At 43.0% G+C, this 56,505-nt stretch carries 54 protein-coding genes (1 of these 54 cut by a window edge); 6 read left to right on the forward strand and 48 right to left on the reverse strand.

Annotation, left to right across the window (positions count from 1 at the left end):
- The 18 genes from BUA78_RS13825 to BUA78_RS13915 all read right to left on the reverse strand — a co-directional run.
- A protein-coding gene (locus tag BUA78_RS13825) for a (Fe-S)-binding protein (RefSeq protein ID WP_072915636.1) crosses the window boundary here: on the reverse strand, positions 1 to 458 show its 5' portion. The gene continues 781 nt to the left of window position 1, outside the view; 458 of the gene's 1,239 nt are visible here — the first part of the coding sequence; it begins with the start codon at positions 456 to 458; its stop codon lies beyond the left edge, outside the window.
- A 413-nt stretch (positions 459 to 871) separates the two neighbouring features.
- Positions 872 to 1,432 carry a GNAT family acetyltransferase gene (locus tag BUA78_RS13830; RefSeq protein WP_072915639.1) on the reverse strand — a complete coding sequence of 187 codons (561 nt, stop codon included), beginning with the start codon at positions 1,430 to 1,432 and terminating at the stop codon, positions 872 to 874.
- 243 nt (positions 1,433 to 1,675) lie between these two features.
- The gene (locus tag BUA78_RS13835) at positions 1,676 to 2,080 is read right to left on the reverse strand and encodes a MerR family transcriptional regulator (RefSeq protein ID WP_072915641.1); all 405 of its coding nucleotides are present in this window, start codon (positions 2,078 to 2,080) and stop codon (positions 1,676 to 1,678) included.
- 171 nt (positions 2,081 to 2,251) lie between these two features.
- Positions 2,252 to 2,581, reverse strand: coding sequence for a DUF4387 domain-containing protein (locus BUA78_RS13840; RefSeq protein ID WP_072915644.1), 330 nt, complete (start codon positions 2,579 to 2,581; stop codon positions 2,252 to 2,254).
- Entirely contained in the window at positions 2,582 to 3,949 is a 1,368-nt protein-coding gene (locus BUA78_RS13845; RefSeq protein ID WP_072915647.1) for an acyclic terpene utilization AtuA family protein, read from the reverse strand. It lies immediately after the preceding gene.
- 163 nt (positions 3,950 to 4,112) lie between these two features.
- The gene (locus tag BUA78_RS13850; RefSeq protein ID WP_072915649.1) at positions 4,113 to 5,354 is read right to left on the reverse strand and encodes a methionine gamma-lyase family protein; all 1,242 of its coding nucleotides are present in this window, start codon (positions 5,352 to 5,354) and stop codon (positions 4,113 to 4,115) included.
- 42 nt (positions 5,355 to 5,396) lie between these two features.
- Complete coding sequence (locus tag BUA78_RS13855) at positions 5,397 to 6,359, reverse strand: AAA family ATPase (protein ID WP_072915760.1); 963 nt, start codon at positions 6,357 to 6,359, stop codon at positions 5,397 to 5,399.
- A 132-nt stretch (positions 6,360 to 6,491) separates the two neighbouring features.
- Positions 6,492 to 6,734: an RNA chaperone Hfq gene (hfq, locus tag BUA78_RS13860; RefSeq protein WP_072915652.1), complete on the reverse strand. Its 243-nt coding sequence runs from the start codon at positions 6,732 to 6,734 to the stop codon at positions 6,492 to 6,494.
- 46 nt (positions 6,735 to 6,780) lie between these two features.
- A complete protein-coding gene (gene miaA / locus BUA78_RS13865; protein WP_072915654.1) occupies positions 6,781 to 7,728 on the reverse strand; it encodes a tRNA (adenosine(37)-N6)-dimethylallyltransferase MiaA in 948 nt (315 codons plus the stop codon).
- A complete protein-coding gene (locus BUA78_RS13870) occupies positions 7,725 to 8,525 on the reverse strand; it encodes a class I SAM-dependent methyltransferase (protein ID WP_072915657.1) in 801 nt (266 codons plus the stop codon). Before BUA78_RS13870 ends, miaA begins: the two co-directional genes overlap by 4 nt.
- On the reverse strand, positions 8,522 to 10,435 hold the full coding sequence (gene mutL, locus BUA78_RS13875) for a DNA mismatch repair endonuclease MutL (protein WP_072915659.1): 1,914 nt from the start codon (positions 10,433 to 10,435) through the stop codon (positions 8,522 to 8,524). Before mutL ends, BUA78_RS13870 begins: the two co-directional genes overlap by 4 nt.
- 12 nt (positions 10,436 to 10,447) lie before the next feature.
- Complete coding sequence (locus BUA78_RS13880) at positions 10,448 to 11,803, reverse strand: histone deacetylase family protein (RefSeq protein WP_072915662.1); 1,356 nt, start codon at positions 11,801 to 11,803, stop codon at positions 10,448 to 10,450.
- On the reverse strand, positions 11,800 to 13,482 hold the full coding sequence (locus BUA78_RS13885; RefSeq protein ID WP_072915665.1) for a hydantoinase/oxoprolinase family protein: 1,683 nt from the start codon (positions 13,480 to 13,482) through the stop codon (positions 11,800 to 11,802). Before BUA78_RS13885 ends, BUA78_RS13880 begins: the two co-directional genes overlap by 4 nt.
- A gap of 121 nt (positions 13,483 to 13,603) precedes the next feature.
- Positions 13,604 to 16,201: a DNA mismatch repair protein MutS gene (mutS, locus tag BUA78_RS13890; RefSeq protein WP_175549030.1), complete on the reverse strand. Its 2,598-nt coding sequence runs from the start codon at positions 16,199 to 16,201 to the stop codon at positions 13,604 to 13,606.
- Between the two features lie 131 nt (positions 16,202 to 16,332).
- Positions 16,333 to 16,710, reverse strand: coding sequence for a YlbF/YmcA family competence regulator (locus tag BUA78_RS13895; protein ID WP_238456832.1), 378 nt, complete (start codon positions 16,708 to 16,710; stop codon positions 16,333 to 16,335).
- A 41-nt stretch (positions 16,711 to 16,751) separates the two neighbouring features.
- Positions 16,752 to 18,131: a tRNA (N6-isopentenyl adenosine(37)-C2)-methylthiotransferase MiaB gene (miaB, locus tag BUA78_RS13900; RefSeq protein WP_072915670.1), complete on the reverse strand. Its 1,380-nt coding sequence runs from the start codon at positions 18,129 to 18,131 to the stop codon at positions 16,752 to 16,754.
- A gap of 388 nt (positions 18,132 to 18,519) precedes the next feature.
- Positions 18,520 to 20,400, reverse strand: a complete 1,881-nt coding sequence (locus BUA78_RS13905) for a two-component system sensor histidine kinase NtrB (RefSeq protein WP_072915673.1) — start codon at positions 20,398 to 20,400, stop codon at positions 18,520 to 18,522.
- 537 nt (positions 20,401 to 20,937) lie between these two features.
- Complete coding sequence (locus BUA78_RS13915) at positions 20,938 to 21,363, reverse strand: VOC family protein (RefSeq protein ID WP_072915678.1); 426 nt, start codon at positions 21,361 to 21,363, stop codon at positions 20,938 to 20,940.
- A gap of 328 nt (positions 21,364 to 21,691) precedes the next feature.
- Here BUA78_RS13915 and BUA78_RS13920 point away from each other — a divergent pair, with 328 nt between their 5' ends.
- A complete protein-coding gene (locus tag BUA78_RS13920) occupies positions 21,692 to 22,699 on the forward strand; it encodes a hypothetical protein (RefSeq protein ID WP_072915681.1) in 1,008 nt (335 codons plus the stop codon).
- Between the two features lie 65 nt (positions 22,700 to 22,764).
- On the opposite strand, the gene BUA78_RS20890 is transcribed toward BUA78_RS13920, so the two are convergent.
- The 7 genes from BUA78_RS20890 to BUA78_RS13950 form a co-directional block, all read right to left on the reverse strand.
- Positions 22,765 to 22,893 (reverse strand): hypothetical protein, encoded by a 129-nt coding sequence (locus tag BUA78_RS20890; protein WP_274377400.1) that lies wholly within the window; start codon positions 22,891 to 22,893, stop codon positions 22,765 to 22,767.
- 358 nt (positions 22,894 to 23,251) lie between these two features.
- On the reverse strand, positions 23,252 to 24,862 hold the full coding sequence (locus BUA78_RS13925) for a thiamine pyrophosphate-binding protein (RefSeq protein ID WP_072915684.1): 1,611 nt from the start codon (positions 24,860 to 24,862) through the stop codon (positions 23,252 to 23,254).
- A 341-nt stretch (positions 24,863 to 25,203) separates the two neighbouring features.
- Positions 25,204 to 26,835, reverse strand: coding sequence for an AMP-binding protein (locus BUA78_RS13930; RefSeq protein ID WP_072915686.1), 1,632 nt, complete (start codon positions 26,833 to 26,835; stop codon positions 25,204 to 25,206).
- A 135-nt stretch (positions 26,836 to 26,970) separates the two neighbouring features.
- A complete protein-coding gene (locus tag BUA78_RS13935) occupies positions 26,971 to 27,948 on the reverse strand; it encodes an NAD-dependent epimerase/dehydratase family protein (protein ID WP_238456830.1) in 978 nt (325 codons plus the stop codon).
- The gene (locus tag BUA78_RS13940; RefSeq protein ID WP_072915688.1) at positions 27,906 to 28,895 is read right to left on the reverse strand and encodes a GDP-mannose 4,6-dehydratase; all 990 of its coding nucleotides are present in this window, start codon (positions 28,893 to 28,895) and stop codon (positions 27,906 to 27,908) included. Before BUA78_RS13940 ends, BUA78_RS13935 begins: the two co-directional genes overlap by 43 nt.
- A complete protein-coding gene (gene rfbF / locus BUA78_RS13945) occupies positions 28,888 to 29,673 on the reverse strand; it encodes a glucose-1-phosphate cytidylyltransferase (protein ID WP_072915690.1) in 786 nt (261 codons plus the stop codon). The genes BUA78_RS13940 and rfbF overlap by 8 nt, the downstream gene beginning before the upstream one ends.
- Positions 29,630 to 30,376 (reverse strand): glycosyltransferase family 2 protein, encoded by a 747-nt coding sequence (locus tag BUA78_RS13950; protein WP_072915693.1) that lies wholly within the window; start codon positions 30,374 to 30,376, stop codon positions 29,630 to 29,632. Before BUA78_RS13950 ends, rfbF begins: the two co-directional genes overlap by 44 nt.
- Positions 30,377 to 30,518: 142 nt before the next feature.
- Here BUA78_RS13950 and BUA78_RS13955 point away from each other — a divergent pair, with 142 nt between their 5' ends.
- Positions 30,519 to 31,928 (forward strand): MptA/MptB family glycosyltransferase, encoded by a 1,410-nt coding sequence (locus tag BUA78_RS13955; RefSeq protein WP_072915696.1) that lies wholly within the window; start codon positions 30,519 to 30,521, stop codon positions 31,926 to 31,928.
- An 83-nt stretch (positions 31,929 to 32,011) separates the two neighbouring features.
- Positions 32,012 to 32,704: a septum site-determining protein MinC gene (gene minC, locus BUA78_RS13960; RefSeq protein WP_072915698.1), complete on the forward strand. Its 693-nt coding sequence runs from the start codon at positions 32,012 to 32,014 to the stop codon at positions 32,702 to 32,704.
- A gap of 69 nt (positions 32,705 to 32,773) precedes the next feature.
- On the opposite strand, the gene BUA78_RS13965 is transcribed toward minC, so the two are convergent.
- On the reverse strand, positions 32,774 to 33,310 hold the full coding sequence (locus tag BUA78_RS13965; RefSeq protein ID WP_084082437.1) for an NUDIX hydrolase: 537 nt from the start codon (positions 33,308 to 33,310) through the stop codon (positions 32,774 to 32,776).
- 232 nt (positions 33,311 to 33,542) lie between these two features.
- Between BUA78_RS13965 and BUA78_RS13970 the strand changes: the two genes are divergently transcribed.
- On the forward strand, positions 33,543 to 35,231 hold the full coding sequence (locus BUA78_RS13970) for a Na/Pi cotransporter family protein (RefSeq protein ID WP_338011626.1): 1,689 nt from the start codon (positions 33,543 to 33,545) through the stop codon (positions 35,229 to 35,231).
- A 213-nt stretch (positions 35,232 to 35,444) separates the two neighbouring features.
- Here BUA78_RS13970 and BUA78_RS13975 read toward each other — a convergent pair whose 3' ends face one another.
- The 4 genes from BUA78_RS13975 to BUA78_RS13990 form a co-directional block, all read right to left on the reverse strand.
- On the reverse strand, positions 35,445 to 35,807 hold the full coding sequence (locus BUA78_RS13975) for an antibiotic biosynthesis monooxygenase family protein (protein ID WP_072915701.1): 363 nt from the start codon (positions 35,805 to 35,807) through the stop codon (positions 35,445 to 35,447).
- Between the two features lie 68 nt (positions 35,808 to 35,875).
- Positions 35,876 to 36,415, reverse strand: a complete 540-nt coding sequence (locus BUA78_RS13980) for a methylated-DNA--[protein]-cysteine S-methyltransferase (RefSeq protein ID WP_072915704.1) — start codon at positions 36,413 to 36,415, stop codon at positions 35,876 to 35,878.
- Positions 36,416 to 36,425: 10 nt separating this feature from the next.
- Complete coding sequence (locus BUA78_RS13985; protein ID WP_072915706.1) at positions 36,426 to 37,886, reverse strand: AlkA N-terminal domain-containing protein; 1,461 nt, start codon at positions 37,884 to 37,886, stop codon at positions 36,426 to 36,428.
- A gap of 356 nt (positions 37,887 to 38,242) precedes the next feature.
- The gene (locus BUA78_RS13990) at positions 38,243 to 39,622 is read right to left on the reverse strand and encodes a coiled-coil domain-containing protein (RefSeq protein WP_072915709.1); all 1,380 of its coding nucleotides are present in this window, start codon (positions 39,620 to 39,622) and stop codon (positions 38,243 to 38,245) included.
- Between the two features lie 501 nt (positions 39,623 to 40,123).
- Here BUA78_RS13990 and BUA78_RS13995 point away from each other — a divergent pair.
- Positions 40,124 to 40,786, forward strand: coding sequence for a GNAT family N-acetyltransferase (locus tag BUA78_RS13995; RefSeq protein ID WP_072915711.1), 663 nt, complete (start codon positions 40,124 to 40,126; stop codon positions 40,784 to 40,786).
- A gap of 70 nt (positions 40,787 to 40,856) precedes the next feature.
- Here BUA78_RS13995 and guaB read toward each other — a convergent pair whose 3' ends face one another.
- From guaB to cobU, 5 genes are all read right to left on the reverse strand, one after another.
- Entirely contained in the window at positions 40,857 to 42,308 is a 1,452-nt protein-coding gene (gene guaB, locus BUA78_RS14000; RefSeq protein WP_072915713.1) for an IMP dehydrogenase, read from the reverse strand.
- A gap of 105 nt (positions 42,309 to 42,413) precedes the next feature.
- On the reverse strand, positions 42,414 to 42,821 hold the full coding sequence (locus BUA78_RS14005) for an FxsA family protein (protein ID WP_084082438.1): 408 nt from the start codon (positions 42,819 to 42,821) through the stop codon (positions 42,414 to 42,416).
- Between the two features lie 90 nt (positions 42,822 to 42,911).
- Entirely contained in the window at positions 42,912 to 43,136 is a 225-nt protein-coding gene (locus BUA78_RS14010; RefSeq protein ID WP_072915716.1) for a hypothetical protein, read from the reverse strand.
- Between the two features lie 70 nt (positions 43,137 to 43,206).
- A complete protein-coding gene (cobC, locus tag BUA78_RS14015; protein WP_072915776.1) occupies positions 43,207 to 43,830 on the reverse strand; it encodes an alpha-ribazole phosphatase in 624 nt (207 codons plus the stop codon).
- 90 nt (positions 43,831 to 43,920) lie between these two features.
- Complete coding sequence (gene cobU, locus BUA78_RS14020; RefSeq protein WP_072915719.1) at positions 43,921 to 44,499, reverse strand: bifunctional adenosylcobinamide kinase/adenosylcobinamide-phosphate guanylyltransferase; 579 nt, start codon at positions 44,497 to 44,499, stop codon at positions 43,921 to 43,923.
- 87 nt (positions 44,500 to 44,586) lie between these two features.
- Here cobU and BUA78_RS14025 point away from each other — a divergent pair, with 87 nt between their 5' ends.
- Entirely contained in the window at positions 44,587 to 45,111 is a 525-nt protein-coding gene (locus BUA78_RS14025; RefSeq protein ID WP_072915722.1) for an HD domain-containing protein, read from the forward strand.
- A gap of 128 nt (positions 45,112 to 45,239) precedes the next feature.
- Here BUA78_RS14025 and BUA78_RS14030 read toward each other — a convergent pair whose 3' ends face one another.
- The 13 genes from BUA78_RS14030 to BUA78_RS14090 form a co-directional block, all read right to left on the reverse strand.
- Positions 45,240 to 45,653 carry a DUF3842 family protein gene (locus BUA78_RS14030; RefSeq protein ID WP_072915724.1) on the reverse strand — a complete coding sequence of 138 codons (414 nt, stop codon included), beginning with the start codon at positions 45,651 to 45,653 and terminating at the stop codon, positions 45,240 to 45,242.
- A 69-nt stretch (positions 45,654 to 45,722) separates the two neighbouring features.
- Positions 45,723 to 45,989 (reverse strand): translation initiation factor 2, encoded by a 267-nt coding sequence (locus BUA78_RS14035; protein ID WP_072915727.1) that lies wholly within the window; start codon positions 45,987 to 45,989, stop codon positions 45,723 to 45,725.
- A 66-nt stretch (positions 45,990 to 46,055) separates the two neighbouring features.
- Positions 46,056 to 47,225, reverse strand: a complete 1,170-nt coding sequence (locus BUA78_RS14040) for an LL-diaminopimelate aminotransferase (protein ID WP_072915729.1) — start codon at positions 47,223 to 47,225, stop codon at positions 46,056 to 46,058.
- A gap of 92 nt (positions 47,226 to 47,317) precedes the next feature.
- Positions 47,318 to 48,151: a PHP domain-containing protein gene (locus BUA78_RS14045; protein WP_072915732.1), complete on the reverse strand. Its 834-nt coding sequence runs from the start codon at positions 48,149 to 48,151 to the stop codon at positions 47,318 to 47,320.
- A gap of 92 nt (positions 48,152 to 48,243) precedes the next feature.
- Positions 48,244 to 49,185 (reverse strand): dipeptidase, encoded by a 942-nt coding sequence (locus tag BUA78_RS14050; protein ID WP_072915734.1) that lies wholly within the window; start codon positions 49,183 to 49,185, stop codon positions 48,244 to 48,246.
- Between the two features lie 94 nt (positions 49,186 to 49,279).
- Positions 49,280 to 49,540 carry a stage V sporulation protein S gene (locus tag BUA78_RS14055; protein ID WP_008413380.1) on the reverse strand — a complete coding sequence of 87 codons (261 nt, stop codon included), beginning with the start codon at positions 49,538 to 49,540 and terminating at the stop codon, positions 49,280 to 49,282.
- Between the two features lie 124 nt (positions 49,541 to 49,664).
- On the reverse strand, positions 49,665 to 50,444 hold the full coding sequence (locus BUA78_RS14060) for a TIGR00282 family metallophosphoesterase (protein ID WP_072915737.1): 780 nt from the start codon (positions 50,442 to 50,444) through the stop codon (positions 49,665 to 49,667).
- A 16-nt stretch (positions 50,445 to 50,460) separates the two neighbouring features.
- On the reverse strand, positions 50,461 to 50,979 hold the full coding sequence (locus BUA78_RS14065) for a hypothetical protein (protein WP_072915739.1): 519 nt from the start codon (positions 50,977 to 50,979) through the stop codon (positions 50,461 to 50,463).
- 173 nt (positions 50,980 to 51,152) lie between these two features.
- Positions 51,153 to 52,691, reverse strand: coding sequence for a ribonuclease Y (gene rny / locus BUA78_RS14070; protein WP_072915742.1), 1,539 nt, complete (start codon positions 52,689 to 52,691; stop codon positions 51,153 to 51,155).
- Positions 52,692 to 53,806: 1,115 nt separating this feature from the next.
- Entirely contained in the window at positions 53,807 to 53,989 is a 183-nt protein-coding gene (locus BUA78_RS21090) for an N-6 DNA methylase (RefSeq protein WP_420795512.1), read from the reverse strand.
- Positions 53,990 to 54,206: 217 nt separating this feature from the next.
- A complete protein-coding gene (locus BUA78_RS14080) occupies positions 54,207 to 55,367 on the reverse strand; it encodes a helix-turn-helix domain-containing protein (protein ID WP_072915744.1) in 1,161 nt (386 codons plus the stop codon).
- A complete protein-coding gene (locus BUA78_RS14085; RefSeq protein WP_072915747.1) occupies positions 55,368 to 56,042 on the reverse strand; it encodes a hypothetical protein in 675 nt (224 codons plus the stop codon). It abuts the gene before it with no gap.
- Positions 56,043 to 56,262: 220 nt separating this feature from the next.
- Positions 56,263 to 56,505: IS3 family transposase (locus BUA78_RS14090; RefSeq protein ID WP_139257396.1), on the reverse strand; the 243-nt coding region annotated here is incomplete at its 5' end.

Raw genomic sequence — 56,505 nt, forward strand, 5'->3', positions numbered from 1 at the left:
TTGGGATCACCCACTTCAGCCTGAAGCTCTTCCTCCATCCATTCCAGGGTATCCAGATATTCCTCCTTGGTGACCTCCATCTGATTCCCGGTGTTAATCTGGGCATTCACGACATCTTGTAAAAATCCCGGTGAAGTCAGCCCGAAATTGCCTCTAAGTGTGCGGATCACGGTAGACACATCCACCCCCATCGGGCATTCAACTGTACAGCGCCCGCACATTGTACATGTCCAAATTAGTTTGTTATTTAAAACCTTATCCCTTAGTCCAAGGGAAATCTCTCTAAGAATTAGACGAGGATCGGAATTGTCATGAACACCGTTATATGGACAACCAGCACTACACATACCACAGGTAAGACAGTTATACAAATCAAGCCGCTGCTTATCTGTACACATTTTTTGCAGCACTTCATTTTTAAACTGCCAATCAGCATTATTTAAGAGTAACTCAGCCATTAGGTCCCCCCCAGTTCAATGGATTTTATCACCTCAATTAGTTAATTAAGGCTAATCTACAAATAAGTATATAACTATCCAAAAAGCATTGTCAATGTTAACCTCATTAACAATGCTGAACATATATGCGTTGAGTATTTTATATTTTACTCTGCTATTTTCAGATAAAGCTCACCTTGATATGGGCTAGGTCAAAGCTTTATTTAAAAATGCCGGATCATGTGCGCCAGAGAACACGAAGCAAAAAGCCGTAAAAAAAGAAAGGAAGAACATGCTAAGAATCTCACAGAGCCAGCAAAGCTGCTCAAAATTCCTAACATGTTCTTCCTCTCAATAATTAAATCTTGTTTATGCTTTCATTAACTTCCTGGCAATCCTTAACCTGGGACAGAAACTGCCATGATCCGCTTATGCTACTTTTGTGTCAGAGCGGTTGAACAAGCCATCAGATAATAATCGTTCTGATTGAACTGAAAGGTTCCCAGCGTCATCAGAGGGACTTTTTTGGTGTGTGCTGCATAGGAGCGATGGTTAATCTGGTTAATAAATGTCGCCATGATTGGATAGCGTTCTCTCATACTGGCTAATGAAGCGTAGAACACCCGTTCAAATAACCCTGTTCCCCTAACAGATTTATCAATGCAGATCGGCCCGTACTGATAAGAATTTTGCCTTGTCAATGTCTGACCCTCAAATGTAAATTCGGGCAATTTTTCAATCATGCAGGCGAAGAACGGCCACTCCACCCAAAACTCCCAGGAGGCGGCCATAGCAAAGGAGAGAACTTTGCCGTTCTCCTTTGCAATCGTGACACCATGTTCATTGACAATTAGTGCCTCAAGCTGTGCATCTGTAAAATTAGTTGTCACAAAACCGTCAGGTTTATCTCTCTCGCTGATGTAATTAATATGGTTGGCTCTAATTAAAGAGAGGATTCCCTCAAAATCATCCATGGTTGCCTGTGTTATAATCATGAAAAGCTCTCCACTTCTTTTAATATGCCATATAATAATTAAATTGTACCACCTGCTTTGAACTGTTGAAACCTAAGAATTGTTTGGCATACAATTCTATATGAAATTAAATACTACTCATTATGTTTTCTGAAGCCCAAAAGATAACTACATTTTGGACACAAGTACCTTATAAAATTTAAGAAAAAAGGAGTGTCGCTTGCTACTCTAAAGTAGTTTTAGCGGCACTCCTTTTTTTATGCTTTAATTGACTTCTTGACAATCCTTAAGATGGGGACAGGAACTGCAATGATCCGCTTTATCTTCGATGACATAACAATATGTACCCTGTTCTTTCCAACACGGTTTGCTGTAATTCACCTTCTCGCCTTTTTCAGCATTGCCGCCATTACAGTTTTTGATGTTCCAGCAGGGGTACATGGTGATAATTTGCAGCACACCTGCAATATTAAGACCCCTTTCATTGATTAGAAAATGAATAAACTGTAAGCGCTTAACATCATTGTTGCTGTATAAACGCTGTTTATTACGGCGTGAGGGTTCCACTAAACCATGCTTTTCCCAAATCCTTAACGTTTCGGGATGAACTTTCAGCAACTCTGCAATTACCCCTATGTTGAACATGGGTTGATCATCATTTCGGAACAAAAGATTTATCCCCTCTCATCTAATTTCTGTATTATATTTGTATTATATAGTCTATAAACTAAATTTGTAAATAATCTAAATACAAACAAAAATTAAAGATTTTCTTACATTGCTCACTCTCGTGAGATATTGCTCGAAATTTTGCAGTTTTTGCCGAAAGTTCGAATAAGTTTATTCCACTTTTATTTCTACTTCTAAGTTTAATAGCGGGGCATGCTGCTGAGCACCATAAACATCCGTTTCCCCCAAAGCACCGGAGGGATAGGGTCGTACAATGGTTGCTTTGATGGCGTTGGCCGGTGCAAACAGCGTGATGGAGATCACGTCCTCTTCACCAATGCCGTATAGCTTGGCTATGGTGGTTTTATTGATCACCTGGGCGCGACAAGCTGCCTCATAGGTCGCTTTGTCCTTAAAAATAACATCCAACGTTAGCTCATAGGGGCCGGAATTTTTACTTCTAATTACTGAAGCTAGTTCTGGCAGTTTCATTTTAGCCATTTATTGATCTTCCCCCATTTTCATAATTTCCACTGGGAATAACGCCAAAGGATCTACCACTTCTAACAGGTGGTAGATGTTAAAATTATAAACCGGACCGGCTTTAAAGTCCGAAGGTGAATAGGGGAAGGCCAGGTTGCCTGCCGTAGCCACTCGACCAGGATAGCCATAGTGCAGCATCGTAGACCGGGCAAAACCGCAAATAGTGTTAGCAATTTCTTGAGTCTCTGCCACTGCCTCAATGATAATCCCTAATTCATGGCTAGTAATATCTGAATTGGGTTCCAACTGTCCCATGACACCGTTCTTGCCATAAATCGTAAAATGCAGAAAGTATTGATACCCGTATTTTTTAAAATTGTCCGCAACCCTTTCCCGGACAGCCTCGACAATATGATCTATTTGGGCAATCATAATTGAGTCGCGGCAACCGGCAATGGAAACTGTACGATAGCCTACCCGTTTGGCCCCCTCCAGCTTAACAGCAAAGGGTTCTGCAGGGACAAATTTACTCCCGGTTACTTTAACCGCTTGCTCAGAGAGTTGTGTAAAGGTGGTCTCCCTCAAATCTAAGATGCCGCCCGGACCCGGTAAAACATACGGGTTGGTCTTTTCATAAAGTGTGTGAGCAGCCACCGAGGTAGGTGTACAACGACGAATTGGGTTGAGGGGTTCCACAATAAAGCAATCTTCCCGTAGCGTTCCCAGTAGGCAATCACTGCCGCTGCCAGGGGAAGCGGCGATGGCTCCACATTCTAAAATTTTCCCCATGTGAATGGCCAATCCTTTATCAAATCCAGCTAATAACGCTCCGGCACTGAAAACCGCCGGATCGTAAGCTCGTCCTGCCAATACTACCTTTGCTCCCTGCTGCAAGACCGACATTACCGGCTCCGGACCCATCTGGGCTACAATACGTTCCGCAGCGTTTATCTCTGCCTCGGTTAACTCCGGGGCAGGATGTAGAGGGGCTATTTTATTCTCCCGGTAGGCTTGTAATACGGTCTCCCGTTCAAGCTCCGCATGAATCACACCCAAAGGGAATTGCCAGCCCTTTTCCAGCACTAATTCTTTAATAATATCCAAATTCCATTGCAAGTGAACCTCAGCACCGGACCCCCCTGCCGTACCAATAACAACCGGAATATCCAACTGCAAGCCTGCTTCAATCATTAACTCTAAATCTCTTTTAACAGCAGCCCGGTCGGTAAAAGATACACCGGCACCCAAGTAATATGGGCCAGGATCGGTAGAACCTGCGTCAACAGCAATTAAGTGGGGTTTTCTGTCTAGACCAGCCTGAAAGGATTCTTCCGGAAAACCATAACCCAATATGGCGGTGGGAGATAAAACTCGGTATTCTCTCAAAGCGGTATCCCTCCAATAATCGTTATCATTCAATGAGCCCTTTTATCAAACGCCCTTAAGATCCCTACCTACAGAGGTGAGGTCTTAAGGGCGTTTGATAAATAAGGTGAGACAAAATGTCTCACCTTATTATATACCCATTCGATACTTATTTCATTAAAACCTACCCTATCTTTAAAACATTTCTGGCAGCTGAAATAACGCCCAGACGAACATATTCTTTGGATAAGCCACCTTGTAGATAGACAGCGTAAGGTTTTCTCAAGGGTGCATCTGCACTTAGTTCAATCGAAGCACCTTGTACAAAGGTGCCAGCGGCCATGATCACATCGTCCTCGTAGCCAGGCATATAATCTGGTTCCGGCAAAGCATGGGCATCCACCGGTGAGGCAGCCTGTAACCCCCTACAGAAGGCAATCAACCGCTCCGGAGTTTCCAAGGCAATGGATTGGATAATATCGTAGCGCGGTTCATCGTAGGCCGGGGAGACGTGAAAGCCTAATCTTTCAAATAACCTTGCGGCAAAAACAGCTCCCTTAAGAGCTTCGGCTACGGTATGGGGAGCTAAGAAAAGCCCTTGCATTAACAACCTCTGATGGTCCAAGGTTGGTCCCACTTCCGCACCGATTCCCGGAGCAGTAAAACGATTGGCCGCCCAATCCACCAGTTCCTTTTTGCCCACGATATAACCACCAGTGGGTGCCAAGCCGCCACCGGGATTTTTTATTAATGATCCTGCCACCAAATCGGCTCCCACTGCTGGTGGTTCCGCCGTATCTACCAATTCTCCGTAGCAGTTATCGACAAAAACATAAGTGTTAGGACAGCGAGATTTCACAAACTCAATCAGCTTCTGCAACTCTTCCAGCGTTAAGGCAGGCCGCCAGGCATAGCCCCGGGAACGCTGCACCATAACCACCTTGGTTTTGCTATGTAAAGCTTGTTCAATAGCCGACCAGTCCAAGTTGCCGTTAGGAGTAAGCTCCACCTGACGGTAACGAATACCGTAGTCCTTTAAGGAACCGGGAGCGTCCCCTCGTTTCCCAATAATTTCTTCCAAGGTATCATAGGGCGAACCCTGTACGGCCAATAGTTCATCTCCGGGCCGTAATAAACCATAAAGGGCAATGGCAATAGCATGGGTACCCGATACGATTTGCCCCCTTACCAAGGCAGCCTCGGCACCAAAGACGTGGGCATAAATCTTTTCTAAGGTTTCTCGACCGGCATCATTATAACCATAACCGGTGGTTCCTCTTAAATGGTAATCAGAGGTACGGGCCAGGTGAAAGCCTGCTAAGACACGGGCGTGATTTTGCATAGCCCGGGCTTCAATAATCCGGTAAATGGGCTGCACTTCAGTTTCTACTTCACTTGCTAGTTTGTCCAATTGATCGATTGTCACGTACTTCCTCCAATGCTGCGATTTACTGGTACACCGGAAGAATTAAAGTTCCTCCTGTGCACCAGTCAGGTCTTCTCTATGAATCGTCATTAAATCATCTCGGGAGATGCTTCTTTTGTTTACCAGGCGCACCGCTTGATACCGCATGGCTCTTTCAATAAGATTACGTACCAACCGGGCATTGCCGCTGTGTTCATGTTTTCGGGTTAAATTTTCAATAATTTTAATGAGTTCCTCCCTGGCTAAAGGAGCCAACACATATTGCCGCTGACTTAACATCAGATCCGCGATATCCATCAACTCATGAATATTATAATCCGGGAAGGTGATATGTAAGGGAAAACGAGAACGTAACCCCGGATTGGTTTCTAAGAAATAATCCATCTCATCCTGGTAGCCCGCTAGAATAATAATCAGATTGTCTTTGTTGTTTTCCATACTAGCCACCATAGAATCGATAGCTTCCTTACCAAAATCCTTTTCGCCGCCTCTGGCCAACGAGTAGGCCTCATCAATAAACAGGATGCCGCCTAGGGCTTTTTTAATCTGATCCCGGGTTTTAGCAGCGGTATGACCGATATACTCCCCCACCAGATCGGCCCGTTCCACCTCAATGAGGTGCCCCTTCGGTAAGACATGAATCTCTTTAAAGAGACGGCCAACGATTCTGGCCACAGTCGTTTTTCCAGTACCCGGATTGCCTTTAAAAATCATGTGCAAAACCATAGGCTCGTAAATCAACTTTTCCTTCTGTCTTAATTTTTGAATTTCGACAAAGGCTTGGATCTCATGAACCAGCTTTTTCACACCAGAGAGCCCGATAAGCAAATCCAGTTCCCCTAATATTTCCTGAGCCGCCTTTTTGCTTAACTCCTCCTGGCTGATCGTCTTTTCCTGGGCCGTTTGTCTCGACGGCAAGACAGGCTTCTTGATAAAACTTGGTGATTTAGGCGGCTCCGGCCGATTAGGTGGATTTTGATTTTGCCACATTTTTATCTTCACCAAGGAGTTCACCTCCGGGTAAATACTGTTTTCTACTACCAAATAGCATGACTCTAAAACAGTATACGCTTGGAGGTTTAAATAGTGACCATAAAATCAAAAGCCCCTCCAACGGAGAGGCTAATCAACCTTACTTTAGACAGGTTTATTTTCCGAGAAGGAGGTATTTACCGGACGCAAGGGGCTTATGGTTGATATGGCATGCTTATACACCATCTGTTGCTTGCCATCACTTTCTAAGATCACAGTGAAGTTATCAAAACCTCGCACCATACCTTTTAATTGAAATCCATTAATTAAAAATATGGTTACAGGAATATTTTCTTTTCTTACTTGATTCAGAAAGGCATCTTGCAAATTAATTTGAGGTTTAGTCATGAAGGTTCCCTCCATACAAATATTTTCTCTCTAGGTTTCTTACGTTCTACACAGTTACTAATTCTCCTGCTATTTTTTGGGCAATTTCTTTTGCAATTTCGCTACGATCTGTAAACTCTTCCAATTCTATCCACTGAATTCTCTTGTCCGCTCTAAACCAAGTAAGTTGTCTTTTGGCAAAGCGACGGGTGTTCCGTTTTAAGGTTTCCAGCGCCTCCTCCAGGGTACATGCCCCTTCTAAGTGGGCAATGATTTCTTTGTAACCAAGACCCTGTAAGGCAGTCCCTAGGGTACTATATTTTTTTTGCAGAGCTCTCACTTCCTGCACCAAGCCTCGGGTTACCATCAAATCTACCCGCTGTTCAATTCTTCTATATAATAATTGCCGATCCATGGTTAATCCAAACATGAACAGTCGATATTTGGGCTGGTTTACTTTATCGTTGTACTGATATTCGGTGATGGGTTTGCCCGTCTGATAGTATACTTCCAACGCCCGAATAACACGTCTTGTATCATTTGGATGAAGACGGGCTGCCGTAGCAGAATCAACCTCAGCCAATTTTTGATGCATGGCCAAAGGACCTAAATTGGCAGCTTCCTCCATAAGTTTCTGCCGCAACGTATCGTCCTTGGGAGCCGGGGTAAAGTCATAATGGTCTATCACTGATCTCACATAGAGGCCGGTACCACCCACCAGAAAGGGGAGATGGCCCCGCTCTGTAATGGTTTCGATCAGTTGCTCCGCCCCCTTTTGAAACATAGCCACACTAAATTCTTCATCTGGATTGGCAATATCAATCATATAGTGGGGAATACCCTGCATCTCTTCGGGAGTTGGTTTCGCTGTGCCAATATCCATACCCCGGTAAACCAGCATGGAGTCAGCAGAAATAACCTCTCCCTGGAGCCTCTTGGCCAATTCTATAGCCACTTCGGTCTTACCCGCAGCCGTCGGTCCCACAATTACTACCAAGGGTTTTAAGGATTTCACTGTTCCACTCCCCCCTTCCGGATAATACCGTAGGCCACCGGGGAATAGCGTCCTCCCTGAAGAGTATGAAAACCTAACCGAAAAAATTCCTGGCTTTGACTTCTTTCTTTCATCACAACTCTCTTTCTGGCAACACGGATTGACTCCCGAACAGCCTCCGGTGATAAAGGATGGTGGTTAGCCAAAGGACGTAATGGTGACAGGGAACTGGATTTTTCCTGGGGTTCCCGAAACATGGGATCAAAATATACCACATCAAAGGAATTATCTGGTAGTTGCTTCAGATAGTGTACGTGATGGTCATGGTACACTTGAATTCTCCGCATGGCTTCAAGCATCGCCGGCTTTTCCCCACGATAAGACTGTAACCCTCTGCTCACAATCTCCGCCACTGGACGGGAATCCTCAAGACCAACCACCCTACCTCTGGCACCTGCCACATAACTTGCCACCAAGGCATCCGAAGCTAACCCCAGGGTACAGTCCAAAAGGGTATCCCCCTCCTTTAAATCCATGGCACGAATCATTTGGTCAGTTTTCCCAGCCTGTATTTCCTTTATGCGCAGTTTAGCTAATCCTGGATGAAAAAACAATTCTTTACCATCAACAACTAAAGATAATCTTTCTTTTCTAACCATCAGTATGATATTGGCTCCGCTTTGTTCCCGGATGGCCTGCAGGGATTGTTTATCCCGCGGCAGGTAGGGCACCTGTAGCTCCTGGCTAAGAGCTACGGCCTCCGCTGCCAATTGCTGGCCACTGCGGATACCGGTTGTTATCACCAAAGAATCCTTCATCGTTTAAACCTTTTTTTCAGCTCCTCCTGGGTAATTTGAATCAACGTAGGTCTACCGTGAGGGCAGGTAAAGGGCTGTTGACAATGGGCTAATCCTTCCAAAAGCGCCTTAATCTCTGGATTGCCAAGGTGTGCTTTAGCCTTGACAGCATCTCGGCAGGCCATGGACACCGCCAACTGTTCAATGACGAAGCCCTTGTTAAACCTGGACTCCGGGTATTCCTGTAGTCTGGCCAATAAATCCAAGAATACATTGGCCGAAGCATCCGAAGCACGATCCGGGACTCCCCGTAGTAAAAAAGTATCTCCACCAAAGTGTTCCAATAAAAAGCCGATCTCCTGAAAATCCAAAATATGCTGGATCACCAGTTGCGCTTCATGATGGGGAATTTCTAAGGTAATAGGCTGCAGTAACATTTGGGCTCTGGCATTTTGCTGTAATAACTTGTGATACCTTTCATAGAGCACCCTTTCATGGGCCGCATGTTGGTCAATAATGTATAGCCCTACCTCACCATAGGCCAGAACATAGGTAGGAGGAATCTGACCGATGGGGGTTAGATAGGGGAATACAGTATCCTCTGCGGCTTGATAAGGGCTGCTGCCTTCCGAAATTGCCTGGTTTGGCACAGTTTGTGGGGTTGCTTTTGCCACAGGCTTAAAAAGTGGTTCTGTTGAAGTCACAGCTTCTTTGGCTGACTGATGTTGTAACGGTAGAGGAAACCTCAATTGTTCCTTACTTTGAACAGGTATTTCAGCCTTGGCTTCCACCTTGGCTGTATCTATGGTAATCTCAGCAATAGGGCTTTCTTTGGGTTGCTCACCCGGAGCTTTGGCCGGTCGTCCATTGGTTTCAACGCTAGCCTCCGCAGGAGGCGTCATTTTTCTGTTGGGCATGGCTTCCCAAAAACCAGGAATAGCCTTGGGTAAGCTCAAAGTCTGGCTGAGAGCCTCCAATACATTCCCCTGTACTTCCTTCTCATTGGCAAATCGTATCTCCATTTTAGTCGGGTGAACATTAACATCTACTTGAGCAGGATCTAGCTGTAAATGGAGAACAGCCATGGGAAAGCGCCCGGCAGGAATCAAGGTTTGGTAGGACTGAGACAAAAGACCAGAAATAAACCCGCTGCGAATATAGCGGCCATTAATAAAGAAATTCTGATATTGCCTGGAGGCGCGGGTCAACACCGGCTTGCTGATTAAGCCAGTGATGGATAGCAGAGAACCCTGGTAGTTAACTTCCAGCATACTCCGTACATTCTCTGCCCCAAAAATACTGGCAGCCGTATCTTTAATGGAACCGGTACCGGGGCTAAAAAAAAGCACCCTGGCACCACTGCGCAGTTCAAAGCGGACATCAGGCCTGGCCAGAGCAATCCTTGATAGTAAATCACTTATCTGACTTGTTTCGGCGGTGGCAGTCTTGAGGAACTTTCTCCTGGCCGGTGTATTATAAAAAAGATCCCTTACTTCAACGGAGGTGCCCACCGGACAGCCCACGGGGGATACTTCTTTGATTTCTCCCGCTTCGACAAAAACCATGGTACCCGCCACTTCATCCTGTTGGCGGGTCACCAGCGTAACCCTGGCCACAGCAGCCACACTGGGCATAGCCTCTCCCCGGAAACCCAGCGTGAGAATATGGTTTAAGTCCTCTGCCATTTTAATTTTACTGGTGGCATGACGTTGAAAACAAAGGGTCGCATCCTGAGCAGACATACCACTACCATTATCCACTACTTTAATGCAATCTCCGCCACCTTCAACTAATTCCACGCTGATCCGGTTGGCTCCGGCATCTAAGCTGTTTTCCACTAATTCCTTAACCACAGAAACTGGACGCTCCACAACCTCCCCAGCAGCAATCTGGTTGGCTGTAGCTTCGTCCAGCAGAAGAATTTTACTCAAACATACTCACCTCTAACCGTCCGAGCGTACTTCTCTTTGTTCCTCGCGTTGAAACATCATAAAGGTGTCCGTGGACTTATCCTGGAGGTACACATAGTTAAAACGATAATCCTCTTTACACTGCTCATATAGTTTCCAACCCTCTTCCTGGCAAGCTTTACAACCCTGGATAGGAATGGTAATGGCCAAGATGCGGTATCGCTTACTATCTGGATGGTAGGCCTGGGAGTCGATGATTAGATAACCTGGGCAATGGGAACACACATAGACCTTTTCGATCTGTTTCTCTTCGATAAACTGAGTATCGTAATAAATAGGTTTATTGCGTTGGTAGAATTTTTTACCGTTGGTCAAGGACAGTCGATCCAGCTTATGACGATTGGCCCAAATTTCGTTGAGTTCTTCCACCACCCGCTGAATCTCTGCAGAAACCTGAGGTTTTTCTTGATACATCCCTGGATAATATCCCGGTTCAACCACCGAGGTATAGTCTTTGCCCGCCAAAGCCAACAAAATAGCCAAATTTACGTAGGGTAAAGCAGTCTCTATAGCATAGCCGCCTTCCAAAACGGCTAAGTCTGGTTTTAGTTTCTCGGTTAGCCGGGCATAGCCTTGAGCGCTGATGAGCATCTCGCCCAGGGGATCAGAAAAATGATTATCCTGACCGGCTGAGTTCACCACAAAATCCGGCTGCCAATCTTTTAATATAGGCAGTATCAGGTGATCCATCACATAATGCAAGCCCGCATCAGTTACTCCTGGGGGTAGAGGAATATTGATGGTGCTAGCATAGGCCCCAGGTCCACCCAGTTCATAGGTATAACCAGTACCGGGGTAAATAGTGCGTCCGTCCTGGTGAAAGGAAATAAAGAGCACATCAGGGTCGTGATAGAAAATGTCCTGGGTACCGTCTCCATGGTGTACATCCGTATCTACAATGGCAATCTTTTTTACCCCGTAGGTGCGTCGTAGATACTCCACTAATACCGCTTCGTTATTAATACTACAAAAGCCACGGTTACCGTGCACTACCCGCATAGCATGATGCCCGGGAGGGCGTACCAGGGCAAACCCGTTTTTGATCTCACCATTGATAATTTTATCCCCCAAGCTCATGGCCGAACCCGCTGCAATGCGGTGTGCTTCCAATACCTGTTCACTGACGGTGGGTACACAAAAATGTACCCGTGAAATGTCGTGCAGACTTGCCAGCCGTGGTGGAAATTCTTCGATCTCCGGCAAGTCCAAAATACCCTCTTCAAAGATTTGATCTCTCGTATATAAAAGTCGTTCTTCCCTTTCCGGGTGGGTAGGGGAAATGGCCCAGTCAAAGGCAGGAAAGAAAATAATGCCGGTCTTTTTCATTATTTCAGCAACCTCCCCCCGGAACCAATATGGCCGAGAATTCCTCTGGGTGTTTGGACAGAGATTTGATACAGTTTACCGGTGGTTTGCCAATCCCGTACAATATTAAACACATCTTGACCGATAATCTCAATCTCCTGCACATATTCAGTCAGATTCATATTTGCCGCCCTTTTCCACAGCCAAGATTTAGCCAGTTCCACGGCTGAGATTTCATCTATGGTATCTGCCAAATTACCCTGATAGCCCTCTTCTTCGACAATATAAATTTTCCGCTCCGTATCTGCCAACAGGCTAACCTGTAGGGTCGGTTTCGCCACTGCCGCTCCGATGGCATTAGCCACCGGCGTATAGGGTGGTAAAATGGGTATACAGCCTAATCTGGAAGCGATCTGCGGTACCAATCCCGCAGCTCCTCCCCCTACTCCCACAACATTCTGGGGCCGTAATTTTTTCTTCTGCAAAACTTCCCACACACGATAGGCCGGTTCTTGCTCCCATTCCAGATACATGCGATCAATTTCCGTGACAATGGTGTTAATAACTAATTCGATGATGGTGTGGGCCACTTCCATAATGCCCATACCAATCGGTGCGCCAAGATTTCTCATAGCCTCCTTGGCCAGGTCCACATCCCCCATTTGAGTAATACCCATCACGCGGAGGGCATCGGTGGGCGTGGGCAACGGTCCACCCAAGCAGTAGGCAGGGCCTACCCGTTCCGAATAAATAATGAATTCTTGGCCCACTCGCTCTACAACACTGTCACCGCCCACCGGTACTGAATTTACCGCCAGGGCCCGTACCTGGGTATAACGATCATCGATTTTAGCACCCCGGGAAGCCAGCAGTGGTTGACCGGATAGGATTAAAGCCAGATCTGTGGTGGTACCTCCGATATCCACCACCAGAGAAGTTTCGCCCGGAGGTGTTAAGGCCTGTACCCCTAAGGTGCTGGCTGCAGGACCGGAAAAAATCGTTTCCACTGGCACCTGTTCCGAGGCTGTCAGAGGTAAGGTGCCCCCATCGGCCTTCAGAATAAAGACCCCGGCGGTAATATCCCGGCGAGCCAAAGCATCCCGAACTGCATTAGCAAAATAATGATATTTCTCTCGGGTAGCACAGGTAAGCACCGTATTCGCAATCCGGCGGGGAAAATTTAATTTACCCCCTGCCCGATGTCCCATCTCCACATACCACTCTGGATGACGCTGTTTAATATATTCAGCCACTTTTAACTCGTGGACATTACTGCGGGTAGAAAACTTACCCACCACGGCTACCCTCGTGTAACCCTGGTTCTTCAGCCAGTCCACAGCTTCGGCAAGTTCTTCAGTTTTCAGAGGAATAATTTCCCTGCCACGGTAATCAATAGCGCCGTTTAAGACGAAAACATCCTTCTGTTCACGAATCTCTAGGAAGGCTCGGCCAGGCCCAGGAAGTATAATCACTCCCACTGGGTCGTATTTTTTTTCGGCAATTAAATTGGTAACAATGGTGGTGCTGAAGACAACCCGTTCAATTTTGTCACCCGGTATCCCCTTTAATAAATTGTCCAGTGCATCACCCAGTGAAATCAGTAAATCCTCTTGGGTTTCCACCTTAGCAGTGGCCCGTACAGCACTACCATCCAGCAAAACTGCATCTGTACAGGTACCCCCAACATCAATGCCGATAAACATAATGGGCCTCCTCACCTCCTTCGAAAACTAACAATATCCATCAGTAAACAACATTTATAGTTATCCAATGGACACTATTCTATCAGTTTATCATACTATTCCTTCTAAAAAAATGGGCACCTTAGTTCTCTCGTAATCTTTTTTGTATCTTATCTAAATAAGTAAGACCTTCTAAAGGTGTCATGTTGGAAATATTCAAAGCAAGAATTTCTTCTATGAGTTCATCGGAGTGCTTTTCACTAAAAATAGCTAACTGCTCCTCTGCCGCAACCGCCACCTGACCTTTGCCAGCAACCACTTCCCGGGTGGCCTGCTGGTGATGTTCCAACTGACTCACCAGTTCACTGGCCCGCTGCAGGATTTTCCCAGGCAAGCCTGCCAGCTTGGCACAATGCACACCATAACTTTTGCTGGCTTTGGAGCGTACCACTTTACGTAAAAAGGCTACATCATTGCCCTTTTCCTTAACCGCTGTGGCATAGTTGGTTAATCCAGGCAGTATCCCCTCTAGTTCTGCCAGTTCATGATAGTGAGTCGAGAAGAGAGTTCGGCAGCCTAATTGATTATGCAAAAACTCGATCACTGCCTGAGCAATCGCCATTCCCTCTAAGTTAGAAGTCCCTCTCCCCAGCTCATCAATAATAACCAAACTCTTTGGGGTAGCATGATCCAGGATTTGCTTGGTTTCGAACATTTCTACCATAAAGGTACTCTGCCCGGAGGTTAGATCGTCCGAAGCTCCCACCCGGGCAAAAATTCTATCCACGATGCCGATGTTAGCAAAGGTTGCCGGGACGAAGCTACCCACCTGAGCCATTAGTACCAGCAGAGCCACCTGCCTCTGGTAGGTACTTTTGCCTCCCATATTGGGTCCGGTGATCAGGCCCAAGCGTTCCGTCTGATGATCCAAGTAGGTATCATTCGGTACAAACCCGCCGGGTCCCAGGGTAAGTTCTACCACGGGGTGTCGGCCTTCCTTGATATCGATAATTCCGTCATGACAGATTTGCGGACGGCTATACCCCTGCCGTGCAGCTACCTCTGCCAAGGAAACAATGGCATCCACCTGAGCCACCAGAGAGGCGGTACGGCGAATACGGCTGACTTCAGCGGCTACCTGATTCCTAACTTCAACAAACAGGTTGTATTCTAATTCCACCAGCCTGTCTTCGGCGCCTAGGATTAAACTCTCATATTCTTTTAATTCCGGCGTGATAAACCGTTCAGCATTCGCCAAGGTTTGCCTGCGCTGGTAATACTCCGGTACCAAATTCAAATTGGAGCGGGTTACTTCCAGATAGTAACCAAAAACTTTATTAAAACCAACCTTTAAACTCTTAATACCCGTCCTTTCCTTTTCCCTGGCCTCCAAGCCGGCCAACCAAGCCTTGCCATCCCTGGCGGCTGTCCGTAATTGATCTACCTCGGGATGAAAGCCTTCTTTTAGCAGACCTCCATCTCGCAAGGAAACAGGCGGATTCTCAGCCAGAGCTGAAATCAAAAGTTGTTGTATATCCTCCAGCGTATCAAACTCCCCGCGCATCCTTTGTAATAGACTGCTTCGTGCATTCTGCAAGGTCTGATCGATGATTGGCAGTTTCTGCAAGGAGGAAAGTAACGCCAACAGGTCCCGGCCATTGGCAGTACCGTAAGCAGCTCGGGCTGTGAGTCTTTCTAAATCATAGATGTGTTTAAGGGATTCGCTAACCTCCTGCCTTAACAGCAGGGAATTCACCAATTCTTCCACAGCATCCAGACGTTCTTCTATTTTAGCAGGATCAATTAAGGGCTGTTCCAGCCAGCTTTTTAAGAGTCGCCCTCCCATGGCAGTTTTGGTAACATCCAGCACCCAAAGCAGGGAACCCTTTTTTTCGCCATCCCGCAACGACTTAGAAATTTCCAGGTTACGTCGGGCAATGGTATCCAAAATCATGAAGGCCTTTGGCGAATAGGTGGTAATCTCTGTAATATGTGTCAGCTGCCTTTTCTGCGTCTCCAGCAGATACTGCAGCAAACTGCCTGCTGCGGTACTTAGGGCGGCATTGGCTAAACAAGCGGAAATATCCGTAGAAGAAAAATGCTCTTGCAACACTTGCGAGGCACTCTCCAAGGCAAAATACTCTTCCGGTAAAATGGTTAGGATGGTAGACGGCAGAGAACGCAAAGTGTCCGCAACTTTTCCCTGCTGCCGCAGAGCCTCTGGCAAAATACACTCCCGGGGAGACAGCCTGGCGATCTCATCCAGCAGGCTATCTAAGGCCCAGGGGCCAGCCATTTCTGCTGCCTGGAATAATCCCGTGGAAAGATCCGTCACTGCCATACCATATTGATTAGGTTTCAGTTCACTGACGGCAACCAGATAGTTATTATCCTTCTCTTGCAACATACTGCCTTCAATGACCGTACCGGGGGTAACCACACGAATAATTTCTCGCCGTACAAGACCCTTGGTAGCCTTGGCATCTTCCACCTGTTCACAGATGGCTACTTTATATCCTTTTTCAATTAATTTACTAATATAATTTTCCGCAGCATGAAAGGGTACACCACACATGGGGATACGTTCCGGTTCCCCAGCCTCCCGACCGGTGAGGGTAATTTCCAGTTCCCGGGAAGCTAGTTTAGCATCTTCGAAAAACATTTCATAAAAGTCACCCAGTCGGAAAAACAAAATGGCATCAGGAGCCTGTCTTTTTATCTCTAAATACTGCTGCATCATCGGAGTTAAAGCCACGAATATCTCCCTCCCGCTCCCAATTATACCATAACGAACCAAACTGCCCAAAAGAAAAACCTCCCGGGTGGGAGGTTTTATCCATGAGGGTCGTAGACCTACGACCTTTTTTAGCCTCAAGAACTAGGACCGCAACTGGAGCAACTGCAAGAACCGTGACTTTCCGGGGGCTTCCCTTCAATGCCCTCACTAATGCGTTCATTGACCTGACCAAGGAACTTTTGAAAGTTCTCCTGGATCTCGGCAAATTCACGAATTAAGGGATGGGACATCATTTGATCTTCCAGAGCATACACTTCATTCAATTGCTCTTCGGTCAATTCATTGCCCTGCATCCGCAGCATTTGATGCTGCTGTTGCAAGCCCTGAAACTTTTCAATGAACATGATGGCGTCCACATCGGACATCATAGCTGCTTCTTTTTCACGCATGGTTTTGTATTTATCAGACTCAGCGATGAGTTTACCCAGTTCAAGAGCTTTTTCTAAAACCATATCAGCCAATCGTTTCACCTCCCTAACTTGGAATAAGAGAATTATCCTATGGTACTGTTTAGCACCAGTTCTCCCTCTAATAAGTTTGGTCTACCCTTGGTGATTTTCACTTGCACCAATTTCCCAGATATTTCTAGCGGCCCGGTAAAAACCACTAATTTATTGGTCCGGGTACGGCCGGCCAAACGATCCGGGTTGTTCTTGGTTTCCCCTTCTACCAAAACCTCTAGGATCTTCCCTTCATCCGCCTGATTGTTTGCCAAGGAAATCTGATTCTGCAATTCTATAAGCCTTTGTATGCGCTCACTTTTAATTTCCTCTGGTACCTGCTCCATGGTAGCTGCCGGTGTACCGGTGCGAATATTATAAACAAAGGTAAAGGCACTGTCATAACGAACTTGACGTACCAAATCCAGGGTATCTTGAAAATCTTCTTCCGTCTCTCCGGGAAAACCCACCATTAAATCGGCAGTAATGCTGGCATTGGGCACAAACTTCTTAATCTTGGCAATTAACTCCAGGTAGTGCTCTCTGGTATAGCCCCGATTCATCGCTTTGAGAATGCGGTTACTGCCAGCCTGGGCAGGCAAATGGTAATGCTCGCACACTTTTTTACTAGAGGCTACTACCTCAATTAATTTATCATCAAAGTCTCTGGGATGAGAGGTCATAAATCGGATACGTTTCAATCCCTCAATCTTATCTAAATCCAGTAGTAAATCGGCAAAACGGTAGTTTTGCTCCAAATCCTTACCATAGGAGTTAACATTCTGTCCCAGTAATGTAACCTCTTGATAACCTTCCTGCACCAACTCTTCAATTTCACGCCTAATGTCTTCCGGTGTACGGCTGCGTTCCCGTCCCCTGACATAAGGGACGATACAATAAGTGCAAAAATTGTTGCAGCCATACATGATAGTAACCCAAGCTTTTAACTTATCCTTCCTTTGAACAGGTACATTTTCGGCAATGCCCTTTTCAGTAGCCCAAACCTCCAGCACTGCCTCTTGATTCTCGCGGATTTGATAAATCATCCGGGGCAATTCATGAATGTTGTGGGTACCAAAAATAAGATCCACAAAGGGAAAACTATGTCGTATTCTCTTGGCCACATCCTCTTGTTGAGGCATGCAGCCACAGACACCTAAGATGAGGTCTGGTTTGGCTACCTTTAACTTTCGTAAACGTCCCAGTAAGCCAAAAACTTTGCTTTCAGCAGTTTCCCGTACACAACAGGTATTTAACAAAATAATATCAGCTTTGTCCCGGGACTCTGTTGGTTGGTAGCCCAAGTCCCCTAACATACCCGACAAGGACTCGGCATCCCTCTCATTCATTTGACAACCGAACGACTGGATAAACACGAATTTTCCTTCGCCAATTTTCTTGTTTTGTGATTGATAACGAATAACTTCCGACATCTATGCAAACCCTCCAAAACGGTGGAAAAATAATCTATGAGCATTAACATTTTCCCATATTTATAGCTAGAATGCAAACGATTACTTTTAGTGTTAGGTTTTTGTAAGGTAAACATACCACCATTACATCATCCTACCTTTTATTAGAAAAACTTGGCTTGCGCCAAGTCTTTAGACGCCGGCGGAAGCCTTGGTTTTTCTTATACTTTCATCAATAGAAATTTTATACTTTCTGAAAGTGAAAATAAAAACCAAGGACTAGCCCTGGTTTTTATAAAAATTCTTTGACCAATAGTTCCCAGTATAAGAGGAGTATACGCATAGGTATGCTTCCCTTATATTCTCTGTAAATAATAGGTTATCTAAACGCCCGTTCCGTTTCGGTAATCTATCCTATCTTAAATTTAACAAAAAAGGTTGTACCAGATGTACTGCTAGCTACCTCTATCTTAGCATTATTCCTCTCTGCTATACTATAGCAAGTTGCCAAACCCAAGCCAGTCCCGTGCTCCTTTGTAGTTAAAAAAGGTGTCCCAATTCTTTCAAGAACTTCTGGAGCAATTCCTGACCCTTCATCTTTAATCGCTAAGATTAAATCTTTATTATCCGTAAAGATTCTAATGGTAACTTGTCCGCCTTCACCCATAGCGTCTAGTCCATTACTGACCAGGTTAAGAATAAGTTGATGTATCTCATTTTTGTTTATTTCAATTTCAGGTATAGGAAATTTTTCAACGATAACATTATTATTGGAGTTTAGTGCATTTGCCTGCAGCAGTGGATATAGGTCATCTATAATTTGGTTTAGATTATGAAATTGCAAATCTAACGGTGTGCTTCTTGCTAGGGATAAAAATTGGGTTATTATCGAATTAGCTCTATCAAGTTCATCTATCATCAACAGATAATACTCTTTGTATTGGGCACACGCTTCTTTGGTACTGAGCATCTGAAGAAACCCTCTAACGGTAGTCATTGGATTTCTAACTTCATGACCAATACCTGCTGCCATTTGACCAATAAGATTTAGCCGGTCCAATCGTGCCATTTCTTGTTGTGTTTGTAACCTTTGCGATATATCTCTAACAAATATGCAGATAAGTTCTTCTCCTTTGCTGTTTTTATATATTTTTGAAGTAGCTTCTACCGGAATCTTTAAACCATCTTTGTGAATCAAATTCAGTTCACACCTTATAGGGAGATTTCTCCTTCTCTCTTTCAATATTTGATATAAATCAGACTCTTGTATACTAACAACACCACTGCTACCAAGTCGACATATTTCTTCCTCCGACATACCAAGCATTTGGCAAATAGCGGGATTCGCTGCAAGAATTTTTCCTTCGGGTTTAGCCAGAAAAATCCCATCTACACTGTTATCAAAAATATTTCGAAAGGTTTCTTCACTATCTTTTAATTTTTCTTCTATATTTTTACGTTCTTCAATTTCATTATGTAGTAAAAGATTCGCTTTTTTTAAATTTGCTGAATGCTCCTTTATCTTGTCAAAGATAGGGATAAACTCTGGCATAAAGCTAGTAGGCAAATTTTCATCTGAAACGAAGGCTTTCGCAAATCTTTTCATCTCTAAATGTAAATTCTTTGATATCTTATAGGCTATTGCTAACACAAGTCCTATAATGCATAACCAAATACTGATAACTAAAACGGTGTCGTGCAATGCTTTATTATAAATGTCATCGGTCTTTATATTTGCCCAAACGTGTCCTATTATTTTTCCATTATGATAAATGGGTTTGGCATAATAAAGAATAGGTTTCCCATTCCACCCAAAGGAATTATTAAACTCACCAAACTCTGGTTTGCCAGAATTGTAGATAGTAAAGTAAGGATATTGCTCATGATTTACTCGAATCAGTTTAGACGGTTCAAAGTTTGGAGCTATGGCCACTATGTGGTCCAGCTCAATAGAGTAGTAACCTATGCCAACATCTAAAGTAGAATCATAGACCTCGTTCAATATCGGCTGTAAAACACTATTTAAAACTTTAACCTGTTCATTAATATCCTTACTACTAGCCCCATGGCTATCCAATATTTCACTATAACTTTGGGTTAAGCTATCGTCTAACCTATCAACCACGGCATATAACATTTTTTCCTGTTCTTTTTTACCAATTTTTATTATGCCAATAGGCATTACAACAGCCATTATCATCATAGGAATAACTGTTAGACAAATAATCGAAAACATAATTTTCTTGGTTAGTTGTATTGGGATAATTTCATTGATCAACTGATTAAGCATTTCCTAATACCTCCAAAAAAAACTAATTTTAATCTACTAATATTGTTGCAATGTTATAAGCTGACCACCCTGATAACCCAAAAATCACCCTCACCTTCAAATTTAAGATTTTTAAATTTTCTGATAAATCTATTCTTTGGTATAGCCCCTCCTTTCCCTCCACATGTTGATCTCTTGCCTGGCTCTCCAAGTGGTCGATTTTTTATTATCATTGGCAACCAAGGTGGTACTTTTATGTTAACATGCATATAAATCCCAAAACAAAAAAACCTCCTTATAGAGGTTTTTTTGTTCAACATAAATGCATTTGTCTTATTCCTCTAAAATAACGGGAAAGTTATCTTTTTTTATAAAAAGGTTATAATAACTCTTCTTCCCCAATGTATTCATCGTCATTAATACACTCATCGGAAAAAGGACATTCATGGCAATCAAGCGGACATATCATTTAAAAATCCTCCAGGGCTTTTGAAAATTAGATTTTGAAAATGAACAGGAAGATAGAACTAAAAAATTGTATCTGCTGCTATCTGATGATTAAGGCAGAACTAAATTGTCCTGCTCATCAAAAGTAAAATAAGGATTATGGGCCACTTCCCAAAGGAAATCATTGGGGTCTGCAAAGTAGCCGCTATAGCCACCCCAAAATACCTTTTCAGCTCGTTTAACAATCCTTGCTCCTAGCTTTTCAACAGTCATCAAGATCTGATCTACTTCCTCTGGATCATTGGCATTATAAGCAAGTGTCACCCCAGAAAAACCACTACCTTCTGGAGAGACTCGAACATCTTCAGCTAATGCGTCCTTTGGATATAAGGCCAACACTATGCCGTTTAAAGGAAAGAAGGCAATGTTATCATTACTTGCCTTTGATAATTCCCATCCTAGGCCTTCTTTATAAAAAGCCAATGATTTCTGGAAATCTTCAACCCCCAATGTAATAATATTGATTCTTGGTTTCATACCCTAAGCCTCCTCTATTTATTATTAAATATAGTCATTAGGTACATCCATTTGTGACCGATAACAAAATAAACTAGTATCATGATCAAGCTATTTTAGCCTAGCGTTTTCTTCTCTATAAGTTCTCAATAAATATTTGATAATTTCTCATGGTATTCATGATTTTACCAAGGTATTAAAAGGATTACTCAGTCACTTCCTAGAAATATTGAAGGCATTATACTATTTCTGAATGTAATATACCATTAATTGGGGAACTATCGGAAGCGCCAAGCAAAAAAGAGTGGTTATCGTTTTAGGATAAGTGTCGTAAGGAGGTGGTGCTCCAATGGAGAATCATATTAAAATTAACGGTATTGTACTGGATTATAAACAGAATAAGCAGGGTACTAAGCGAAAAATCATCTGGTTATTGCTTTGCTTGCTTATGCTATGGTCAATTATATCCCTTTATTTTTATCGCCAACATCTTTTAGTGGTTAAAAGTATCCCCTTAAACGAAAATATTCAGGTAGGAGATACAAAGGTTTATTTGCGGGAATTATCATTGGTAAATTTTGAACGCAAGCCATTTGATTATGATCATCTCCCTTGGTATGCAGAATTTAGTAAGCAACTGCCCCCATTTTTAATAATGCCCTTTTATAAAACCATAACATTTTACAGTTCTCCCTATACCTTTGATGATAACCATGGTAAAGCCGCTATAAATGGCTACTATCTGTCTCCTGTCTTATCACTGGAGGATCGTATTTTTCCGGAAACCGTGGACATCTGGCTAGCTGGAGCTTATGAGGTAGGTTATCTGGGGGGGACATCAACAAATCATAGCGCAAATTCTAACCTACATTCCTTTCAAGTTTATGGGGAACATGTCCCCTTGGATGTCAAAGAATTATACATCATGGTTAACGATAAGGTGAACAATAAAAACCACAAGATACCGATCAAGCTAGACTGGGAAACTAAGACCTATACCTTTTTTAATCCCTTCCCTGTCTATTGGCAGACCTCTAATCCACTGGTTAAAGTACAAGAATTTATTAAGCTGAATGAGAAGGATAAAAATCCGAAGCTGGCTCAGTTAATTCTTCACGACAAACTAAAAACATTTCCCTGGCAACATACGAAGCACGAATATTGGCAACTAGCCTTTGAGGATCGAGTGTCTTACCAAGCTACTTACCAAGGACAACACGATGTAATTACCGTCACCCTTACCTTTGGGGAAAACAAAGAAAACTCATTTAAAGGTATTGCTGAACAGACGTTTTATTTAATTGATCACCAAGGTAGCTGGAAAATTATCGATGTCCACCCAGTGCGAAAAATATAATAATGTCAATAAGAAAAACAGGCAGCCTCTCCTCTACGCTGCCTGTTTTCTTTCGTTATTTATGCTTATATTAAATGTTTGCCGTTCTTAATTGCTTCCATTAAGGCATTGGTGTCCAAGGTAACGTTGGGGACTACCCACAGAGCCAGAGCCACAATGGCCATGGACAACAGAGCTATCAATATTTTTCGCATGGGAATCATTCCTTTCATGGTTACTAATATAATGGGTAAACCAACGATATGGTTATAGTGAACTAATTTAAAAATAAAATCAAGTCTTTCCCCTTATAAAGACGTAAAAATTTACATTTCGTATCGGCAAAAAAACTATATTCAAATATTGTGAATTAGTTTATCTTATATTCCTTAAATTTTTCTATCATCCAGCTGACAAAATGCTTATATTTTGGGAATGAAACTTCACTCTTGGCAGCATAATGAAGTTGAGGTGATAGTAAATGCTAAAATTTGGTAATTTTTTACAATGGGTATTATTAGGCAGTGTTTTCTTATTTATCTTGGCTCTGGCCGCTACAAAATTGAAATTGCGTTAAGGAGCCAAAGTACCTGGTACCATTGTCTCATTACTTATAATATCCACCAAAGCAGGTCTACCGCACAGGAGTGCCTCTCTTAGCGTATCCTCAAGTTTTGTACTGTCTTTTACCCAAAATCCCTTTCCACCGCAGGCCTGGGCAAATTCCGCAAAATTAGGATTATGTAGATTAACTCCCTCTGGAACAAGGTTGCCAACAAGCATGCGATTCTTTTCCTCAATTAACCCCCCATTATTAACAACAATGATAACCACTGGCAAATCGTACTTCACTGCTGTGGTGAAGTCTGCCAACAACATACCCATACCACCATCCCCTACTAAGGCAACAACCTGCCGCTCCGGGTTGGCTATCTTTGCGGCCAGGGCCGCCGGTACTCCAAAACCCATGGTACGCCATTTTCCCGAGAGAATTACCCGCTGTTGTTTAGGAAAAAAATTTCGGCCAAACCAAATGGTATGATCCCCGGTATCAAGGCAAACCACCGCTTCTTGATGCAACAGTTTACCCATGGCTTGAACAATCCTGGCCGGTGGCACCGGACTGCCGTCCTGGTTTCCTTCTTGCTCCATCTGAACACGCCAAACTTCACGGGCCTGGGAAATGGCCATGCGCCAGGACTGTCGCTCTCTTTTCTGTAATAAGCTTGTCAGTTCAGGTAATATTTGCGAGGCATCTCCCACCAAACCATAGACAACGGTAGAGCTGGCACCGACATTGGCGGGTTTAGCATCTAATTCAATAACCGAGATATCCTGGGGAATGTAGTTTTGCGGCCACCAGTTTGCACCAATTCGTAAGCAGAGATCCGCTTGTTTAAGGATTTTTTCTGTCGCTAAACTACCAGCATGACCCAAACCTCCCAGAGCCAAAGGATGTTCACCGGGAATTACACCAATGCCTCCTAAGGTATGGACAACCCCCGCCCCCCACTTTTCTGCCAGTTCCAACACTTGCACATGAGCGGTTCTCGCTCCAACGCCGGCAAGTATAACGGGATGCTCAGCCTTATCTAACCAGGCTATGGCATTATGTATGGTCGTTTGATCGGAACTTGTCCTCGTAAACAAATAGGGTTCTGGCTGACGAATTTGTTCATTGCACGGTAAATTAAATAGATCCATGGGAATGGTTATATGAGCAGCCATTTTTTTAGAAATGGCGGATTTGTAGGCCTGGTTCATTATCTTGCCGGTAGCCTGCGGGTCTGTCAGCAAACTACTATAGGAGACTAGCGAGTGAATCAAAGCTTGTTGATCCAAATATTGCTTCTTATGCGTGCCAATGTCTTGGCGAGCAACCTGACCAGTTATCGCCAGTAGCGGAACGCCATCCTTTTGGGCATCAGCCAACCCATTCAATAGGTGAACAAAACCCGGTCCAGTGGTAGCTGTACATACGGCTATTTCACCAGTCAGTTTGGCATAGGCCGAGGCCATCAGAGCAGCCGTTTCTTCATGGCGAACCGCATAATACTTTATACCTGGCTGACGTGCCAAGGCATCCAGGAAATAAAATATGCCGTCTCCCACTACCCCAAAGACATGTTTTACGCCCCAACTTATCAATTGTTGGACGATTACCTGAGCAACCGTAGCAGACAAATTAGTCCCCCCAATAGAAATTTTCTTTATTCTTGCCAAAATTAGGATGAACATTCATGTATTTGATATTTTTGCTAATAATTCCTAAGCGTGTCTTTCACAACCTAACCTAGTACTCCATATATTGTACTATCCTATCATAAGGGAGGTTTTGACTTATGCAAGTGGCACTTTATATCTGCCTGGGCTTACTGCTGTTACTTATTATTGGCTTACTTATCTTTCTTGTATTGGACATTATTTAATCCCGTCAAATTGACGGGATTAAATAATGTCGCATGCTGCTACAGATAAGAAAAACAAACCGCCATGGAAACTCGGCGGTTTGTTTTTTGCTTTCGTTACTTTTTACTTTTCTTAGACCACTCCATTTCCCTAAGTTGTACCCGGCGGATTTTGCCGCTGACGGTCTTCGGCAGAGCGTCCACGAATTCAATTTCCCTGGGGTATTTATAGGGTGCGGTTACTTTTTTAACATAGTCTTGAAGTTCTTTAACCAATTGAGGTGAAGGCTGATAACCATCGGTTAATACCACAAAGGCTTTGACAATTTCACCCCGTAAATCATCCGGGCTGGCAACCACTGCAGATTCAGCTACCGCATCGTGTTCGATAAGAGCACTTTCCACCTCAAAGGGGCCAATCCGGTAGCCGGAAGCCAATATTACGTCATCAGTCCGGCCTACAAACCAAAAATATCCATCTGGATCCTTTACCGCCCGGTCACCGGTGATATACCAGGACCCACGGAAACAATGCTGGGTGCGTTCTGGTTCTTGCCAATACTCCTTAAACAAACCAGCAGGCCGCTGGGGCAACACTTTAATAGCGATATCCCCTTCTTTACCCGGAGGTAATACTGCACCAGTATCATCAATTACTTCCACCTCAAAACCAGGAGCTGGTTTGCCCATGGCACCGGGACGTATTGGTACACAGGGGAAGTTACCTATTACGAGTACTGTTTCCGTCTGACCGTAACCATCCCGAATAGTTAACCCCGTGGCCTTTCTCCAGGTCTCAATAACTTCTGGATTTAGCGGTTCTCCTGCACCAGTGCAACTCCGCAGTGTGGGGAATTTATATTGGGACAGGTCCTCCAGTACCAACATCCGGTAATTGGTGGGTGCACCACAGAAAGTTGTAATGGGATACTTCTGCAGAAGTTCTAAGCAACGCTTGGTACTAAAACGGGTCTCATGGTAGACAAATAACGCCGCGCCCATGCTCCAAGGACCAAATAAACTGCTCCAACCGGCTTTTCCCCAACCGGTATCAGACAGGTTCCAGTGCAAGTCTGCTGGGTTTAAATCCAACCAATACTTACCCGTCACAAAATGGGCATAGGGGTAGGAGACTTGGGTATGCAATGTCATCTTCGGGTTACCCGTCGTGCCAGAGGTAAAGAAAAGAATGGCTCCATCGTCACTTCTTGTTTTAACTACCGCGAATTCTGTACTATGGTTCTCCATTTCCGTTTGATAATGCAACCAGCCTTCCTTAGGCTCTCCTACAGCTATCTTTAGTTTTAAGGAAGAAAGTTCCTGTTTAATTTCATCAACCTTATTGGCTGTTTTAACATCTGAAATAATCGCTACTGACTGGGCAGTTTGTATTCTATAAGCTAAATCCTTCGAAGTTAGTTGAACTGTTCCAGGGCTGACAATAGCTCCTACTTTTAAACAAGCCAGAAAGGTTTCCCACCACTCGATATAGCGAGGCATAATCAGGATAACGACATCCCCGGCCCGTACACCCTGTTCCATCAGCAGGTTCGCCAGTCGGTTCGAACGTTCTTTAAAATCTTTAAAGGTTCTCCGAATCTCTTGATCCTGTTCATCCACCCAAAGCATAGCCAGCTTGTCCGGATTTTCTGCCCATCTATCGACAACATCCCCAGCGAAATTGAAAAACTCCGGCACATTCCACTGGAATTCTTTTCGTTCCTTTTCATAATCCAACATGTTACTCATTCCATTCCCTCCGATTTTCTGTCAATAGGGATGCGGCACTTTCGGTGCGGCAGAATTTACTGACTAATTATGAAATTAATTATAGCAGATTATGTCAAGGTAATGGACAATAATTTTGGTCAAACTGACCCAGATTTATGACAAGCTATGATAATTAAACAACTGTTGATACCAGCCAATGGTAGCAGTTAACCCCTGCTCCAGAGAGACTTCTGGCTGCCATTTTAAAATTTGACTGACCAGCGTGATATCTACACAATAGGCAAATTGTTCGTCCAACGAATAGGGTTTGGCACCTAACTGTAACAAATGCTTACGCCCTAACATCGCGGCAGCTAATTCTGCTACCTCCCGTAAAGGCAGTGAGATTCCGCTACCAATATTGTATATTCCCCCCACTGCAGTAGGGTTACAGGAAGCCTGCCATAATGCCTCCACAACATCGGTGACATAGATAAAATCCCGATATTGTTCCCCTGCCGTCATGGCAAAGGGTTTGTCCAGAAGAAGGTTTCTCAACAATTGAGACAGAAAAAATTGTTCTCCTTGACCCGGTCCATAAACCAGAGTAGGCCGTAACACCGTTACCGGTAGTTCAAAATACTGCCAGGCCAATAGTCCTAAAATAGTTGTTGCTGCTTTGGCAGCTCCATAGGCAGATCCCGGCCGTAAGGCTTGCTTTTCTCGGTAGGGAACTTGCCCTCGACCGTATTCAGCCGTGCTGCCCATAATAATGATGGATTTACAAGGTCCTTCCTGCAGAGACCGTAGCAAATTCATGGTACCCAACAAATTTATTTGATAGGCCTGCTGCACTGCCGCCCAGGAACGTTCCATCGGTCGTACCCCTGCCAGATGAAAAATTACCTCCGGTGCGAAATCCCTTACCTTACGACTTAATTTCGGATAGTCCAATAGATCTGCCTGAATATTGATTGCATTTTCCTGTTTTATAAAAGAAGAGCTTTTACCACGGGTTAAGGTTGCTACTTCAACCTCTTCCCTCAGTAACCTCTTTAGCAGGCATCTACCAATAAAACCAGTTGATCCGGTAACCAGTACCCGAGTTTTTACCCCAATCCCTTCACTTCCTTTAAATATCGATGATACCACTCTATGGTTTTGCTAAGTCCTGCGGCCAAATCCCATTGAGGCAACCATTCTAATAATTGCCGGGATTTATTGCTGTCACTGTACTGATGATCAATTTCCCCTACTAACGCTCCCCTACCTTGAATAACAGGATGCAAATCTTTTCCCGACACCTTGATGATTTCTTCAACCATTTCCTTCACCGAATAGGGCCGGTGGGGTGCAAAATTAAAGGCTTGCCCCATCACTTCCAAACGGTGCACATTTTCCGCTAAACAAAGATAGGCGTTCACCGCATCTTCCACATACAGATATTCCCGCAGGGGACTGCCATCACTACGAATAATGGGTGATCGCTCCTGCAGCACTGCCTTAATCGTGCCCGGTACGATGCGATTAAAGTTTAAATCTCCACCACCATAAACATTGGCCAAGCGAGAGATAACTACCGGTAGGCGATAGGTGTGATAAAAACTTTGGGCAATGAGATCGCAGCAGGATTTTGAGACATCGTAGGGATGTCTGCCACATAAAGGCTGATCTTCCCTGTAGGGTAATTTCTCCTGGGGACCATAGGCTTTGTCGCTGGAGGCAACAACCACCCGTTCCACCGTAGGAGAAAGTCGACAGGCTTCCAGTATTGTCCAGGTTCCCTTAATGTTTGATTCAAAGGTAGATAAGGGCGATCGGTTGGCAATGGAAACAATGGTTTGGGCGGCTAAGTGAAAAACCGTGTCAATTTCATATTCCGCCAGAACTCGGTTAACAAATTGATAATCGGTAATATCCCCGTAGGCTACGGCCATGCTTTGGATGGTGCCTTCCTGGTAGAGATTGCTAAAGCTAACGTGATCACGGATCATCCCCACAACCCTGGCCCCATTCTTAACCAATTTATTAGTTAACCAACTGCCAATCATGCCGGTACAGCCGGTGACTAAAACATTTTTATCCTGCCAACTATTCATTTTTCCATACCTCCCAAGGCGCCTCACTGATTCGCCAAAGCTTGTTTAACTGCTCCATATCCCGATAGGTGTCCATGCATTGCCAAAAACCCCGATGTTTATAAATTTTCAATTGTCCTTGCCGAGCCATCTGCTCTAAAGGCTCTCTTTCTAAGATGCAACTATTTTCATCAATTAAATAGTTAAGAAACTCTCTGCGAAAGACAAAGAACCCTCCGTTAATCCAGCCCCCTGTAACCTGCGTTTTTTCGCTGAATTCCCTGACCTCTTCTCCCTCCACGGTCAGCTCTCCAAACCTAGACAATGGCCGTACCCCTGTAACGGTAGCCATACAACCGTGCCTTTTATGAAATTCATAAAGTTCCTGAAGATTTACATTGCTTAGGCCATCCCCATAGGTAACCATAAAATCAGTGTCATCACCTAAAAATTTTTCTACACGTTTGAGTCGACAACCCGTCATGGCCTCCACACCAGTGTCTGCCAAAGTTACTTGCCAGTCCAATTTTGGATTTTGATGGATCTGTACTTCTGGTTTTGGTGTAAAGCAAATCGTGAGGTCACTGTTCATCAGTTGATATTGCAGGAAGTATTGCTTAATCATCTCTCCCAAATAACCAAGACAAAGGACAAATTCTTTAAAATCATAATGAGCATACAGTTTCATGATGTGCCAAAGGATAGGCCTTTCCCCCACTGTTACCAGAGGCTTTGGTCGAAATACCGTTTCCTCCTTAAGCCGGGTCCCCTTCCCGCCACACAAGATCACTACTTTCATTCCAAGCACCCCTTTTACGATAGGCAACCATGTTCCGTAGGAACTCCCAGAGAGTTTTCACCCGAACACTGGAATGCCCCCCGTTACGCCGACGAAAAACCACGGGCACCTCCCCCATTGTCATAGACAAATCATGTGCTTTCAACATCACCTCTGCGTCCAAAAACCAGTCCTTCGAGCTAAGAGTTAGTTTTTCATAACAAAGCCTTGTCATAATCTTAGGCGAACCGTTAATGTCACCAACATTTACCTTAAATGTATATACAAAGAGTTTGTTAAATATGTGAGAGACAACCTTTCTTACCAGTCCATCTTCCCGGTAATAGCGATTCACTTTGCACAGATGATAATTTTTCTCCAGTGCTTCCCGAAAGACTCTGATCACATCCTTAGGATCAATCTGTCCATCAGCGCCCATAAAACCCAGGTAATCCCCACTGGCCCAGTGCAAACCGTTAATAATACCCCAGCCATAGCCTTGATTTTGTGTTACCTTAACAACTTTAATTGTTGGATATTCTTGAGACAATTGAGCCAAGATAAGTCCGGTTCCATCGAAAGAACCATTATCCACCAATATCAATTCGTGCTGTATCTCTGCCTTGGTTAATTCCTGCAACAATTCTTGGGTTACCTTTTCAGCATTGGCTTCTTCGTTATACATAGGTAGAACCAGGGATAACACGGGAACTTTGGTGCTCATGATGGCTGCTCTCCTTAGTGATTATTATTCAGACAAGCCAAGTTTTTCTAACCAATACCGAGTTTTACCAACATTGAATAGAACTATACCGGGTATACTAAAGTAATAGTTGGTTAAAATAACCTTTTCTGGGTGGCTCTGGATGAAACAAAGACTTTTGGTTCCCGGTTTATTGACAATTATCACCTGGCTTGTCCTGCTGCTTGCCAGTTATCCAGCTTGGCAAAAGGGTCTACAGCTAAGTGGTGCCTTCATGCCCTTTCTCTTAGCGTTGGTTTTTGTGATAGCCTTTTTCCTTTATTGGAAGGCCATGCGGGATGGAGCCGTTACTGCCAGCAACCTTGAGGTGTTGGGTTGGACCACAGCATTAACCCTACTGCTGGTACTCCTATTCCCCTTCGCCTGTGAGGACGTATATTACTACATGGCCACCGGCCAACTAGCAGAGCAATACCAGGCTAATCCCTATCTAACCACCGCTCATCAAATTAAAGCTTGGCGTTTAGATCCCTTTCTCAGTACCACTAATTGGGGCTTCTTAACCAGTGTTTATGGTCCTATTTGGACAAAGGTAGCGGAATGGTTGGTGGCCCTGACAAATCATCATTTTGGCTTGACGGTACTTATTTTTAAGTTATTCGCAGGTCTGGTACACTTGATCAATACTGTACTGATAGGATTTACCGCACGCAATTACGGTATCAAATCTTCTCAGGCCATGTTGGTATATGGCTGGAATCCATTATTACTATTCGAATTACCAGGTCATGCCCATAACGATGCCTTACTGCTTACCTTTATTATCCTTGCCTTTTATGCACTTACCGTTAGACGTGGTCTATTCTCTCTGCCCTTTTTAACCCTAGCGGTACTGGTAAAATACACACCGGTTCTGTTAGCACCACTTTTCCTATGCTGGCTGTTAAAACGACGTTGGTTTAGCAGTCTATTGATAGGGAGCCTACTTTCTCTGGTGCTTGTGTTTATCTGGTGGTTACCCTATTGGGAGGGTGTAACCACACTACAAGGTGTCGTAAAACAACAAAATTTTTATTCCATTAAATCTCTGCATTACATCCTGTTTACAATAGCCCAGGGACTGTGGCCGACCAGCGAAAAAGTTACTTCCTTTGCAATCATCTCCCATGTTTTAACCATGGTCTTCTCACTCATTTATTTCATTCTTTTGCTCCGGCTATGGCGAAAGAAGTCACAGCATGATCTGCCCATCCTCCTGACCAATACTGTCCTTATTTTGCTGGCCTTTTTAGTAATCGCTAATAAGTGGTTTCAACCTTGGTATCTATCTTGGATGCTAGCCGCAGTTCCGTTGCTGAGTTGGCAAAGTCCTTTATTTACGGTCTCATTGTTGTTGTCCCTGACAGCAGAATTGTCTCGCTTGCCCCAAATGTTGCTAGGACACACTCATTTGGCCATGCATTTGCTTACTTTCCTTGTGGCCTGGTGTCCCCTATTGTTTTATTTTTGCTTGCCCAATGGCCGTTTTCTGAGATATTCCGATGGTACTAGACAAGAAAAAACGCATGAGTAGAAATTTTTCGATTTGGTCGGCAGGATTTGGTCACCTGCGGTCGAAATAGTATTTACCATGTAAAAATTGGAAGGTGTTCACACATGAGTGAAGCTGTCAGTATTAAAGGAACCCGGCACGGGCTTTTAATTCTCCTGGACAAAGAAAGAGATTTTGAAGATATTAAGCAGAATTTATATAAAAAAATGGACTCTGCCAGGGGTTTTTTCAAAGGTGCTGAATTTGCCTTCTACCAAGAACCTGAGGAGAATGAACAAAAACAGGCTCTGGAGCAAATATGTATGGAATACGGTTTAATTCATCAACCAGACATTCGGACGAAGATCATCAGTAATCCTAGCACTACCTCGTCCCCTGAAACCTCCTCAGTTCCTCAACAAAACTCTATTGCCGCCAGTGAAGAAAAAAGCAATCAAACCGATACTCTGTTGGTAAAGAGAAGTCTTCGTTCTGGTCAGAAGGTACATTATCCCGGCCATGTAGTTGTTTTAGGAGATATTCACCCCGGTGCTGAAGTGGTAGCCTATGGTAATGTATTGGTCATGGGTAGCTGCCGTGGTGTGGTACATGCCGGTGCCGATGGTAACAAATATGCTCGGGTGGTGGCCCATCGCCTTTCCCCATCCCAACTGAGAATCGGGTCTTCCATTGCCTGTGCACCAGCAGATTCCCTAGAAGGGGCTCCTTATCCCGAGATTGCTTATCTATCTCCCGATAGCCAAATTATTGTGGAAACCTATAACAGCCGCCGTCCGGCTGGTAGAAGTACCAACTAATAAAACCCCCGGAACCTACTGGTGTCAGCCAGCGGTTGCGGGGGTTTACTTATGCCACATTTCATCGTTTTATTTCAGATGGTAACTGGCCGCCAATAACCCGGCCATGGATTTGCCATCCCGGATTTGGCCGTTAAAAATCATCTCGATGGCTTCCTGCAAAGAGGCCATCTCCACTTCAACAAATTCATCTTCGTCGGGGCTTTGCTCTCCGGCCGTTAGGTTTTGAGCTAGGAAAACATGCATCAATTCATTGGTAAAACCAGGCGTAGTATAAAACTCCATTAGCTTCACTAAAGAAGCAGCTGTATAGCCGGTTTCTTCTTTTAATTCTCTAAGCGCACATACCTCGGGTGTTTCCTGGGGGTCCATTTTTCCCGCCGGTATTTCCCTTAATACTTCTCCCACTGGATAACGGTACTGTGACACCAATAATACCTTCCCTTCATCGGTTACAGCCACGATGGCTACAGCCTGGGAAAACTCTACCACTTCTCTGCTGCTTTCCTTACCATTCGGTAATAAAACTTGATCCACTCGTAAATTTAGTATTTTGCCTTCATAGACCCTGCGGGAGGACAAGGTCGTTTCTTCTAAACTTTGCATTATTCCACTCCTCGTACCATATTTTAGCATTATCATCATTGATTCCTTTTTAAAACTCATAAATCCTGCTGTAAACTATACTTCGTATTCAAATCTCCAGCCAAAATTAGATTTCCCAAACAACGCTCCTTTTCATGAGCAGAATCTAAATAATGGGCTAAAAAAACACTTGCACCAAAAGTCACAATCCCCTATTCTATATTTTAAATAGAACTACTATGGGGGTGATATTTTGAATTGGTATCAGGCAGCTTTCAGTATGATTGGTGGAGTGGGCTTATTGCTATATGGCATGTCTTTGATGAAAGACAACTTACAGAAAGTAGCAGGGAAAAAACTTAGGGAAATTTTAATTATACTGACAAAAAACCGATTAGTAGGTCTGGGACTGGGTATGCTGTTTACTCTATTGTTTCAAAGCAGTACAGCAACCACTGTCTTACTAATTGGCTTAACCAGTGCGTCTATTATCACTTTACGGGAAACCCTGGCCGTGCTTTTAGGCTCGGATATCGGCAGCACGATAACGGCACAGCTCATAGCCTTAAAAGCGACAGAAATATCCTTACCCGTGATTTTCATTGCTACCTTTGCGTTATTATTTAGCAAAACCCATCGTAAAAAAAGACTTTCCTTGGCCATCATGGGCTTTGGCCTGTTGTTCCTGGGCTTAAAAATCATGTCCGATACCATGGCCCCTTTAAAATCAAACCCCTCTGTAGGTCTTATACTAACGAAACTTAGTGCTTACCCGGCCCTAGAAATGGCTGTAGCCGCTATTTTTACCTTCCTGGTTTCCAGCAGTGCCGCCACCATTGGTATTATTATGCTATTAACCATGCAGCAAATGATTACGCTGGAACAGGCCATTTTTATGTTGCTGGGAGCAAATATAGGAACTACTTTTACCCCTTTACTCTCCAGTATCGGATCATCGAGGGAATCACAAAGGGTAGCCTGGGCACATTTTTTGTTTAAAACAACGGGCGTCTTGTTATTTCTTCCCTTCGTGAATCAAGTGGCCAGTTTAATGAAGACATTGGCAGCTTCACCCGGCTTTCAGGTGGCAAATACCCATACTTTCTTTAACGTAACCATAGCATTTTTATATCTGCCGTTTATTCATTATTTTGCTACCTTCCTGGAAAAGTGGATTAAGGATAAAAAAGCAGATAATGTTTTTAGTCCCAAGTATCTCGATGAACATCTGCTAAACAGTCCAGAACTGGCCATTGGTATGTCTCTAAAAGAAACTATTCAAATTTCCGATCTGGTAACAGAGATGGTTAGGCCTATCTACTCTCTCTTTGATTACTACAACCAGGATAAAGTTGATCGCATTTTAGAAAGAGAAGACAAAGTAGACCTTTTGTCCCTCGCTACCAATAACTACTTAACCCAGCTATTAAGACATCCTTTGACGCGGGATGAATTTAATCGTTCGATGGCGTTGGTAAACATCGTCAGAGAATACGAATTTATTGGAGATGTAATTGAAAGAAATATCTTGGGTAAAGCAGAAAATATGAATATCCGTAATTTAGATTTTTCACCCTCCGGTCAACAAGAGATTAAGCTTATTCATGATAAAACGATGGAAATACTGCTTATGGTAAATACTTCCTTCGCTACCAATAACGCTGCCTTGGGGGCAAAAGCACTAAATTTGCAAGAAGAATTAACTGATCTGCACTTTCGGTTAAAAATGAGTCATATCGCACGGATGAGAAGCGGTGGTACAGAGAGCGAGAAAACCAGCTTTATTCATATTGATTTGTTGAATTGCTATTTGCAAATTAGTGAACATCTAAAAAACATTGTTTTACTTAGTGCCCCACTTTCTCATCACCCCGAAGGCTCAGAGTTTCCTGGTAATCGAGAGATTCCCCAAATTATAGAAACGCAAAAACTCCCACTCTAACGGGGGGCAGAGTATTAGAAAACCGGGTGTTTCAGCAAATGAAACACCCGGTTTTCTAAATAATGCTGCCATAAACAAGTTACACATACTTTAAGATTACTCTTGAACTCCCAATAGCTGTCCATTTTCCCTATATCTATGCAAAAATACCGGGCACTCTGTAATACCCGGTACAGTGTTTTTCATTCCCTACTGGCGCTCAGGCAAACTAAGTTAAAAAGCCCATTCAATATTTTTAAAAAAGTTGTTGGAGTCTTTTGGAGCTTCCTGCCGTTCCGTATCCGTATAAGACCTTAGTAAGGATGCAACTGTAATTGTATAGCTTTCAAAAACAGATTCACGTCCTTGAAGTTGGCTCTTGCGGTGTTCGTGTTGATTGCGCCACTCCGTTACGGCTTCTTCATCCTCCCAAACAGATAAACTAAGCAGTTTTCTTTCGTTTACAAGGCTGGAAAACCGTTCAGAACGTATGAATCCTTTTGCCTTTGTCAAATTATCCTTTAGTTTGGCCGCTATAGTGAGGTAGCCGTCCATACAATCTTTTTTTATAGTTACCTCAAATAATACCAATATCATATTTATCCCCTACTTTCCATTCATACAATGGATTTGTATATCAGTCAGATTTTTAGAATTCAATAATATCAAAGGGCTGTACCTTTTGTAGGTACAAACAGCCGCGACATATCGACGCCCTCCAATTCAAGCAATTTTACTTTTGTATGAATGCCCCCGGCATAACCTGTTAAACTGCCATTTGAACCTACAACCCGGTGGCAGGGGATAATAATCGATATGGGGTTATGTCCAACCGCTCCGCCTACTGCTTGACTTGACATGCTTTCCTTGTTCATCTTTGCCGCCATTCTTTTAGAAATGTCGCCATAGGTGATAACCTTGCCGTAGGGTATTTCACATAAAATATCCCATACCCCTTGACGAAACTCACTGCCAATGGGAGCCAACGGCAATTCAGAAATATCAGGCCTTTCACCCGCAAAGTATCTGTCCAGCCATTTTTTTGCAGCATCGAATATTGGCATATCGTTGTTCTCTAGCATGGCTTCGGGTATGGTATCTCCATGATATTTTTGCCCTGCCACCCATAAGCCGACAAGATTCTTTCCGTCACAGGCAAGTGTAATTGTTCCTACAAGTGATGGGTATGTTGTTGAATAATACATTTTTACCTCCTTATAGCGTGTTCCAAAGGTTGACAGTGGCATAACTGCGCCACGGTCGCCAGGCTTCTGCCATTTTCAATAATTCTTTTGCTGTGTAGGGTTGTAATGCTTTTTTTACGCCTGCGTCTGTTTCAAGAAAAGCGTCAGGCCATTCCATAGCACGCATAGCAATATACTGTGCTGTCCAGCTTCCGATACCTCGAATAGCCATCAGCTTTTTCATTTCTTCCTCCGGCTGTGCGCAAAGGTCAAAATTAATTTCCCCCTGCACTAATGCTCGTGCCAGTTCGTAAATAGTATTTGACCGCGCAGCAGTAACACCTAGCACGCCAAAATGATTTTCAATAGCTCCGTCCAAAGCTACTATATCTTTAGGTAAAGGAAAAATATGGGTCAATCCCTCAATCCCGGTTTGCATCGGTGTACCGTAAGTATCAACAATCCTTGCCGCTAATGTGCTTGCTGCTTTCACGGTAATTTGCTGTCCAAGCACCGCCCGTACCACCATTTCGAACGCGTTGAAGCACCCCGGCACACGGGTCCCCAAAACGCAAAGGCCGGGGCGGATGTCGTTCATTACCCGGAGTGTTTCATACACCGCGTTCGGGTCGCAGGATAAGTCAAATAGGTGCCGTATCCGGGCTAATACTTGTGGCAATACGGGTAACAGGGTTTCGCTCACTGTGACAGCTAAGACATTCTTTTTGGGTCTGTGTCCTACCCGTACCCAACCGTATACATGCTTTCCCTCTGTGTTTTCCAAATGCACGGTACGCATGTATTCACCGTTTTTTACAGCCTCTATTCCTGTTATTGCACGTCCGGCGAGAAAGTTCAACATTTCTTCCCAATGATAGGGCGGTCGGTAGCCTAATGCCAAAGTAATATTGCCATTATGTTTTTTCCCTTCCGTAGTCCGTTTCCGTAAAGCCGTAGGCGAAAGGTTGTACTGCTTTTTGAAAAGATCATTGAAGCGGCGCAAGCTGTTGAAACCTGCAGCCATTGCGACTTCGAGAACGGGCAGGTCTGTATCCGTAAGGAGGTTTTTAGCCAGGAGCAATCTGCATGTTTGCAGGTATTGAACCGGCGAGACATGGTATTCATCTGCAAAAACACGCCGCAGGTGTCGGGCGGTACAACCAAGTCTTCCGGCCAGTTCATCTAAACTCTGCCCGCTGCCGCAGTTTTCTTCCAGCAATCTTGCCGCTCTGCGAGCCAGCGTTGCGGTAGCGTCGGTAATTGAAGTGCCAGGGGCAAGCTCCGGTCTGCACAAAAGGCAAGGGCGGTATCCCGCTTGTTCGGCTTCCGCCGCCGTGGTGTAAAAGGTGCAATTTTCGCTTTTGGGTTGCTTTGCCCGGCATACCGGGCGGCAATAGATTCCTGTGGACGATATACCAACAAAAAAACGCCCGTCAAAGCGTGCATCTTTTGCCTTGAACGCTGCATACAGAGCACTTTTGTTATCCGTCATCTTTTCGCCCCCTTTCCTGAATTGGTTTATTATATCACGTTTCCCCAAAACATCTGGCCATTTTCGGACATGGTTTTTTAAGGTCACAGTTATGGGGATAATTCCTTTTTCAAACAAAAAACATCTCGCTTTTTGAAAGCAAGATGTTTTTTGTTTGAAAAACACAGTTGTTCCCTCAGTAGGGGTAGGAAATTACCCTGGTGCAAATTCCGTAACTACCATTCATGCGCCGCCTCAGGCAACTGTAGCTATCATATTGCCTTGTAAAGATATGCTAATTGGTACTGGCATCATTATAAAAAAGGTGACAAATATCTAGGGGTGCCTCTGAAGTGCACCCCTTTCCTTTGCGTACATTATAAGCCAAAAAAACGACTAAATTTACTGGCAATATTCACTAAGGGTCTTTTAAGTCTGCTTTCTAATTCCATCTTTTCTGCTTGCACTCTGCTTAACTCCTGCTGCGTTAAGCGGAGTGTCTTTTGCAGATCCTCTCCACCCTCCAAAGCTTCCTTGAGGTCGTTACTTAGAAGATTAATATCCTGTTGCAGTTTGCGTTCTTCGAACTGGGCATTTTGCTGATATCTTTCTATTTTCTGTTTTAGTTCCACTATCTCAGTTTGTAGTTCAGCAACCCGTGTACTATAACGTTCTTTTAATTCAGCTAAGCGTGCTTTATTTTCTCGATCCCTTTCTTTATATTGCTGAAGTTTAGTAAATAGCCCCTCTAAACTAGATTGGTTTTTCTCAGAAACATCTTTTATTTGAGCCTTTGCCTGTTCTTCTTCTCTGGCCTTACGAACCCATAAACGGCATTGGTAGAGGATGCTGTTAGCTTTATTTTCAGTTCTTTCTAATTCATGACGATAGCGCAAGATTTCTTTTTTGCGAAGATTTAATAAGAGATCCTTTTCTGATAACTGGGTAGCCAAATGATTGTATTGTTCAACTACCGAAGCTCTTTGGGCTAATGCAGCAGCGGCCTCCCGTTGTGCCGAGCCCAATTCATTAAGTTGATAGATAAATTTCTCATTTTTTTGCAGCAACTTCGTTCTTTCATTTTGCCACTGCTTTTTTTGTTTGTTTAAGATATTTAAATATCTCTTTACTAAATCATCGTAAATGCTCTGGGCCTGGGGATTGTAAGTCCAAACATCACTGCTAACTCTTTCAAAATAAGGAAATTTACTCAGCACTTGCATTACAGCGGGTTTACTAGTGACACGCCACTCGTTTACACATTCAAACAATTGTTGAGAGGATAGCCCCCCCTGGTGCAGTTTTAACGCCTTAATAACTAAATGCTTTAATGAATATTGTTCCGCCTCTACATTCCACTCGGTTAATCCCCAGTTGCCGTTATCTAACTGCACAAAGCGGCCGTCCGGCATTAATGCTGCTTCTTCTGCTAGTTTACGCATTCTTTTTTTTCGTGCCACCGGGTTACTGACCACTTGGCGTAAAGCAATAGGTTGTTGTCGCTTGATAAGCATTTGATAAAAGTGATCATTCTCTGGGTACCCCTGTAGTTTTAAACGAAATTTACCATTTTGATCAGCATAAAAGCAGGCATGTTGCTTCAAACACAGTCGAATTCTTTCCATTACCTTATCGCTGGAATAATCTTGCATCATCTTTTTTTGTACATAAGGAGTTATTTCTTCAATGGATAAACCATCAAAAAAGAAAAGTGTTTTCTTTAAAACATCCGTTAATGAGTTAAGTTTGGTGGTCACTATCCTCCATCACCTTCCTGTACTATAATAAACGGCAAAAATGGAATTATATGTCTTTCACTCTTGTTATATTCCCTTTATTCTTTTACTTCCCTTCCTTTATTTGTAAATTTTTTCCTGCATAATTCGCTGCAAGCTTACATTGTGCTCAAATTTTAGAGGTTTTAAAATGTCTTTCCTGTCGAATCAGTTTAAAAAAGTAAGTCCTTTGTCAATATAAAATTTAAAATAGTTAAATGCTTGTAAATTTAGGCACAAGTAACATATAATAAACTTGAAAGGTTAAATCTGTACCTTGAATGGTAAAAAATAAAGTCCAAAAGGTTTTTTCTTGACCTATCACATCAAAAAATATATACTTTCCGATAGGCATAAAAAGGCAAACTAGACTTCCACCGGTTTGCCTACCTGTTTGCTTGTAACCTATAAGGTTATGACCTAGGTTATATCCTGTAGGTACGTCTAAAGACTTGGCATCAGTTTTTCTAAGGGGGTGTAGCGATGAGTATTGCCTTTGATACTGAGTCAAATAATGAGAATGAATCCCTGGCTGTCAAAATCGAAAATGGTATACTCAGAACACCTCGCGGGATTATTCATTTGGAAGGACCTTGTAGCAGCGATTACATTGCTCGTCTAACCATGGATGCAGGATTAAAAAATTTCCGTCCACCGGCCCGACAGCAAGAGGCATTGATGTTAATTTCCAACCTTTCGGAAGGAAAAGTTTTCATTGCCAGGTTTCAAGATGTAATTATTGGCTATGTAACCTTCCATTACCCGGACGAGTATAGCCGTTGGAGTAAGCACCCTTATATTGTGGAATTAGGGGCAGTAGAAATTAGCCCAGAATGGCGAAAGGACAAAGTAGCCCATTATTTATTAGCGGAAGCCTTCAATCATGGTTTTGTAGAGAATCACATCATTATAACCATTGAATTTTGTTGGCACTGGGATTTAAAGAACAGTGGTTTAAGCATGGTGAGTTATCAAAAAATGTTGACCCGGTTATTCTCGTCAGTGGGATTGCAAAAGAGAGCTACAGATGACCCGGACATTACGGAACACCCGGCCAATGTGATGATGGTAAGAATGGGTAAAAATGTACCGAAAGAGGCTATTCAGAGATTCGAAGAACTTACTTTCTTAAATCGAGGCATATAAAATATCCCACCCAAATTAAGGGTGGGATATTTTTTCTTATGGCCCTTTACCAATGGTTAAAGGCGTATTTTTAACTATAGTTCGGAGCTTCTTTGGTAATATTGACTCCATGGGGATGGCTTTCTCTTAATCCTGCTGCTGATATGCGAATAAACTTAGCATTTATCTTTAATTCCTCAACTGTACGACAACCGGTATAACCCATACCAGCCTTAAGACCACCTACCAGTTGGAAAATAGTATCCGCTAGAGAACCTTTATAGGGCACACGTCCTTCCACACCCTCGGGAACCATTTTCTTGGCTTGTTCCTGGAAGTAGCGGTCACCGCTACCTTCTTTCATCGCGCCAAGGGAACCCATACCGCGGTACACCTTATAACTACGTCCCTGGTAAATCTCTTTATCTCCAGGGCTCTCTTCGGTTCCTGCCAGAATACTGCCCAGCATAACAACACTGGCGCCAGCTGCTATGGCTTTTACAATATCACCAGAGTATTTGATACCACCATCCGCTATGACAGGTACACCATGTTTGGCGGCTTCCTGGGAGCAATCATAAACCGCTGTAATCTGTGGCACACCCACACCAGCTACCACCCTAGTGGTGCAAATGGAGCCAGGGCCGATCCCAACTTTAATTGCATTGGCGCCGGCCATAATTAAATCCCGGGTAGCCTCAGCAGTGGCTACATTACCGGCTATAATACTTAAATTGGGATAAGCATCTCGAATACTCTTAACTGTTTTTACCACTAGATGAGAGTGACCATGAGCAGTATCCACAACAATGATATCTGCCTTTGCTTTTACTAAGGCTTCTACCCTTTCCAAAGTATCTGAAGCTACACCCACCGCAGCCGCCACTCGCAACCGGCCACGATGATCTTTGGCTGAGTTAGGATATTCCTTGGCTTTCTTGATATCTTTAATAGTAATTAAACCACGCAAATTATTCTCGTTGTCTACAATGGGGAGTTTTTCAACCTTGTGCTGCATTAAAATTTGTTTAGCCTCTTCTAATGTGGTGCCAACTGGAGCGGTAATTAAACGCTCTTTGGTCATAACCTCACCACATTTGCGGTTGTCGTTGGTTTCAAACCGTAAATCTCTATTGGTAAGAATACCTACCAGTTTACCCTCTACAGTAATAGGAACCCCAGAGATATGATATCGTTCCATTAATTCATGAGCTTCTTGAATGGGACTGTCCGGAGATAAAAAAATCGGATCGGTAATAATACCATGTTCCGAACGTTTTACCTTGTCCACTTCCAGGGCTTGACGAGCTATGGACATGTTTTTATGAATAACCCCAATGCCACCTTCTCTGGCAATGGCAATTGCCATACGGGATTCTGTAACGGTATCCATTCCTGCGCTCAATACGGGTATATTTAGCTTGATATCACTGGTTAGGTAAGTAGATGTATCAACTTCCCGCGGCAATACTTCAGATGCTCCAGGAATGAGTAAAACGTCATCAAAGGTTAGTCCAACTTTAGCGAATTTGTCTGGATACATGGTTCGTCTCTCCCTTCTCAAGTATTTAAAATTTAATATTCGTTTATTATATCACAGTGATGTGGGGGTTACTAGGAAAATTGTCGTAAGAAATTGCAAATGGACTCACCATCTAATTCTGATGAATCTTTCAGGAACAAAGAATTTGATTAAGTATCCGGTTAGCTTCTTTCTCAACGTTAAACGAACTGCTGGCATTAAAAGAATCAGTCCCATAAAGTCTGTCAATAGCCCAGGTATCAGCAACAATAGGCCACTAGCTAAAATCATTAAACCGTCTAACAGGGGTGCCGTTGGCACCTGTCCCATAGAAATTTCCCGCCTAAATTGACCAATAATGGCAAATCCCTGGGATTTAATCAAATAGAAACCTAACAAAGCAAGAAATATCAATACTGTCACCGTAAACCCAAAACCAAACCATCGGCTGGCTTGAATTAAAATAAAAATTTCTATGACTGGGATCATCAATAACAGTACTAAAATTGTAGGAAGAATCCGATACCTTGCCAAAATTCACACCTCAATCATAACATCTTTAAAAATGAAAAATAAGACTCCTGCCAATTCCAAACCGGCACGGAGTCTGCATAGTTATATTTTTTAATCTTGTCCCATAATAGAACCGATGCCATGACTCCAAAAATGATCCTTTAAGTGGCCAATACATTTGGCTGTGACACCAAATTCTTCAGCCATTTCCTGATCCGTTCTATTATTCTTGATACCATCAATCAATGAATCAAAGTTTACTCCCACTTCATTAGACTTGGTTTCTAAACTTGGTTCCGTGCTCCAGGGTACCCTAGACCGGAGAAACTCTTCCATATGTTCATTCCCTCCCAACAGAATTACTAAACTTAGTCTGTCTCGGGAGGAATTCTCTTATCCATTGATTTTATATCAATGGCTTTCTAAGATGGCAGGTATCATTATAAAGCTCCAAAATTCCCTTCTCTGGACCATGATATTCCAAGATGGTCAATGAAACATTATCCAGCCGTAATTTCCAAAAATGATTTAAATCCATTCCTAATATACTACCAACAATTACCCGGATCACCCCACCATGCACTGCTATGACCACAGTTTCTCCGGCGTGACGGCTAACAATTTCACCCATGGCCTTATTGCACCGCTCCACCACAGCCTGTAGATTTTCTCCGGAGGGTATTTCTGTAGTAAGCGGACTGGACCACCAGAGGCGGCTAATCTCGCCAAAAGAGTCCGTTATTTCTTTATACGTAAGACCTTCCCACAGACCAAAATTAATTTCCCGTAATTCTGGAACATAATTTACAGTCAAACCGTGGGGTACCGCTATAATTTCTGCTGTCTCCTTGGCCCGGGACAAATCACTACTATAAAAGGCATCTATTTTATGCCCTTGCATGTGCTCCGACAACTCTTTTGCCTGCTGTCTGCCATTGTCGGATAAGGGAACATCGGTATGTCCTTGAAATTTGCCCCCGGCATTCCAGAGAGTTTCACCATGACGCACCAGGTAAATTCTCGTCTTCAAGCCAATCAATCCTTTCACTCTATCGGTTAGAAAAACTTGGCTTGGGCCAAGTGGCGGAAGCCTAGTTTGCCCTTATGCAGATCGGGAAGTTTATACTTTCTGATCTGCTAAAGCCAGTGCCTTTAACTCAATGGGAAGTCCTGCAAGCACCAAATATACCTCATTTGCGTATTGCGCAAATTTTTGATTGGCTGCCCCCGCTAAATCACGAAATTGACGTCCTAAGGAAGTGTCAGGTACAATTCCTAAACCGACTTCGCTGCTCACGATGATAACACTAGCTGATAAGTCACGGCAAATACTCGCCAGTTTTTCTACCTCTAGCAGTATTAATGCTTCTTTTTCCCGCCAAGTACTAGCAGGATACTTACTATCATCTAACAACAGATTGGATAACCACAGGGTTAAACAATCTATCAAAATAACATCATATGCCTCGGAATATTTTTCTAGGACAGTTGCCACTTCCTTGGCTTCTTCTACTGTAAACCAACTAACAGGACGGCGCTCTTGATGTTGGGTAACTCGTGCGGCCATCTCCTCATCATGAACCGTGGCTGTAGCCACGTAGAGCACCCTTTCACCGAGACCTTGAGCTAGTTTCTCGGCAAAACTACTTTTGCCGCTCCGGGTACCGCCCAACACCAATGTAAGTTTCCCATTTTTCATGTTCTATCTCCTACATTGCATAATAAAACAAAAGCTATTATGATAGTTAAGGTATGTAAAATTCCATGCTATCTATCGGAGGTTCCAATGGCTGCTTTGCAACGAGTCAAGCAATTCTGGCACGCAATTATGGATACACTAGATCCAAAGGAAATTGAATTTGTGCAAAAATCTTTAAATAAACAGGAGCAATCTCTGTTTTATGCCATGGACAGACCAACCCAAACCCACTGCGTCAGGGTAGCCAAAACTTGTCTCGAACTCTCGGCAAGCCAAAAAAATCTTAATACGGAGTTACTGGTAAAAGCAGCCTTACTGCATGATATAGGCAAACCAGCAAACTGTATTACTACCCTAGATAAAGTTCTGATTGTGCTATTAACTACCTTCGCTCCGAAGATGTTTCAGAACATCCTACATTCGGATAAGGGTGGACGATTTATTGATGCTTGTAAAAACCATAGTAACCACCCTGTTAAAGGGGCAGCGTTGGCTGAAAGGGCACACTTGCCAGCGCAGCAGGTTTTACTAATAAGGAACCATCACAATCCCCCAAAACCAGACGACTCACCAGAGTTAGTTCTTCTTCGCAAAGCAGATGAACTAAACTAGTTTTTTAACATATCGGAACGTATAAAACTTTCCGATATACATAAGGGCAAACTAAGCTGCCGCTTGCTTGCCCATGACCTTTAATTATGCCTGCAGAGTACCGCCGTGTTCTACAGACTTGGCGCACCCTATGGGGCACAATTTTTTCTAATCCGATTCACTAATTCATCAATGAGGTGAGGCATCGGTTCACCCCGTAATCCCACAAGGTGAACATTGCTACGAGTTAGCGGCAGCAAATATTTCGGAGCTTGACTACCCCCGATAGCCTCAGCCATTTTTACTGTCAATTCGCCTAACATGGCATTTGGCATAATAATGCTGATACTGCCGACAATTAAATCTACCCGTGAACTATTATAAACAATGGCATTTTCCCCTGTGGCGCCTTCATTGGCTCCGGCCTTTAGCATAGCCGTTGTAGCTAGGGCATTGGTTCCCAGCCCAAGAATCTCTACCTGTTCGGGTAGTTCCTTGCGCAGCTTTTCTACTAGATGTTTGCCAATGCCGCCACCCTGCCCATCAATCACTGCAATTCTCACAAAACATCGCCCCGGTTCAATATTATAACATTGTCTTGAAAATAAAAACACCGCTCTAGGCGGTATTCATTACATTTCTGTAAAAAGGTCTTCCAACCGATTTTGTAATTCCACTATTCTTCTATTTTGTTTTAGCAGAGACTTTGCATAACGATAATTATCTTTGTGAAGCTTGCGATTCTCTTTTTCTAATTTAGATACAAAACCAGTTTTATCTTTTTCTATTTTCTCTATCAGATTCATTAATACGCGGCGACTTAAACGTAGTTGCTCTACTTTTTCTTCTAATTCCTGGATACGCTTCTGCAGATACTGAATATCCGCACTGCCATTCAAACTTCACCACCCCTTAGCTTCTGCTTACAGTAGTATATGCTTAAGGGCTTTGAAGTAGACATTTAACTAATTAAATGAAAAAGAATCGTTTACTCTGGTGATGGCCTCTGTAAGGTCTTCCTCGGGCTGTACCATGGCAATTCTTACATAACCTTCCCCTTGTGCACCAAAGGCAACCCCTGGCACCATCAGGATACCTGTTTTATCTAGGAATTCCAGGCAAAAATCCATTGAAGATGAATATCCTTTGGGCAGTGGTGCCCAAATAAACATTGATGCTTGGGGTTTCGGCACCAGCCAGCCAAGTTTTGCAAAACCATCTACCAAAATGTCACGTCTTCTCTGGTAGGTGGCTGCAGTTTGCCGCACACATTCCTGATCCCCAGTAAGGGCAGCAATCCCCGCTTCCTGGACAGCAGAAAAAACACCATAATCAATGTTGGATTTAATTCGTCCTAAAGCACTCAGTACTTCTGCATTTCCCACGGCAAAGCCAATTCTGCAGCCAGCCATGTTATAGGTTTTTGACAGAGAATAAAACTCGACACCCACTTCCTTGGCACCGGGTACTTCTAGAAAACTCATCGGCTTAAAGCCATCATAGGCTAATTCAGCATAGGCCACATCATGGCAAACCACAATATCATAAGCTTTGGCAAATTCAATAACCCGCTTAAAAAAATCCGCATTGGCCGAAGCAGCTACCGGATTGTTAGGATAGTTAATAGTCAGTAATTTTGCCCTTTGGGCCACCTCCACAGGTATTTGCTGAAAATCTGGGAGGAACTGGTTCTCCGCCAGCAACGGCATAGGGTATAATTCCCCCTCTGCCAATTGGATAGCAGCAGAATAAATCGGATACCCGGGGTCTGGTACCAATGCGATATCACCTGGATTGACATAGGCAAGGGCAACATGAGCCAATCCGTCCTGGGAACCCATCAGGGTTAACACCTCTGTGGCGGGGTCTAAATCAACATTAAATCTTTTTTTATACCACTTTGCCAGGGCTTGGTGCAATTCAATTTTTCCCGCTAAGGGATATGTATAATTGCGGGGGTTTTCTACTCCCTTGCGCAATGCTTCCAGAATATGGGGAGCAGGTGGTAAATCTGGGCTGCCCACACTTAAATCGATAACCTCGATACCGGTTGCTTGCTTCTCTGCCTTAGCTCTGGCCAATTCGGAAAATATGCCCGGAGCCAGTGACTCCATACGTCTTGCCAGTTTCCTCATAAGTATCTCCATTCCCTTCTATGACTTAACTTAAAAAACTTGGCCTCCACCAAGTCTTTAGATACACCCTATTGGATCAGTCCGGCGAAGACTTAGTTTGCCCTTATAATGTCCCTAACGGCGTCCTTCAAAAGCTGTACCGATTCATAGGGAGCAACCGCACCACCAATAACATTACAGATATCATGGTGAGACCCGTGGTAATCCGATCCACCAGTGGGTATTAATCCATAGTCCTTTGTTATCTTATAATAGTGTTCTACCATCAAGGGAGTATGATTTCTGTGCCATACTTCCAAGCCTTTCAGCCCAGCCTTAATCAGGCTTGGCAGTAAATGATCTACCTTGGAGAAACCAGGATGTGCCAAAACCGGCACTCCCTTAGCCTTGATAATAAGTTGTATAGCTTCAACCGGGTTCAGTTTTTCCCGGGGTACATAAGCCGGTTTTCCTGCCCCGATATACTGGTTAAAGGCCTCTTGCATAGAAGAGACATATTTTTTTTCCAGTAGCGCCCGCGCTATATGCGGTCTTCCCACTGTTCCCTCACCGGATAATTCCAAGACCCGGGACATCTTAATTTTCATACCCAGTTTCTTTAGTTTCCCGACCATTTTTTCTGCCCGAGTGAGCCTTTCCTCTTGCAGACCCCGCAGGGTCGTCGTAAATTCTTCATTATTAGGGTCAATTAAATAGCCCAGAACATGTATTTCCATTCCTTTGTAGTAGGTATTTACCTCCACCCCGGATAATACTTCAAGCTGAAAATCCGCGGCAGCCTGCAGCGCTTCATTAACTCCCGCAAGGGTATCGTGATCTGAGACGGCAATGGCAGCTAGCCCCTTATCGAGTGCTTTCCGTACCACTTCCCTAGGAGTATCTGCGCCATCAGAAGCCGTTGTATGAATATGCAAATCTGCGTACACTTGATATCACCGCTTTTTTATCTACCAGTATGCCCAGGCAATTAGTCTTAACATTCTTTATTTTCTCGTTAGTTAACAAAAATCCTTCACCGTTAACCACAAATCTCTTTAAATAAACGAAGCCAGTTATCACCTAAAATTTTATCGATTTCACTGCAAGTAAAACCTCTTTGCTGCAAAGCAGCGGCGACATTAGGAACCGCCACCCCAGCATGTTCCAAGCCTACCGGGGTATCGTCAATGCCGTCAAAATCCGAGCCTAAACCAATACAGGAGATACCCCCTACTTTATACAAATGGTGGATATGATCAATCAACCGGTCTAAGGAAGCACAACCTATGTCTATAAACTGCGGCATATAGGTTGCACCGATTACTCCACCCCTCACTGCAATAGCTTTCACTTGCTCATCCGTTAAATTTCTGATATGACTACAGAGGGAATAACAATTGGAGTGGCTTGCTGCCAGGGGCACCTTTACCTCTGAGATTACATCCCAAAAACTGGGTTGTGAAAGATGAGAAACATCAATAATTATGCCAAGTTCAGCCATGCGCTGAACCACTTGTCTGCCTAAAGTTGTCAATCCGCCAGCCTCAGTTCCCATGCCAACACCATCTGCCAGTTCATTGCGGCCATTCCAAGTTAAGGTTAAGGCTCTCACCCCTTGGCGATAATAAGCCTCCAGTTGTTCAATACTGCCACGAATGGCTTCTCCCCCTTCAATGGTCAGCACTGCACAAATCTTATTGGCTTTAATGGCCTTCTCAATATCCTGACTATTTTTCACATGACAAATTAGAGAACTGTTAGCATGCATAGCTTCTTGAAATAAAGCAATGATTTCGTTCGTGTAATGGACCGGTTGCCTACTGTTTTCCGGCCCGACAAAAATAGCAAAAAATTGAACATCGATACCCCCTTGGCGCAAACGGGGTAAATCTAAATGTCCACGAGATGAACACTCGCCTAGGGTTCGTTTTTGTTGTGCCAGTACCGTTAATGTATCGCAGTGAGCATCCACCACAGACACCAGGCATTCCTCCTTAGACAAGTTCCCATTAAGTAAGAAACCTGTTTGCAGGATGGCAAACAGGTTGTACCTAAATTAACTAGTTAATTTATAATTATCTGGGCTCAACTATCAGTTTAATGGCCGTTCTTTCATCACCATCAATTATTACATCAGTAAAGGCAGGGATGCAAATTAAGTCTACTCCACTTGGGGCAACAAAACCTCTGGCAATAGCAATAGCCTTGACTGCCTGGTTTAAAGCGCCAGCACCAATGGCTTGCATTTCGGCACAACCACGCTCACGAAGAACTCCGGCCAGTGCCCCTGCTACGGAATTTGGATTGGATTTTGCTGAAACTTTTAAGACTTCCATGCTGAAACCTCCTTAGAAAGTTTGGACGATAGTTCTAATCCCTGTATTGATTTTATTCTGCAAAATCCTAAAAATTCCTGCTATTGTAAGAAATTTATAAAAACTTGTGCCAGAATCCTTTTATTTATTCCAAATGAAAAATCCGGTCTATTTTTAGAGCTTGCCCATTGTCTGGATTAACGTCTATTACCACTGCATTTAACTGATATGTAGTATCTGCTACTTCAAAGCGTCTGGGCATCTGGGTAATAAACTTTTCCAGAACAATTTCTGTGGCAACTCCAATCACAGAATCCCGAGGCCCTGTCATACCAATGTCTGTGATATAAGCAGTTCCATTCGGTAAGATCCGTTCATCTGCTGTTTGGACATGGGTATGGGTACCACAAATAGCTGTAACTTTGCCATCCAAATACCAACCCATCGCAACCTTTTCCGAGGTGGCCTCAGCATGAAAATCCACAAAAATAAGATTTGTTTGGTATTGTAGTTGCTTCAAAATATGATCCATTGTTCGAAAGGGGCAGTCTAATTCCTGCATATAAATACGACCAGAGACATTTACCACACCAATGGTTACACCATTTTTCGTTTCATAAAGTTGATAGCCCGCTCCAGGAGTGCCAGGCGGGTAATTAGCGGGGCGCAACAGTCTTTTTTCTTTCTCTATATAATCAAAGACCTCTTTTTTGTTCCATACATGATTACCCATGGTAAATACATCAACGCCGGCGTTAAATAGCTGTTTGGCGATTTCCTTGGTAATGCCGTGCCCCGCTGCTGCATTTTCGCCATTGGCAATGACAAAATCTACGTTCATTTCTCTACGCAGGCAACTCAAATTCTCTAAAATTGCACGTCTTCCTGGACGACCAACAATATCCCCGATCATTAAGATACGCAATTGATAACGAAGCCCCCTATTTATTGAAAACCAAAACCCTACCCTCATCACGGAAGGCATATAATCTTTTGTTTTCGGATTTCATCTTAACACTTGCCAACATGTGCTCAATCAGTTCTTCCTGCACTTCTAAATCTTCCTCCACCAATTGCTCACTTTCCTCTGTAACAAGATTCTTATTGATGTACTGGCGGAAAAGTTCAACCATAAGTGCAATTTCTTCTTGTACTAGTGTATCCACATCCCTTTGAATTTCAATCATAGTAAAGCCATCGGATACCCTATAGTCTAGATTGATGATCCTGGGAGCCTTGTATTCCAGGCTATGATAAACCTGAATACTGCTAATCGTATTTTGTTTTAGGCCATTTATTTCGCTTTCTGTCATGATGCCGGCATAGATGAAAGTAAATTTCAGTATGTTCTTCTCCGGATCAAACTTTATTTTAGCCACTTCAGGATATCTAATTAGGATAGATATTAATAAACTAACACTATTGGTTAGATCTTCCTGGCCTTTATAGCGAAAATCCAAAAATGTTCACCACCTGATGTTCTGTCAAATATCTAAATAATTCTGTGATGAATTAAACATTCCTGCTGAATATCTTTGTTTCTTCATAAAAAACTTCTTCCAAGACTGACATAAGTTGTATAATCACAAAACGACCCCACGGGGTCGTTTTGTGGTATATTTAGCAATTGTCATTATTTAGCATATTCCACATAGCGGGTTTCCCGAATAATAATAACTTTGATTTGTCCGGGGTAATCCAGCTCGTTTTCAATTTTCTTAGCAACATCCCGAACTAACCGAATCGCAGCTAAATCATCAATTTTGTCCGGTTTTACCATAATGCGTATTTCTCTACCAGCTTGAATGGCAAAGGATTTTTCTACGCCCTCAAAGGTACCAGCAATCTCTTCAAGCTTTTGTAAACGTTTAATGTAAGATTCCAAAGTTTCTCTTCTGGCCCCTGGGCGGGCAGCAGAAATCGCATCTGCGGCTTGTACCAAGACAGCTTCGATGGTTCGGGGTTCCTCGTCGCCATGGTGAGCGGCAATAGCATGTATAACTTCCGGATTTTCTTTATACTTTTGGCACAGGCTCACACCAATAGCCACGTGAGGACCTTCTACCTCATGGTCCACAGCTTTACCGATATCATGCAATAAACCGGCTCGCTTAGCCAGTTTTACATCAATCCCCAATTCAGCCGCCATAAGACCAGCCAAATGACAAACTTCTATGGAGTGCTTCAACACATTTTGACCGTAACTGGTGCGGAACTTCAGACGTCCTAATAGTTTTACCAATTCAGGATGTAGTCCCATCACGCCGGTTTCAAAGGTTGCTTGTTCACCAGCCTCACGGATTTGTACCTCAACGTCCTTCTGGGCCTTTTCCACCATTTCTTCAATTCTGGCAGGGTGAATACGCCCATCAGAAATTAATCTCTCCAAGGCTAAACGAGCCACTTCCCGGCGAATGGGATCAAAACCGGAAAGAATAACAGCCTCGGGAGTATCATCAATGATTAAGTCAATTCCGGTTAGGGTTTCAAATGCCCGAATATTCCGACCTTCCCTACCGATAATACGACCCTTCATTTCGTCGTTTGGTAAAGGAATCACTGCAACAGTTACTTCCGCTACATGGTCCGCTGCACATCTTTGAATAGCCGAGGAAATAACATCTCTAGCTCTTTTCTCGGATTCCTCTTTAGCCCTATGTTCATATTCCTTAATCATCACGGCCATATCATGTTGAAGCTCTTTTTCCACATCATTCAATAAGATATGTCGTGCTTCCTCCGAAGAAAGTCCTGAAATACGTTCAAGTTCAGCCAATTGACGATTAAAAAGAGTGCTAAGTTCAGCTTTGGTATTCTCAATTTCCACTTCTTTACGACCGAGGGACTCATCTTTCTTTTCCATGGAGTCCATTTTACGATCCAAGGTTTCTTCCTTTTGCAGAAGTCTTCTTTCAAGCCGTTGAAGTTCATTTCTGCGATCACGAAGTTCTTTTTCCATTTCGTTACGCAGTTTTAAAACTTCCTCTTTAGCTAGCACAACGGCCTCACGTCGTTTACCATCTGCCTCTTTTTCCGCTTCTTCTAAAATCTTTTTTGACTGTGCTTCCGCCGAAGACAGTTTTCCTTCGGCAATATTTTTCCGAATTAAAAAGCCAGCTGCCAAAGCAACTAAGGCGACAACAATAACCAGTAAGATTTGACTTGATTCCATCTTTTCACCTCCTAATTCTCAAATTAATTATAAAGTTTTAAAAGCAAATAAAAAAACCGAGTAAAACTCGGTAGAAAATAAACCGATATCTGGTTGTCCACATCATCAAAAGGTACACCAATACCACCAAAATATGGGAACAGAACATAAATGCCCAAAGCTCCCTTTCAAGGGGTTATGCCTTATGAATATTGGATTTTTTATATATTAAAACCTGTTGCCAGATATCAAATTCTATTTTCTCCCAACAGTAATTTTACATTTTTTTAATGTCACTGTCAAGATATCTCCCTGCAGGGCCAGAGCCGTTTCATAAATAACAAACATATAGGAAACTTGATAACCAAATAGTTACCTCTTAGACGCAAAACCATTCGGACATATTCAATAATTCGGCAGTATAAATACTGATAAATAGCACGAGCAAGCAAGCATTTGGTTGTTTCAATCCACGCACTTCTGTACAGTGCAACATGTCATATGGACATTAGGATTAACTTTATCAGTGTTTCAACCCACGCACTCCTGTGGAGTTTGACCCACTTTTTATTCACTTTCTTTCACCCCTTTAAGGTTTCAATCCATGCACTCCTGCAGAGTGCGACAATTAATAAAAATATATGTTAATTCTGTACGTTAAATGTTTCAATCCACGCACTCCTGCAGAGTGCGACGCGGCATATTGGACTGTCTGATAATAAAGCTTTGTATAGCTTTATTTTGCGAACCTACTTTTTAAGTTGCTCTCTATGGACTCATTCAGGAAATAAAAGCATCCGAGCCTTTGCCATTCCTGTAGTGCGAACCTCCCATAGAATTACTGTTCATTAACGGTTCGCACCAATTAGCAGGGCCCCTCCATCTTTGATCTCTAAGTACATCATCGACAGACTGTGCAACTCAAACATGCACCTTCTAATACTCTCAGTCTCTACCGCACCAGCAAAGGGGGGATTAGCCAGGATAATGTCATAAGCGGCAGAAGCTTGGAAACGCTGTCTACGTAGTTGATGTGGGGTTGAGTGATAGAATGCAGCATCAGGTTCATGGCAGAAAGACGTAGCATGTCGGTGTCAAGGCCAGTGAACATCTATCCTGAAAAATGCTCCCATTGTTCACTGGTCATTTCGGCTCGTAGCGTTCACGGACATGCTCAGCAGAGGATATGCGGTGCCGCAAGCAGGGTCACAAATTTTATCATCCGGTGTTGGAGCAAGTAACCGCACCATCAGATCACGAATATACTTGGGCGTTCCAAACTGGCCGTTTAGTCCTGCAGTAGCCAGCTTGCCTAGCATAACCCTGCATATCTAAGTCTTCGATATCATGTTCGTATAACTCGTCTAAGCCTGTAATAATCTTTTACAATACCTGCGGGGTAGGAATTAAAAACATGACATCCTGCATATAACCCCTATCTATATCTTAGTAGTTCATTTTCTAATAATAATAGCTTAATTTGGCTAATATTGTAAGATACAAAGCTGCAATAAGAAAACCCACCGAAATGGCGGGCTAATTAGTATCATGCTTTAAAGTCAATTTCTTGGTTTTTCGTTTTCGTTCTAGCAGATCCTTGGGAATAAAGCATAATGAATCTATCTCTTCTTTATTATATCCTAGCTCATTTAAAATTTCATCCGAAGTCACAATATCATTGTCTATCAATAACTCAAATGCCTGTTTAAATAAATACGGTTGTTCAAATGCTATCGCATCGTCTAATGGCTCATTTCTCCAATATTGTTTTTTAGTCATTTGAGCATTAAGATACCTAATTTGGCTATCTGTTAAAAGGTTTAATCTCTCACATCTCTTGATCATTGCACTAATCGAGACTTTCCATCTTCTTTTTAAGAAAACAAAATGTTCTAGCGACGTAGACATAACCTCTTGCGAAAATGAATTGCTAGGTAATAAAAAAGCTCCGGCAAAACAATCTGCCTCATCCTCAATTTTATCAAGTATTTCTTTTTTTACTATGCTTTCCTGATCAATGTGTGAATGGAGTATCAAATGGCCTAGTTCGTGGGCCAAATCAAATCTTGAGCGTACTGCCGACTTATCTGAACCCAGGATAATATATGGTACATTATTGTAATATTGAGAGAACGCATCTACCTTTTTGTTTCCCAAAACTAATCTACATATTATAAACCCTTTATCTTGTAACAATTCCACCATATTATCGATTGGTACCTTTGGGATACCCCAGTAGCTCCTAAGTTTTAAAGCTAATTCCTCAATCAATACAAAGTCAATCTCATTAAAGTCATCAAATTGAGGGATATCTATTGGCGGAAAATCAATATATTTTTTTAAATAATGGTGTATCTCGTCAGCCCAATGAACACGGTACTTATATGCTTCTTTTAGTTTTTTCGGTGTACTCTTCATGCTTCTAAAATATACCGCGCTGTCAACATAATTAGGGTTAATATTCTCTTTAGGCTTTAAGAAAAAGTTTAACGGAAACCTAAGGATGTCGACCATTTTCATTAGCACAACCATGCTCGGTGCTGAGTTGCCAAGTTCATATTGAGATATGGCCTGACTGGTAACCCCTAGTAACTCAGAGAGGTCTGCCAGCGAATATCCGCGGGAAACTCTGGCTTCTCTTATTCTGGCAGGAACAACTTTTTTATTAATGCCTATTTCCGTAACTTTCCCTTTCATCTATGCCTCTTCCTTTTTAATTGACTTTATTTTTTGGAGCACTTCGTCTTTAATAAAAGCCACTTTCTTCTCAATCTCAAGTTGCGTATTAGTATTATTACTATACATTCTAAATTCCGATTTTAAGTCACATACCTTTTTAAAGGCAGTCATTCGATCGTCTGGTACAATTAGTTTAACAAAGCCTATATTACCGTGTTTATAGCCATATGTCATGAGCAAATAGTACTGTTCATTCTTAACGACAAAACTGTTTGAGTTATCTACTCCCAAAATTAATGATTCTTCTATGAATCTATTGTTTCGGCAACTTCGAAGTCTGTACTTTGATCTATTAGGAAAAGTATATTCATCACGTGCCTTACCAACGTTTATCATAACATTCCCACGAATTAAATTAAGACTCCTATACTTAAAATTATTAACCTTTTGGGCATCACATGTAAATGGGAAATTACTACTAACCATGTCTGGTTCAAATTGGCGAAACACCATGTAGTTTAATAGCCACCCCTTAATATTTTGAATGAATACCGAATCAAATGTTTTAAAATGCTCGTAGACAAATTCTTGGTAAGCCCGAACACCACTTTCAATTAGTGGATAAAGTTGAGATCTGATATGTATAGGTAATTCGTTTTCAATTAACTCGTCAGCGTTATTGTAAAATTTCAATCTAGGCACTCTCCCAGCTCTCTATTCATTTGTCAAATATTTTAGTATAAAATATAATATTTATCAAGTGTATTTGTAAAATTAATCAAATACAACAATTTATTACACAATCCGAGGAGAAAGAAGAACAGAAAAATAGCTAAAGCCTAGAAGCCATATTTGAACCGAACCAGAGTAAATAGACACGGAAAAGAAAAGCAAATCGTAGAATATTTTTGATTTACACCGCCTGGCTCCGTTTTTCAAACGGGGTCAGGCGGTATTTTAACTGAAAACGCTCAAAGTTATAAAAATGGATATAATCATCAATCAATAATTGTGCCTGTTCAAAAGTTTGCACTCTCTGACGGGAAATGCATTCTGTTTTAAGGAACGAAAAGAAATTCTCAGCTAAAGCGTTGTCATAAGGATTTCCACGCCTTGACATGGACGGCGTAATGCCGTATCTTTGGGTCAGGTCAAA

Source organism: Desulforamulus aeronauticus DSM 10349, from assembly GCF_900142375.1.
GTDB classification, from domain to species: Bacteria; Bacillota; Desulfotomaculia; order Desulfotomaculales; family Desulfotomaculaceae; genus Desulfotomaculum; species Desulfotomaculum aeronauticum.

Bases quoted from the DNA above. Each gene is read 5' to 3' on its own strand.
- BUA78_RS13830 (WP_072915639.1), bottom strand. From the start codon at position 1,432: ATGATTATAACACAGGCAACCATGGATGATTTTGAGGGAATCCTCTCT.
- BUA78_RS13840 (WP_072915644.1), bottom strand. From the start codon at position 2,581: ATGGCTAAAATGAAACTGCCAGAACTAGCTTCAGTAATTAGAAGTAAA.
- hfq (WP_072915652.1), bottom strand. From the start codon at position 6,734: ATGACTAAACCTCAAATTAATTTGCAAGATGCCTTTCTGAATCAAGTA.
- BUA78_RS13870 (WP_072915657.1), bottom strand. From the start codon at position 8,525: ATGAAGGATTCTTTGGTGATAACAACCGGTATCCGCAGTGGCCAGCAA.
- BUA78_RS13885 (WP_072915665.1), bottom strand. From the start codon at position 13,482: ATGTTTATCGGCATTGATGTTGGGGGTACCTGTACAGATGCAGTTTTG.
- mutS (WP_175549030.1), bottom strand. From the start codon at position 16,201: ATGATGCAGCAGTATTTAGAGATAAAAAGACAGGCTCCTGATGCCATT.
- BUA78_RS13895 (WP_238456832.1), bottom strand. From the start codon at position 16,710: ATGGTTTTAGAAAAAGCTCTTGAACTGGGTAAACTCATCGCTGAGTCT.
- miaB (WP_072915670.1), bottom strand. From the start codon at position 18,131: ATGTCGGAAGTTATTCGTTATCAATCACAAAACAAGAAAATTGGCGAA.
- BUA78_RS13905 (WP_072915673.1), bottom strand. From the start codon at position 20,400: ATGCTTAATCAGTTGATCAATGAAATTATCCCAATACAACTAACCAAG.
- BUA78_RS13915 (WP_072915678.1), bottom strand. From the start codon at position 21,363: ATGAAACCAAGAATCAATATTATTACATTGGGGGTTGAAGATTTCCAG.
- BUA78_RS13920 (WP_072915681.1), top strand. From the start codon at position 21,692: ATGGAGAATCATATTAAAATTAACGGTATTGTACTGGATTATAAACAG.
- BUA78_RS20890 (WP_274377400.1), bottom strand. From the start codon at position 22,893: ATGCGAAAAATATTGATAGCTCTGTTGTCCATGGCCATTGTGGCTCTG.
- BUA78_RS13930 (WP_072915686.1), bottom strand. From the start codon at position 26,835: ATGAGTAACATGTTGGATTATGAAAAGGAACGAAAAGAATTCCAGTGG.
- BUA78_RS13940 (WP_072915688.1), bottom strand. From the start codon at position 28,895: ATGAATAGTTGGCAGGATAAAAATGTTTTAGTCACCGGCTGTACCGGC.
- rfbF (WP_072915690.1), bottom strand. From the start codon at position 29,673: ATGAAAGTAGTGATCTTGTGTGGCGGGAAGGGGACCCGGCTTAAGGAG.
- BUA78_RS13950 (WP_072915693.1), bottom strand. From the start codon at position 30,376: ATGAGCACCAAAGTTCCCGTGTTATCCCTGGTTCTACCTATGTATAAC.
- BUA78_RS13955 (WP_072915696.1), top strand. From the start codon at position 30,519: ATGAAACAAAGACTTTTGGTTCCCGGTTTATTGACAATTATCACCTGG.
- minC (WP_072915698.1), top strand. From the start codon at position 32,012: ATGAGTGAAGCTGTCAGTATTAAAGGAACCCGGCACGGGCTTTTAATT.
- BUA78_RS13965 (WP_084082437.1), bottom strand. From the start codon at position 33,310: ATGCAAAGTTTAGAAGAAACGACCTTGTCCTCCCGCAGGGTCTATGAA.
- BUA78_RS13975 (WP_072915701.1), bottom strand. From the start codon at position 35,807: ATGATATTGGTATTATTTGAGGTAACTATAAAAAAAGATTGTATGGAC.
- BUA78_RS13980 (WP_072915704.1), bottom strand. From the start codon at position 36,415: ATGTATTATTCAACAACATACCCATCACTTGTAGGAACAATTACACTT.
- BUA78_RS13985 (WP_072915706.1), bottom strand. From the start codon at position 37,886: ATGACGGATAACAAAAGTGCTCTGTATGCAGCGTTCAAGGCAAAAGAT.
- BUA78_RS13995 (WP_072915711.1), top strand. From the start codon at position 40,124: ATGAGTATTGCCTTTGATACTGAGTCAAATAATGAGAATGAATCCCTG.
- guaB (WP_072915713.1), bottom strand. From the start codon at position 42,308: ATGTATCCAGACAAATTCGCTAAAGTTGGACTAACCTTTGATGACGTT.
- BUA78_RS14010 (WP_072915716.1), bottom strand. From the start codon at position 43,136: ATGGAAGAGTTTCTCCGGTCTAGGGTACCCTGGAGCACGGAACCAAGT.
- cobU (WP_072915719.1), bottom strand. From the start codon at position 44,499: ATGAAAAATGGGAAACTTACATTGGTGTTGGGCGGTACCCGGAGCGGC.
- BUA78_RS14025 (WP_072915722.1), top strand. From the start codon at position 44,587: ATGGCTGCTTTGCAACGAGTCAAGCAATTCTGGCACGCAATTATGGAT.
- BUA78_RS14040 (WP_072915729.1), bottom strand. From the start codon at position 47,225: ATGAGGAAACTGGCAAGACGTATGGAGTCACTGGCTCCGGGCATATTT.
- BUA78_RS14055 (WP_008413380.1), bottom strand. From the start codon at position 49,540: ATGGAAGTCTTAAAAGTTTCAGCAAAATCCAATCCAAATTCCGTAGCA.
- rny (WP_072915742.1), bottom strand. From the start codon at position 52,691: ATGGAATCAAGTCAAATCTTACTGGTTATTGTTGTCGCCTTAGTTGCT.
- BUA78_RS21090 (WP_420795512.1), bottom strand. From the start codon at position 53,989: ATGCTAGGCAAGCTGGCTACTGCAGGACTAAACGGCCAGTTTGGAACG.
- BUA78_RS14080 (WP_072915744.1), bottom strand. From the start codon at position 55,367: ATGAAAGGGAAAGTTACGGAAATAGGCATTAATAAAAAAGTTGTTCCT.